The following is a 57,671-nucleotide window of genomic DNA, read 5'->3' on the forward strand; positions in this document are numbered from 1 at the left end:
CGGTCGGCGAACATCTGCTGCGACATCCGCCGCCGCAGCCGCCACTGGGCCACCCGACGCCCGATCGGCAGCTCACCCACGCTCACGCCGCCACCGTCGACCCGGGACCGTCCGGGTGGCCTCGTCCAGCGGTACCCGTTCCGCCTCGGCCAGCTCCAGGATCCGCCGCCTGGCCGCCTCCCGCTCGGCCTCCTGAATCCGCTCGCCTCTGCTTCGCGCCTGCTCAGGCTGATGACTGCTCATCCGTTCGCCGTCCTTCGTCCAGGGGGGCGCGGTCCCGATGCGCCCGTCACCGGGACGCTACGGAGAGTGTGAACGGTGATTGGAACGCTTACGCGCCACCAGTTGGCCGGTTACCTCCGGTGATGTTCATGCGTTCGGCGAGACCGCGTAGTTCCGAGGAAACGGCGCCTTTTCGGAGGAGAGCCCGCACGGTCTCCCGACCGGAGGTCGACGAGCGGGCGTGCTGGGGACCGACGCGCTCTGCGGTGAGCAGCATTCGGATCGTGTCCCTGCCCCGACCGACTCCTTCAGCGGCACGACTCATGTCCAGCCAGTAGTAGACCTGGCGGACCTTGGGCAAGCCGGCGACTTGAATGGCTGTGGCGGTCCGTAGCGCCGCCTCGGGTTGACCGGTGTCGAGCTGGTAGGCCATCCGCCACAGGGCGACGTTCCGTGGTCCCCAGGCGAGGTCCCAATCGTCGGTCTCCCCGGTGTGCGCGGCGATGCGAGCGGCCTCGGCCAGATGATCCTCTGCCCGCGCCTGCTCCTTGAGGCCGGCAAGGTGGTGGGCTCGGGCGAGATGCAGAAAACCGAGCACGTCCAGGGCGCTGGGAGCGCCACTGCCCGCGAGGTCGGCGCCCGCCGCGTCACACAGCGCCCGCGCAGGTCCATAGGCGCCCGAGTAGGCGGAGACACGGGCCCGGTTGGCCGCCGCGACTCCCGCTGCCACCGGATCGTCCAACAACCCGGCCGCCTCGGCGCACCGCTCCGCCGCGAGCCACGCGTGCGCGGGGTGACCGACGTTGAGCAGCGATCCCATCGCCACGCCGTACACCGGAACCATCTCTCGGAGGGCGGCCTGACGATCAGTCAGGCGGTGCAACGCTGGCACCAGGTCCACGAGTCGTCGCAACGCGCCTGCGTAGTCACAGCGTCCGTAGAGCGCCCGCACCAGCGTGGCCTCCTGGCGTACCTGCTCGACGGTGGCTCTGCCGCCGTCCGGCGTGGTCATCGGCGTGTCCATCATGATCCGCCAGACCCGTTCGGCGTCGATACGAGCCGCGTCGAGTTGCCGATCGGCAGGCGTGTACTGCTGCCCGGTCAGGTCAGCCACCGAGCATTCGAGGGCGGCGGCCAGATCCACCACCATGTACCGGTCGGTGCGCTGCTGTCCGCGCTCGATCCGGGACCATGAGGTGTGCGAGACGCCGGCGCGACTGACCGCATGGCGGATGCTCCATCCACGCAGCTCCCGACGTGCGCGGATGCGTTCACCGATCGACGGGTCTGACGGTGTGGGACGACGAGACATGGGCCACGCTCTCCGTAGTCGGACAGGTGCACTTCGGACGGTACCCCGTGCCGGTGACGGACGAGGGCCGATAGGCGATCATGGTGGATAAGGGCCCTTCAGGGGGCCGATTGCCACCACGATCGACTCCCAACGCGGTCGGGCGGGGAATCGTTACGGTGACCGCATGAATCCTCGGTACACCCGCAGCGGCTCGACCCGGGTGATGGGCAACATCTCGCTGGGCTCCGGCCTGCTGACGTCCCTGTTGATGGTGAGCCCGAACAATCCGTCGTTCGGCGCCTACGTCCTGGCTGCCCTGCTCGTGCTGACCGGTCTCGCCCTCCGCATCGAAGCCGCCCTCCTCTCCCGCGCTCCCTGACCCCCCGCCCACCCGACGCCGGTCCAGGGCAGATCGCCGTTAGTTGATCTCTGCGAACGACGATCTGCCCTAGACCGACGAAGCGGGACGGGGTGGGGGTGGGGATGGGTGGATGAGGGTGGTGAGGGCGGTTTCGGGGTCGAGGAGGGCCGCGAGGTTGGTGGGCAGGGCGGCGTACCGGGTGGGTAGCAGGATGTCGCGCAGGCCGGCCTCGATGTCCAGCAGCGCGGGTACGGCCCGGTCGAGCGCGCATCGTCCGGCCCGTACCGCATCGTTCGTGTGGTCCATGGTTCTCCCCCCGCCGGTCATTCCCGGGCGTGCTCTTCGCTGATCAGCGTGCCGAGCGCGCGGCGGGCCTTGCGCAGGCTGCTGCGGACCGCCTCCGGAGTCATCCGTAACTGCGCGGCGATCTCCGTCGGCTGGTAGCCCTCCAACGTCCAGGCCATCACCTGCCGTTGCCGGGCCGGTAGCCGGCCGAGCAGGCGAAGCTCCTCCTGCCGGGCCTCCCAGTCGGCGATCTCGGAGGCCGGGGCCCGCAGCAGCGGGGTCCGGTCGGCCAGGTCGTCGGTGGGCAGCTCCACCAGGGTGGCCATCCGTCGGGCGTACTCGCGGGAGGCGACCCGGCGGGTCCACGGCCCGGGGGCGTGGATGGCGTCCCAGCGCTCGAAGGCGCGACGCATGGTCTCCTGGGCGACCTCGGCCGCGTCCGCCACGGACGCGCCCTGCCACACCAGGAAGGCGACGAGCCTGCCCACCTGATCCCGGTAGAAGGCGCTGAACTCCGCGACGGTCGCCGTCGACCGCTCGGTCTCCGATGGTCGGTTGTCGGTTGTCGGTACGTCCGGTCGCTCGAATCTGATCGAGGTCGACCGTTCGGCGCGCTCAGCCATGATCCGCTCGTTTCGGCGGGGCGGTACGGTCAGCGTCCAGGACGAGCCGTCGGCCCGTCGGTCGCGTACCTGCCCGCCGTTCGGTAGCGCCGTCGCCAGCGCCACCAGTGTCTCGCCCTGCGCCTGCTCCCGGCGGACCCGCCACCGGAGCCGGATCCACAGTGCCGTCATCGTGCTGGCCTTGGCGATCACCGCCAGACCGATCCACCCCCACGTCTCAAGGTCCACCGCACCTCACTCCGCTCGCGTCGAGCCTTCCCCATGAAGAGCCCGCCCACCCGCCCACCGTGAACCCCCACCCCGAGCTTTTTGAGTCGGGGCGAGGGGTGGGGGAGAGGGGGAAGGAGGAGGGCTTGGGTTTGCGGGGGGTTGGGGCTCTCTGGGGTGGCAGGTGCGAGGGTGGGTAGGGTGAGCTGGTGTCGGGTTACCGGATCGGGGAGGCGGCGGAGCTGCTCGGCGTGAGCGCGGACACCGTACGCCGGTGGGTCGACAGCGGTCGGCTGCCCGCCGCGCGGGACACGCAGGGGCACCGGGTGATCGACGGGGTCGAGCTGGCGGCGTTCGTGCGGGCCCAGGCCGCCGGGCCGGACGAGCGGGCGGAGTTCTCCTCGGCCCGCAACCGGCTGCGCGGCATCGTCACGGCCGTCACGAAGGACGCGGTGATGGCCCAGGTCGACATCCAGGCCGGCCCGTTCCGGATCGTGTCGCTGATGAGCCGGGAAGCGGTCGACGAGCTGGACCTGCAAGTCGGCGCGGTGGCCGTGGCCGTGATCAAGTCGACCACGGTCGTGGTGGAACGCGCCCCGGTGGCGCGGGGGAGGACGGGGTCGTGAGGGCACGTGGCCTGCTGGCCGGACTGGTCACGATCGCGACGCTGGTCGGCTGTGGCGACGGCGCCGGCGGCGCGGAGGGCGGCGAACGGCGGACGCTCACGGTGTTCGCGGCGGCGTCGCTCACCGACGTGTTCACCACCCTCGCCGAGGAGTTCGAGCAGCAACGGCCGGGCACGACCGTACGGCTGACGTTCGCCGGCAGCTCGGCGCTGGCCGTGCAGCTCACCCAGGGCGCGCCGGCCGACGTGTTCGCCTCGGCCGCGCCCGCGCCGATGCGTACGGTCACCGACGCCGGCCTGGGCGACGGCGAGCCGGTCACGTTCGCCCGTAACCAGCTTGTCGTGGCCGTGCCGAAGGGCAACCCGGCGGGGGTGACCGGCCTGGCCGACCTGGTGAAGCCCGGGGTGAAGGTGGCGCTCTGCGCCGAGCAGGTGCCCTGTGGGTCGGCCGCCCGGACGGCGCTCGACGCCGCCGGGGTGAGCCTGACCCCGGTCACGTTGGAGCAGGACGTGCGGGCCGCGCTGTCCAAGCTGACCCTCGGCGAGGTGGACGCCGCCCTGGTCTACCGCACCGACGTCGCGGGCGCGGACGCCGTGCAGGGGGTCGAGTTTCCCGAGTCGGCCGGCGCGGTCAACGACTACCCGGTCGTCGTCCTGGCCGACGCGCCGTACCGGTCCGGCGGGCGGGAGTTCGTGGCGCATGTCCGCTCCGAGCGGGGGCGGGCGGCGCTCACCGCCGCCGGTTTCCAGGCGCCCTAGGTGCGGGTGACCGGGCAGGGCCGGCAGGTTCCGGTCGCGCTGCTGCTGCCGGCCCTGCTCGGGCTGATCTTCCTGGTGCTGCCGCTGGTCGGCCTGCTGGTCCGGACGCCGTGGACGGAGCTGCCGCAGCGGCTCGCCGAGCCGGCGGTGCTCACCGCGCTGCGGCTGTCCCTGGTGTCGGCGACCCTGGCCACCGTGCTCTGTCTGCTGCTCGGGGTGCCGCTGGCCTGGCTGCTGGCCCGGGTCCGGTTTCCCGGCCGACGGCTGGCGCGCGCCCTGGTCACCGTGCCGCTGGTGCTGCCGCCGGTGGTCGGCGGGGTGGCGCTGCTGCTGGTCTTCGGTCGACGCGGCCTGATCGGCGGCTGGTTGGACGCCACGTTCGGGGTCACGCTGCCGTTCACCACCGCCGGGGTGGTGCTGGCCGAGGCGTTCGTGGCGATGCCGTTCCTGGTCATCGCCGTGGAGGGGGCGCTGCGCGGCGCGGACCGCCGCTACGAGGAGGCCGCCGCCACCCTCGGCGCCGGCCGCTGGACCACCTTCACCCGTGTCACGTTGCCGCTGGTCGCGCCGGGCGTGGTCGCCGGGGCGGTGCTCTGCTGGGCGCGGGCGCTCGGCGAGTTCGGCGCGACGATCACCTTCGCCGGCAACTTCCCCGGCACCACCCAGACCATGCCGCTCGCCGTCTACCTGGCCCTGGAGACCGACCTGGAGGCCGCCATCGTGCTCAGCGTCGTCCTGCTCGCCGTCTCGGTGACGATTCTCGCGGCGTTACGCGACCGCTGGGTCGGCAACCCGTGACCCCCGCCGGGCTGGACGCGCACCTGGTCGTCGAGCGGGGCGCGTTCCGTCTCGACGTCCGGCTGCGGGTGGCCGCCGGTGAGGTCGTCGCGCTGCTCGGCCCGAACGGCGCCGGCAAGACCACCGCGCTGCGCGCCCTGGCCGGGCTGGGTCCGCTCACCGCCGGGCACGTCACCCTGGACGGACGGGACCTCGACCGGCCCGCCGACCGGGCCTGGGTGCCGCCCGAACGTCGCCGGGTCGGCGTGGTCTTCCAGGACTATCTGCTCTTTCCGCACCTGAGCGCGGTGGAGAACGTGGCGTTCGGGCCACGCCGGCAGGGCCTCGACCGGCGGGCGGCCCGCGCGTTGGCCCAGGACTGGCTGACCCGGGTCGGCCTGGCCGAGCACGCCGCCCGCCGGCCCCGGCAGCTCTCCGGCGGGCAGGCCCAGCGGGTCGCGTTGGCCCGCGCGTTGGCGGCGCGTCCGGCGCTGCTGCTGCTCGACGAGCCGCTGGCCGCGCTGGACGCCCGGACCAGGCTGGACACCCGCGCCGAGCTCCAGCGGCAGCTCGCCGCGCATCCGGGGCCGGCGCTGCTGGTCACCCACGACCCGCTGGACGCGCTGGTGCTGGCCGACCGGCTGGTCGTCGTCGAGGAGGGCCGGGTGACGCAGGAGGGGGACGCGGCCACCGTGACCGCGCGACCCCGCACCGACTACGTGGCCCGGCTGGTGGGGCTCAACCTGCACCGGGGCCGGGCCGGTGGGCAGCAGGTCAGGCTCGGGGCCGGGCTGACCCTGACCACCGCCGACCGTCTCGACGGGGACGCGTTCGTGGCGTTCCCGCCTTCGGCGGTCGCGCTGTATCCCCGCCGACCCGAGGGCAGCCCGCGCAACACCTGGCCGGCCACCGTCGCCGGGGTGCAGCGGCACGGCGACAACCTGCGGGTACGCCTCGACGGCCCGCTGCCGGTCTCGGCCGACGTCACCCCGGCGGCTGCCGCGCGGTTGCGTCTCGCCACCGGCCAACCGGTCTGGGTGGCCGTCAGGGCCGCCGAGACCCGGGCCTACCCGGCGGGCGGCTGAGGCCCTAGTGGCCGAGCTGCGACTTCTGCACCTTGCCGAGGGCGGTGCGGGGCAGCCGGTCGACCAGGTGCACCTGCCGGGGGCGCTTGTGCACGGCCAGCTCCCGGGCGACGAAGTCGACAAGCTCCGGGCCGCTCACCCCGTCGGCCACCACGTACGCGGTCACCTGCTGGCCGAGGTCGGGGTGCGGGGTGCCCACCACGGCGGCCTCGGCCACCGCGGGGTGGGCGAGCAGCGCGTCCTCCACCTCACCGGCCCCGATCCGGTAACCGCCGCTCTTGATCAGATCGGTGGCGGCCCGGCCGACGATCCGGTGCCAGCCGTCCGGGTCGACGGCGGCGACGTCGCCGGTGCGGAACCAGCCGTCCGCCGTGCGGCTCGCCGCGTCGGCGTCCGGCCGGTTCAGGTAGCCGTGGAACAGGCCGGGTCCGCGTACCAGGAGCTCACCGAGGGACGTGCCGTCGTGCGGCACGTCCGCGCCGGTCTCGTCGACCAGGCGGGTCCGTACGTCGCGCAGCGGCTGCCCCACGGTGCCGGGTCGGCGGGGGCCGTCGGCGCGGGTGCTGACGGTGATCAGGGTTTCCGTCATGCCGTAGCGTTCGACGACCCGGTGTGCGGTCAGCGCGCGCAACTGGTCGAAGACGGCCGTCGGCAGGCCGGCGCTGCCCGAGACGAGCAGCCGGGCCCCGCGCAGCGCGCGGGCGGCGGCCGGGTCGGCGCAGACCCGCTGCCAGACCGTCGGGACACCGAAGTAGAGGGAGCCGCCCGCGCCCGCGTACCGGGCCGGGTCGGGTCGGCCGACGTGGTGCAGCCGGCCGCCGAGCCGCAGCGGACCGAGCACGCCGAGCACCAGACCGTGCACGTGGAACAGCGGCAGCCCGTGGACCAGCAGGTCGTCCGGGGTCCACGCCCAGGCCGCGGCGAGCGCGTCCAGGCAGGCCGCGACCGCGCCGCGTCCGATGACCGCGCCCTTCGGCGCGCCGGTGGTGCCGCTGGTGTAGAGGACCAGCGCCGGCCGGTCGTCGTCCGGTTCCGGGTACGCGGTGTCGGAGCGGGCGGTGAGGTCGACCGGGACGACCGGCGGGCCGCCCGGGTCGGCCGCCGTGCCGGTGGGCGCGAGAACGGCGGGGACGGCCGAGTCGCGGAGGATGTGGGCCCGCTCCCGGGGGCCGGAGTCGGGTGGCACGGGCACCACGGCGACCCCGGCGAGCAGCCCGCCCACCACGGCGACCACGGTTTCCAGGCTGGCGGTCGCGGTCACCGCGACCCGTTCCATGCCGGCCACCCGGTCGGCGACGGCGGTGGCGCAGCGCAGCAGCGACTCGCCGGACGTCGTCTGCCCACCGATGCGGACCGACGCCGGATGCGGCTGCGGGGATCGGGTCAGGCCGGACAGCAACGACATGGTGTGACCTCCCGGTCCCGTGACGGTCTCCGGGTGAACGTGTCACAGCGGAGCGGTCCGCGCCACCCCGGGTTCGTGCGCTCCTCGTCTCGTACGACGCATCGTCAACTTCCGGTTGACGATGGGCTTGCGTCAACCTAAGGTTGACGTATGACCGATCCCATCCAGATGACCAACGTCCGCCTCGACGAGCTGATCGGGGCGATCAAGAAGGTCCACACCGACGCCCTCGACCAGCTCAGCAGCGCCGTCGTCGCGGCCGACCACCTCGGCGACCTGGCCGACCACCTGATCGGCCACTTCGTCGACCAGGCCCGCCGCTCCGGCGCCTCGTGGACCGAGATCGGCCGCAGCATGGGCGTCAGCAAGCAGGCCGCGCAGAAGCGTTTCGTCGCCAAGGGTGGGGAGGCGACGATGGACCCCGCCGAGGGGTTCAACCGCTTCACCCCGCGCGCCCGCAACGTCGTGGCGGCCGCTCAGGAGGAGGCCCGTGCCGCGGGCAACCCGCAGATCGGCCCCGAGCACATGGTGCTCGGCCTGCTCGCCGAGCCGGACGCGCTGGCCGCCCGGGCGATCGTCGCCCAGGGCGTGTCGGCGGACGCCGTCCGGCAGGCGGTGACGGCGGTGCTGCCGCCGGCGGCGGCGGAGGTGCCCGGCCTCATCCCGTACAACGCCCAGGCGAAGAAGGCGATGGAGCTGACCTTCCGGGAGGCCCTGCGGCTGGGGCACAACTACGTCGGCACCGAGCACCTGCTGCTCGCCCTGCTCGAACAGGAGGCCGGCGACGGCGTGCTCAGTGGTCTCGGCATCGACAAGGGCGCCGTCGAAGCGAACGTCCTGGAGACCATCTCCACGATCAAGGTCACCGGTCCGACCAACTGACCAGTGTGGACGGCGGGCTCCGGAGGTCGGCCCGGAGCACGCCCCAGGCTCGACCGTGTCCGCGCGCTCGGTCGGCTTTCCGTCACTGTCCATCCTCGCCGTGTGCGACAGATCAACCACGCAGTTAGGATGTGCGGACGCTCCCGCCGGAAGGGTCGTCCCTGTTGCGCCGTTCCACGATCAGCCTCACGTCGCCCCCGACGCCGGGGCGCCCGGCGCTGCCCGGATGGGCCGGGCCGATCCGGCTCGCCCGTGCGCTCGGGTTCGTCGTGACGGCGGTCGGGGCCGCCGTGCTGGGCGTGGCGCTGCTCGACGGCCCGGCGCACGCGGACACCGGGGAGCGTGCCCCGGTGGCTGGGCTGGTCGCCGACGTGGGGGACCGGTTGGGCGTCGGCGACCGACGCGCCGACCCGCGTCCCGCGCCGCCCAGGGTCGCGCCCTCGGCCGGTCGACCTGTCGTGCCGCCGGCCGGCGGGGCGGGCGCTCCGCCGTCGACCGTCGACCGGGCCGAAACCCCCGCGCGGGCCGCGCCGGCCCGGACCCGGCAGCCGTCCCGAGTCGTCCCGCCGCGCTCCGACGGCGTCGTGCCACGGGTGGTGGCCGGGCTCGACCGGGTGCGCGTGCCCCGCGACCCGCGGCCTCCCGCCGACCCGCGGCCTCCCGCCGACCCGCGGCCTCCCGCCGGGCCGGCGGCTCCGGCGCAGCCGCCGGCCCCCGTGTCGCCGCCTCCGACCGTCGAGCCGCCCACCGCTGTCGAGCCGACGGTCCCGGTCGAGCCGATAGTCCCGGTCGAGCCGTCGCCGGGCAGACCGTCCGGGGCGCCCGACCGACCGTCCGCCGGGCCCGGCACGCCGTCCGGGTCGACCGGCGACGCCCCGTCCCGCCCGCTGCCGACCGTTCCGGGGCGCCTGCCGCGCCTGCCCGACCTGCGGCCGGACGGCCGACCGGTGGCGCTGCCGCCACCGTCGCCGATCCGACCGGGCGCGGGTGACGACCCCGGCCGGGCCCTCCTGCCGGATGCGCTGCCGCTGCCGCCCCGGCTCGTCGACAAGGTCGTGGACGCCGTGCTGCGACCGGTGGTCGGGCTGCTGCCCGACGTCGTCGACGCCGTCTTGCGGCCGGTGGTCGGGCTGCTGCCGGACCTCGCGGGTGACGTGCTGCCGCCGGTGGTCGGATTGCCCGGAAACCTGTTCCCACCGGCCCCGCCCGCAGCGCCGGCGGTGCCGATGCCCGCCCCCGCCCCGGTCCCGATGCCGTGGTGGCCGGGGATGCCGCCGGTAGACCCAACTGTTCCCGCTGGTCACACCGACCCCAGGTCGTCGCCTACGGGCCTCCCGGCGGGCCCCGCCGGGCCCCGGTCGACGGGGTTGTCCGACAGGTGGACGTCGAGCGCCGGGCCGCTCTGCCCGGCCACGCCGTCGAGCAGGTCGGCGGTCCGGCCCGGCGTCGAGTCGGACGCCGAGCCGACCGGTGGCCGGTACCGCCCGACCGGTCCGGCCGAGGATCACGCCAACGCCGACAACGGCGGGCGGCGCGGTCCGGCCATGCTGCCCGAGTCGAGCTGGTCGTCACCCCACGGTCGGGACGCCGCCACGGCGGTGTCGCCCACGCCCGCCCGGGGACGTTCTCCCGCGGTCGCCGCCCGCCCCGGCTGAGCAGGCCCCCCCGTCACCTGCCCGGCTCGTCACGCAGCCGGGCCCCGGACGGGACACGTGGACCGAAACAGTCCACTGTGGACGACACCGGTCCGAGGGCCTTAACCCCTTCCGCGCCGCGATCGGGCCCGGCCGCTCCTTCGGGAGCCGGCCCGGGGCCCTCGCCGCGCGTACCCGAGATCGGAGAGTACGTGGTGATCCGCGTTGTGGTGGTCGAGGAGATGGGACTGCTGCGCGGCGCGCTCTGCGCCGTGCTGGCGAACGAGGAGGACATGGAGGTGGTCGCGGACGTCTCGGACGTCCGCGACCTGCCGGCGGTGGCCCGCCGCGCGCGGCCGGACGTCGTGCTGTTGGACCTGGCGACGGGCTCACCGGGCGGGATCGCGGTGATCGAGGAGCTCGGGGCGCACTCGTCCGGGACCGCCGTGCTGGCGATGAGCTACCGGTGGACACCGTCGGTGCTGGAGGCGGCGCTGACGGCCGGGGCACGGGGCTTCATCGGCAAGGACGGCCCCCTGGAGGAGATGGTGCGGATGGTCCGTTCACTGGCGGCCGGCGAGCGGGTGATCGACCCGGTCGCGGCGGTGGCGGTGCTGAGCCCACCGACCTGTCCGCTGACTCCCCGGGAGCTCGAAGTGTTACGGACGGCGGCCGAGGGGTTGCCGCTCAAGGACATCGCCCGGCGGCTCTACCTGGCCCACGGAACGGTGCGTAACCACCTCTCGTCGATCCTGCGCAAGACCGGCGCCCGCAACCGGGTGGAGGCCATCCGGCACGCCCAGCGGGACGGCTGGCTCTGACCGGTGCGGTGCCCGTCGGAGGCGGCCGGTGGCTGCCCCCGGGGTCGGGGCGTGCCGTCGGGTGGGCGTTTCACTCCTAACCGACCCGGTACGCCGCAGGGGCGGTTTACCGTCCTTGATGTCCGATGGGTCGCGCCCTCAATCATCTGAATGGACGACAGTACCAACCGATCATCTGATTCTGTATTGTCCGATCGGGAGGGGTTGTCGATCTAGTTGGAGGGTAATCGACCTGGTGTCCGCTGTGGATGGTCACTTTGCCGTGCCGGTCGGACGTTACATCAGCGTGATTGTTTGTTAATCCTGCTCTTTCCGGTTGACGTCAATTCGGGAGGAAATACGTGATCCGCACCCTGCTCGCTCTCGACGGCACGCTGATCCGCGGCGCACTGGCCCTGGTGCTCGCCGCCGAGGAGGACATCAGCGTGGTCGCCGAGGTGGATCGCGGCGAGGAGGTCCAGCCGGCGCTCTGGGCGAAACTGCCCGACGTGGCGGTGGTCGACCTCGACCTGATCACCGGGGACGGGCCCGGCGCCGCCGGTCCGTGCCCGATGCTGGTGCTCGCCGACCGACGTCGGGTACGTGGACTGCACCAGATCCTCGCCGGCCGCCGGACGGTCGGCATCCTCGCCAACGACGTCTCCCCGCACCGGGTGGTGGACGGTGTCCGCCGGATGGCCCGGGGCGAACCGGTGGTCGACGCGGAGCTGGTGCTCGCGGCGTTGAACGCGACCAGCCCGTTGACCGGCCGGGAGACCGAGATCCTGGAACTGACCGCCGCCGGGGCGACGGTCGCGGAGGTGGCCGGCTCGCTCGGGCTCTCCCCGGGCACGGTCCGCAACCACCTCGGTCGGATCACCCGCAAGACCGGCGCCCGCACCCGGGTCGAAGCCGTCCGGGTCGCCCGCGACGCCGGCTGGATCTGAACCGCTCGGGGGCGGGACGGCACCTCGCCCCGCCCCCGAAGAACTCAACCGACGCCCGGCCGCTCCGCGGCGAGCCGCGGCGACACCGGCGTGTCGTCCCAGTACCCGACGAGCTCCCGGTAGGTCGCCGACCGGGCCAGCAGATCCCGGTGCTCGCCCACCAGCGGACGCTCCCCGTCGAGCACCAGCACCCGGTCGGCCCGCAGCGCGGACGTGATCCGGTGCGCGACGACGATCAGGGCGCCGGGCCGGCGGGCGAAGGCGTCCTCCACCACCGCCTCCGCGACCGGGTCGAGATGGCAGGTCGCCTCGTCCAGGATCACCAACCGCGCGGGCGCCAGCCAGGCCCGGACCGCGGCGATCACCTGACGCTCACCGGCGGACAGCGCGGTCGGGTCCACCGGGGCGTCGAGCCCACCCAGCCGCTCCACCAGGGGTTGGGCGCCCAACCCGGCCACGGCCGTGGCCAGGGTGCGGTCGTCGGCGTCGGGCCGCAGGTAGCGCAGGTTCTCGGCCAAGGTCCCGGTGAAGACGTACGCCTCCTGGGGCACCAGCACCCGCAACCGGGCCAGCCCGTCGGGCGGGCAGTCGCCGACCGGCGTCCCGGCGATCTCCACCGTGCCGGCCTCCGCCCGCGCCAGACCCGAGATCAGCGCGGCCAGCGTGGACTTGCCCGCCCCGCTCGGCCCCACCACCGCGAGATGCTCTCCGGCGGCGAGCGTCAACGAGAAGTCCGCCAGCACCGGCCGGGCCTGCGGGCCGTACCGGAAGGTGAGCCCGTGGACCCGGACCGCCGGCGCCGTGGGCGGCCCGGGCGGCGACACGTGCGGCGCTGCCGGCAGCGCCGCGCGGTGGGCGGGCGGCCCGCTCGTGCCCAGGATCCGCTCCAGGGTCACCACGTAACGCAGCCCACCACCGCCCACCCCCTGCACCAGGTCCCGGAGGGCAGGTTGCAGACCGGTGGAGACGTAGACCAGCGCGCCGAGCACCGCGCCCGCGCTGATGCCGCGCTGCGTCAACCAGGGCGCGGCGAGCACCAGCAGCGCCAACGGCGACCGGCCGCCCAACCCCAGGCTGAGGCTGCGCAGCGCGGTCATCCGGGCCACCGTCCGCTCGACGGCGGCCTGGGCCGCGACCCGGGCGTCCACGTCGGCGACCACCCGGTCCTCCGCGCCGCACGCGCGGACGTCGCGGTGCCCGGCCAGCGCGGTGGCCGCGGACTCGCCGAGCGCCTCCCCGGCCCGCACGAACCGGCGCTGGTGGCCGACCATCGCCGGCAGCCCGGCGACGAAGACGACCACCCCGACGACGAGCGGCACGGCCACCAGCGCGGCCACCAGTGGGGCCAGGGCGAGCAGCCCGAGCAACGCCGCGCCGGCGGTGAACAGGAAGCCGCGCACCACCAGCAGCAGGCCGCCGAACGTGTCCCGGACCACCTCCACCTGCTGGGTGAGCCGGGACACCGCCGCGCTCTGCGGACGCCGGCCGTCACCGTCGGTCGCCGCGCGTAGCGCGCCCGCCACCACCCGGGTGGCGAGCTCGTCGCGGAACGGCTCGACCACCGCCCCCAGCGCCCGGTAGACCCGCCCGCTGGCCACCGCGCCGACCAGCACGGCGACCGCGAGCACGCCGAGCCAGGCCAGCCCGGCGTCGAACCGCCCCGCCAGGAAGCCCTGGTCGACCGCGCGGGCCACCAGGTAGCCGGAGAGCAGCGCCGGCAGCGACTCGGCGACCGACCAGCCGGCGAGTCGGGCCAGCGCCGTCCGGCGGGCCCGCAGCGCCCGCCAGGTCTCCCGGGCGACGTCGGCGGATGGACCACCCGACCGGCCGGTCCGCCCCGCCGCGCCGTCACGTCCAGCGGGACCGGTCACCGCAGTCGTCCCTCCTCGCCCGACCACCGGCCGGTCGCGCCGTCACCCGCCGTCGCATGGGTGTGGCCCGACGTCGGGTCGGTGGTGCCGTCGGCCTCGACGGGGCCGGTGTCGTCGGTGGCCAGGAAGACCGCCCGGTAGGCCGGGTCGGCCCAGAGCCGGCGGTGCGGGGCCAGCGCCCGCAACCGGCCGCCGTCGAGCCAGGCCACCAGGTCCGCCGTCGCCGCCGTCGCCGCCCGGTGGGTGACCACCAGCCGGGTACGCCCACCGGAGCGCCCGGTCACCGCCTGACTGATCCGGTGTTCGGTGGCGGTGTCCAGGCTGGACGTGGCGTCGTCCAGGACGAGCAGCCGCTCGGCGACGAGCGCGCGGGCCAGGCCCAGCCGTTGCGCCTCGCCGCCGGAGAGCGGAGTGCGCTCCAGCGGGGTGCGGAAACCCTCGGGCAGCCGGGCCACCACGTCGTCGACCGCGGCGGCCCGGGTCGCCGCGAGCACGGGCGCGCTGGCCGGGGCGTCCGCCGGCGGATCCGCCACGTCGGCGGGCAGCGCCAAACCGACCGCCCGGTGCACGGTCGCGCCGACCAGCACCGGCCGTTCGAAGGCGTGCCCGACGGCCCGGCGCAGCTCCGCCGGGGCGATCCGGGGCAGGGGAACCCCGTCCAGCAGGATCTCGCCGTCGTCCGGGTCGTGCAGGCGACCGGCGACGGCGGCGAGAGTGGACTTTCCCGACCCGGAGGCCCCGACCACGGCCACCGTGGCGCCGGCCGGCACGTCCAGGTCGACCCGGTCGAGCAGCGGCCGTCCGTCGTCGGCGCGGACGCTCACCCCGCGCAGGCTCAGCGCCCCCCACCCGCGGGGCAGCCGCCGGTCACCGGCCGGTGGGGTCGGCAGGTCCAGCACGTCGGCGAGCCGGCGTGCGCCGGCCCGGCTGCGGACCAGCCGGTTCATCGCGGCCAGCGCCGCGCCCAGCCCCGCCCCGAGGGCCGCGTACCGGACGGCGGCGACGAGTTCACCCGGGGTGAGCCAGCCGACGGTCAGGGCGTACCCGCCGACCGCGAGCACGGCCAGGTTCAGCAGTGGGGCCACCGCGGCGGTGCGCGCGGCGGCCCGGCCCAGCAACGCCCAGCCGCGCCGTCCGTGCTCGGCCAGCTCGGGCAGGGGGGCCAGCACCCGCGACTGTTCCCGGTCGGCGGTGGCGGCGGCGGCGATGGTGCGGGCCCCGGTCGTGGCCTCCAGCAGCCGGCCGGCGATCCCGCCGAGGACCCGCTGGTAGGCGGTGACGACAGTGGAGGCGTCCGAGACGAACGCCCGCAGCAGCACGGTGAGCAGCGCCAGCCCGGCGAGCAGGGTGACCCCCAGCAGCGGCTCGATCAGGGTGAGGGCGACGACGCTGCCCAGCGGGGGCAGGACCGTGATCACGCCGAGGACCACGGCGTTGCCGGCCTGGCCGGCGTCGGCGGCCTGCCCGACGAGTCGGGTGACCAGGTCACCGACGGCGTGCCGGCGGGTCTGGCGGACGTCCAGGCGGAACAGGTGCCGCAGCAGGTGAGTACGGAGGCGGGCGGTGGCCCGGGCCGCGCCGAGACCGGTGGCCAGGTCGGCCAGGGTGTCGGTGACGATCAACAACAGCACCAGGGCGCAGGCGACCAGCGGCCACCAGCGGGGCTGGTCACCGAACGCCGCGTCGACCGCCCGGCCGAGCGCGGCGGGGAGCAGCAGCTCGACGATCGAGCCGAGCAGCGCGACCACGGCCAGGGTGAGCGTCCAGCCACCACCGAGCCGCGCCGACCGGCGCAGCAGCCGGTCCGCCGCCGATCGCGTCCCCATCCGTCCTCCCGACGCGCGTGCGCCCCGGGCGGGTACGTCTACCCGCCCGGGGCTCGCTTGGTTCCCTGCTCAGCAGGTGGTGACGGAGAGACCGCTGTCGCCGCAGAGCAGCAGGCTGGCGGTGCTGGTGCCACCGGTCCGGTCGGCCGGAGCCATCTCGAGGCCCTGGAGGTCGAGGAGCGCCATGTCTATTCACCTCCTTCTGGGGTGTCGGTGTTCAGAACGGCCCCCGTGAACGCGGGGGAGTCTCGGCGCGCCGTCGACGGCGCGAGGAAGGGCAGCGTCGGCGGCACGTCGTGCCGGGCCGCGCCGAGGGCGAACAACACCCCGGCGGTGCCGGTGCCCAGGTCCATGGAGAGCCGCAGCAACTGCTCCCCGGGGAAGGCCACCCCGCCGCCGTACGGCATCGCGTGCCAGGCCAGCCGGCGGAGCTGGGCGTCCAGCTCCTGCCGCTGCTCGGCGCCGCGGGCGGTGGCCGCGAGGTAGGCGACGATGCCGGCCCGGCCGGCGAAGAGGCCGGTCTGCACGTACATGGGGGAGCGGGCCGCCCGGTACGCCGCGGCGCTGGCCCGGGCGAAGCCCTCGTCGTCGCGGTGGGCGAGGTACTGGTCGAGGACCAGTCCGACGCCGACGCCGCCCTGCCCGAGGTAGGGCATGGTCCGCCAACCCTCGTTGACCTCCAGCGCCCCGTTCGGGCGGACCACGCAGCGGCGCAGGTCCTGGCGCAGGGCCGTGGCGGCGTGCGCCAGCAGCGTCGGGTCACCGGTGAGCTCGTGCAGCCGGATCAGCATCAGCGCCGGCCCGCTGCGGCCCCGCAGCAGCCCCGCGTACGGGTGGTGGCCGCCGCTGATGTCCGGCCCGGCGTCGGCGGCGAGCTGGTCGACCACCCGGTCGGCGGCCTTCAACGCGGCTTCGAACAGGTCGGACTCGCCGGTGCGGTGGGCCAGGTCGGCCAGGTTGAGCGCGATGCCGGCCAGGCCGCTGCGGAGACTGTGGTCGAGCCCGTCCGTCGGCTGGCGGAGGCAGATGTCGAGCACGTCGAGGGCGTCCTGGCGGCGGCCGAGCCGCTCCAGGGCGTAGGCCACGCCGTGCAGGCCGTCGTAGAAGCCCAACCGGGAACCGGAGACCGGGTTCTTCGCCCGGCGGACCAGCCACTCCTCGTGCTCGGGTCGACGTTGCGCGCCGGTGACCGCCAGGGCGTGCAGCACCCCGGCGGCGCCGTGGGCGAGGTTGAGCCCGCCGCTGCGGAACTGCTCGATGTCGCCGGGGAAGAGGCGGTCGTCGCGGTCCGGGGTGGCGCTGGCCAGGATGGCCCGTTCCAGGCTGGCCCGGACGGTGGGCCAGGGGTCGGCGGCGAGGTCCGGCAGCGGGTCACCGGCAGGTGCACGACCGGTGGACGTGCCGGACCCGGCCGCCTTCCGTCCCGGCGACCCCGCCCCAATGCTCTCCGGGGCCGCCGCGTCGGTGATCTCCCGGACCGCCGGCTCCAGGAAGGAGCGGGGGACCGGGAAGTTCTCCACGATGATGTCCGCCAGGTGCGCGGCCTTCGCCGGGGAGAGTCGGAACAGTTGGGTCAGCGGGAGGAACAGCGCCAGCCGCAGGCAGGCCAGGGCGTACCGGTCGACGGCCCGGCCGGTGACGTTGCGCGGGGCGGCGAAGCCCTGGTTGCGCAGGCCCGGTCGGTGGCCCTCGGCCTCCAGCGCGGACACCTCGAAGTCGACGAGCGCGATCCGGTCGTCCGGGCGCACCATGATGTTGAACAGGTGCAGGTCGCCGTAGACGACGCCGCGCTCGTGGATCGCCGTCACCGCCGCCTCGACCTGGGCGTAGACGTCCTGCGCCCAGCGGGCGTACTCCGCCCGGTCGGCCTCGGTGGCGTCGGCGTCGATCAGTGGGTACCGCTCGACCAGGACCTTGTTCAGGGGGCGGCCCTCGATGAACTCCAGCGCGAGGAACCGGTGCTCGCCGAGGGTGAACTCGTCGTGCACCGCGGGCACCTGCGGCAGGTCGTCGAGGCGACGCAGGACGGCCGCCTCCCGCTCCAGCCGGGCGACCGCGTCCACGCCGCCGGAGTCCAGGCCGGCGAACGGGCGGGCCTCCTTGAGCACCACCTGCGCGTCGGTCCGGGTGTCCCGGCCCACGTAGAGGCCACCGCCGTTGGAGAAGTGGATGACCTTCTCGATCCGGTAGGGCACCTCGTCGGTGCTGGTGGCGTTGCGGGCGGCCAGGTGGGGCGCGAGGAAGTCGGGCAGGGTCACCCAGGAGGGGACGTGGAAGACCGGGTCGCGTCGGTCCGGCACCAGGGCGCCGTTCTCGTCGGCGATCGCCGGGACGGTCTGACCGTCGGGGGAGAGGCAGTACCGGGCGGCGAAGCCGCCGTAGCGGACGTACACCGGGCCGGCGCCGTAGCGCAGGTCGCTGAGAATGTACGGGCCGGTCTCACCGGCGAGCAGCTCGTCGAGCTCCTTGCAGGCCAGCTCCAGCTCCGCCTCGTCCCGGGGGTAGACGGTGACGAACTTTCCGCTCGCCGCCCGGGTGGCGTACTTGGAGTTGCGCAGCAGCACGATGCGCGGGCTCCGGAGGAACTTGAAGGTCAGCCCCCGGGGGACGCAGTAGTCCCACACCGCGTCGAGCACCCGCTCGGCGTTGTCGACGCCGGCCGAGACGTGGATCTTCCAGCCCTGCTGCGGAAGGCTGCCGCCCTCCGGGGCGTAGATCATCCAGTCGCCGGTCGGCTCGGACGACCAACCCGCCGGGGCGGGGCGTCCGCTGGCGAAGGTGAGACCGTCGGTGGCGTTGCCCAACGCGTCGTAGAACAACCGGTCCGCCGCGCAGTAGCTGTCGTAGCGCTCGTCCACCGTCGCCTCCTCTCCGCTTCGTCGTCCGCCTCGGGGCCGTTGCGGCCTCGTTTCCGGCGATGGACAAAGTCTCGTGGACGGGACGGCGCCGTCTCCAGTGCGGTTAGTCATGACACCGGGTGCAGGGCACACGGGTACTCATGACAAAAGTCAGGCATGGGTCATGCGGACATAGGAAGGCCGCCCGGTCGATCCGCCGGGCGGCCTCGGTCGTTCGGGTGTCGCCGCAGGTCAGGTGACCCGCAGCGACTCCACTGGGAGCTGCTCGTGCCGCCCGGCGGTCACCAGGTCACGCAACCGGTCCATGGCGTCCCACACGTCGACGAAGCGGGTGTAGAGCGGGGCCGGCCCCAACCGCAGCCGGTCCGGCGTCCGGAAGTCACCCACCACCTTCGCCTCGGCGATCAGCGCCCGGGAGATCCGCAGCGCGTCCGGGTGCGCCAGCGAGACGTGACTGCCCCGCCGGCCCGGGTCACGCGGCGAGGCCAGGGTGAAACCCAGCGGCGTCAGCCACGCGTCGGCCAGCTCCACCAGCAACTCGCCCAGCGCCACCCCCTTGGCGCGCAGCCGGTCGATGCCCGCCTCGGCGAAAACGTCCAGGGCCGGCTCCAGCGCGGCCAGCGACAGGATCGGCGGGGTGCCCACCAGGAACCGGTCGACGTCCGGCGACGGGTCGTAGGTCGGCCCCATCCGGAACTGGTCCCGCTGGCCGAACCACCCCCAGATCGGCTGACGCAGCGTCGCCTGCAACTCGCGGCGCACGTAGAGGAAGGCGGGCGCGCCCGGACCGCCGTTGAGGTACTTGTAGGTGCAGCCGACGGCGAGGTCCGCGCCGGACGCGGTCAGCTCCACCGGCACCGAGCCGGCCGCGTGCGACAGGTCCCACAGCACGTACGCGCCGACCTGGCGGGCGGCGGCGTTCACCGCGGCCAGGTCGAGCAACGCCCCCGACCGGTACGAGACGGCGGAGAGCACCAGCAGGGCGACGTCGTCGTCCAGGGCCGCCCGCACGTCGGCCACCCCGAGCCCCTCGTCCAGGTCGGAGGGGAGGGTCCGCAGGGTGAGCCCGCGCTGCTCGGCCAGCCCCTGGAGGAGGTACCGGTCGGTCGGGAACTCCTCGGCGTCGACGAGCACCGTGCGCCGGCCGGGGCTGGCGTCCAGCGCGGCGGCGGCCAGCTTGTAGAGGTTCACCGACGTCGAGTCGGAGACCACCACCTCACCCGGCCGGGCCCCGAGCACGTGCGTGGCCAGCCGGTCACCGAGTCGCCGTCCCCAGTCGATCCAGCCCGACCAGGACCGCACCAGCCCGGCGCCCCACTCCTGGCGGACGAGTCGGTCCAGGGCGTCGGGCGTCGCCGCCGGGAGCCGCCCCAGCGAGTTGCCGTCCAGGTAGACCACGTCCGGCTCGGTGATCACGAACCTGTCGCGCAGCCCGGCCAGCGGGTCGGCCGCGTCCTGCTGCTCTGCCGCCCGTCGGGAGAACTCCCTGGTCAACGTCCGCTCCCCTCGTCCGCGCCCTGCGCCCTGCTCGCCGACCGGCTCCGGGCCGGCGTCGGCCCCACCGGTGACGCCGCGCCAACATAGCCCACCGGGTGGCCGTCCACCCACGCCCACGTGGTGGTCGATCATGTCCCGGGGGCGGGGCCGTCGTGGCGGCGGTTGACGTGCCGGGGCGCGGCAGCACCGGTGTGGTGGCGGAGGGTGGCGGGCGGCGGCTGCGCCGTCGTGCTGGCGGTCACCGCCGCGCCGGACGTTCTGAGCCGGTCGTCAGGCCCGGCGGCCCGCCACCGCCGCGTGGCCGACGGGCCCGGCCGGGGTGACGGCGAGGTGGGCGAGGCCGGTCTCCCGGTCGTCGACGACGGTGAAGACGCCGTCCAGCCGCATGGTGCGCAGCACGGTGCGGACGAACGGCGACGGCGTGGCGAGGCAGAGCGTCGCGCCCCGGTCCCGGGCGTCGAGGTGGGCGCGGACGAGCAGCCCCAGCCCGGCGGAGTCGACCAGGTGCACCCGGGTGAGGTCGACGATCACGTCGCCGCCCATGTCGGCGGCGTGTGACAGGGCCGCGCGCAGGGTGTCCCCGGTGTCCAGGTCGATGTCGCCGGTGGGGGTCACCACCGTGACGTCGTCGACGTGGTCGATGCCCAGGATCCCGCCGGGGCCGTGGTCGTCACAGGACGCGTGCCCGCCGGTGGGTGGGGCCAACAGGCTGCAGTGGGGGCAGTGGTGCGGGCCGGAGGCGAACGGCGATCCGCTCCAGCCGAGGTCGGTCACCAGGGTCCAGACGACCTCGGCGTCGGGCAGCACGTAGGCGCGACCGGTGGCGGCCTCGCCGCAGGTGTCGCAGATCAGCGTCATGAGACGGTCCTCGGGTACGACGGTCATTCTCTGGGCTTCTCCTCCGGTGGTCGGGGGCTCGGGGCTGTCGTCCCACCCTGGCGACCGTGGTTGGCGGGGACTGCGCGGAGTGATGACAGTTCCGTGACGATTCGCTGTCGTCCACCTGTCGACATGCTCGGCAATCTATTGACAGACATCACTGTCAAGGTCACGATGGCATCCGGCGGCGCGGGCGCGCCCCGGCTACCTGGCGCTCCGGCGAAAGCGGGAACGGTTGTGCGGTTGACGGCGGCGTACCGGACGATGCTGCGGATCCGGGTGCTGGAAGAAAAGATCATCGCCTGCGCGGACCGCGACGAGATCGTCGGTTTCGTGCATCCGTACACCGGTCAGGAGGCGGTGGCCGCCGGCGTGCTCGCGGCCCGCCGGCCGGACGAGTGGGTGGTCAGCTTCTACCGCTGCCACGGGCACGCCGTGGCCGCCGGGGTGCCGCTGGACGGGATCGTCCGGGAGATCCTCGGTCGCGCCGGCGGACTCTGCGGCGGCAAGGGCGGCTCGATGCACCTCGCCGACCGGGCCCGGCGCTTCCTCGGGGCCAGCTCCATCGTCGGCAGCCAACTCGCCGTCGCCGCCGGAGTGGCCATGGCGGAAAGGAGCGCCGGCCGCGCCGCAGTGGTCTTCTGCGGCGACGGGGCGCTCGGCGCGGGCGTCGCCTTCGAGACGCTCACCATCTGCGCCACCCTGGGCCTGCCGCTGCTGGTGGTCTGCGAGGACAACGGCTGGCAGGACCAGACCCGCAGCGACCTCGTCCGGCACCGACCCCCCGTGGAGCTGGTCGCCGGGCTCGGCATCGAGCCTCTCGCGGTCGACGGCAACGACGTGGCGGCGGTGCACGATGCCGCCACGACGGCACTGGCCCGGTGCCGGCGCGAGCGTCGACCGCAGGTCCTGGTGGCCCGCACCTACCTGCGGCACTACCACGCCCAGGTGGGCGGGGCCCGTCCGGCGGAGTACCGCCCGGCCGACGAGGTGGCCTACTGGCACGCGCGCGATCCGCTCGACGTCGCCGCCGCCCGGCTCGGCCTCGGCGACGACCGGCGGGCCCGCTGGCACGACGCGGCCGTACGGGAGATCGACCAGGTCTTCGCGGTCGCCTCCGCCGCGCCCCCACCCGACCCGACCACGGCCACGGCCAACGTCACGAGCGCCCTCCCGCCCCCGACGACGGCCCCGACCGCGCCTGCGGTGGCGGCCCCGACCGCGCCTGCGGTGGCGGCCCCGGCAGCCGGGTCGCCGACGGTGGGCCGGTGACCCGCCGGCACCCGGTCGGCGTGGCCGTGCGGGAGGCGCTGACCGAGCAACCCGACCTGCACATGTTCTGCACCTACCAGCAGGACGACCTGGTCGAGCTGTTCGGCGCGGACCGGATGGTCAGGTTGCCGATCGCGGAGAACGCCATGGTGGGCATGGCGGTGGGCATGGCGCTGGTCGGCCGTCGGGTGCTGGTCAGCATCGCCCGGGCCGCGTTCCTCTTCACCGCCTTCGACCCGCTGGTCAACCAGGCCACCAAGTGGCGGTACATGTCCGACGGGCAGTTCTCCGTGCCCCTGGTGGTCCGTGGTCTCACCCGGGGTGACGAGCACCTCGGCGCGCAGCACGAGCACAACGCCCACTCGCTGCTCAGCCAGATCCCCGGCCTGGTGGTGGCGGTGCCCTCCTCGCCCAACGCGGCGGCCGGGCTGCTCCGCACCGCCCTGCGGCACCCCGACCCGGTGGTGGTGCTGGAGTCACCCCGGCTGTTCGCCGCGGACTGGGCGACCCTGCCCGAGCCGGAGCCCAGCGCCGCGCCGCTGCCGTTCGGGGTGGCCGGCCGGGCGCTGGCCGGTCGGGACCTGACCCTGGTCGGCATCGGCAACACCGTGGCGCTCTGCCTGCGCGCCGCCCGCCGGCTCGCCGACCACGGGCTGCGCTGCCAGGTGGTCGACCTGCGTACCGCCGCGCCGCTGGACCGGGACGGCGTCGCCGGACTGGTGGCCGGGAACGGTCCGGTGGTGCTGGTCGACGAGGAGCCACGGGGCGCCTCGCTGCTGGGTGACCTGGGTCTGCATCTGGTGCAGGTGGGCGCGGTGGCGCCGGACCGGCTGGCGCTGGTCTGCGGGGCGCCCGTGCCCGCGCCGGTGAGCCCGGTCCTGCTCGCCCCGCTGCTGCCCACGGTCGACGACGTGACCACCGCGGCCCTCACCGTGCGGGGAACGCCTCCTTCCTGACGCCCGACCCGTCGGCCGGCTCCGCGCCGGGCAACGTGTCCGGGCCGCCGGCCGCCGGCCCGTCCGGGGCGCCGGGGCGCCTGGCCGGGGCGCCGGGCGCCGGCACGTCCGGGCCGTCGGACGCCGACCGACGTCGGATGCCGACGGCGACCGTGGTGGTGCCGGCGAGGGCGAGCAGCGCGAAACCGGTGAGCGTGACCGGCAGCCCCCACAGCTCGGCCACACCGCCGCCGACCAGCGCGCCCACCGGCACCGCCAGGATCGACACCGTACGGCTGAACGCGACGACGCGGCCCAGCCGCTCGGGTGGGGTCAGGCGTTGCTGCGTCGACACCGACGCCACCGCCCACACCGTCGCGCAGAACCCGAACACCACCTCGTAGGCGACGAACGGCACCAGCGGTTGACTTACCAGCGACGCGGCCGGGATGAGCAGCAGCGAGCCGGCGGCGATCGGGGCGAACACGGCGATCGTCCGGCGCAGCCCGAACCGGCCGGTCACCCGCCGGGCGGTGGCCACGGCGAGCAGCGCCGCCGCGCTGTTCACCCCCCACAGCATCCCGACGGCGAACGGGCTCAACCCCAGCGTCCGGTACGCGTACACGGTGTAGAGCGCGCCGAGCCCGGCGCCGCCGACGTTCAGCGCGGCGGCGGCCAGCGCGAGCCGGGCCAGCAGCGGGATCTCCCGGAAGGTGGCCAGCCCTTCCCGGAGCGAGGACCGGAGGTCGGTGAGGGAGCGGCGCAGGACGGTCCACCGGCCGGCGGCCGGCGCGACCCGGCCCGGCGGCGGTGAGGTGGGGCCCGGCGAGGACGAGGTGGGGGCCGGCGGCGGTCCCGCGGGCCGGGCCGACGCCACCGTCGGGGTCGGCGCGTCGTGGTGGCGGGTGACGCCGCGCAGCCGCGCGAGGACCGCCGCGGCGGCCAGGTGGGTCAGCGTGTCGACGACGATGGCCAGCGCCGCGCCGAGCGTCTGCGCCAGCAGACCACCCAGGGCCGGCCCGGTGACCTGGCCGGCGGCCCGGGCCCCGGCGAGGGCGGCGTTCGCGCCGACCAGCCGTTCGGCGGGCACCAGCCGCGGCAGCACCGCGGTGACCGCGATGTCGGTGACTCCGGCGAGGATCCCGGAGAGCGCGGCGACCAGCACGAGGTACGGCAGGGAGAGCACGTCCAGCAGGTACGTGACGGGCACCGTGGCCACCACGGCCGCGTGCAGCAGGTCCACGCCGACCAGCAGCCGCCGGGGTGAGCGGACGGTGTCGACGAGCACCCCGACCAGCGGCGCGGTCAGGCCCCGGGCGGCGTAGCCGAGGGCGAAGATCAGCGCCGCCGCGACCGGGCCGGCGGCCAGGACCAGCACGGCCAGGGTGGGCAGCGCCAGCGCGGTGACGTGCGTGCCGGTGAGGCTGACGAGCTGGGCCAGCACCAGTGGACGCAGCGCGGGGTCGCGCAGCGCCGACGCCGGACGCGCCCGGAGCCCGCTCACCAGGTGACCGGCAGCTCGCGGGGCCCACGCAGGATGGTGCCGGTCTTCCAGGACACGTCGGCGGGCGGTACGGCCAGCCGGAGGGCCGGCGCCCGGTCGAGCAGGACGGCCAGCGCCTCGTGCAGCTCCATGGTGGCCAGGCGCGCGCCCAGGCAGCGGTGGGGGCCCCAGCCGAACGCCAGGTGCGGCGCCGGCTCCCGGTCGGGCCGGAACGTCCCGGCGTCGGGGAAGGCGTCCTCGTCGCGGTTGGCGGAGATGGTGGAGACGAAGACCGCCTCGCCGGCCCGCACCGTGACCTGGTCGAACTCGACGTCGGCGACGGCCACCCGGGCCAGGCCGGCGCCACCGTTGAGCGGCACGTACCGCAGCAGCTCCTCGACGGTCGACGGCAACCGCTCCGGCGCGGCCCGCAGGCCGTCCCAGAGCCCGGGCCGGGTCAGCAGCAGGTACGTCGAGGAGGCGATGTGGCTGGCGGTGGTCTCGAACCCGGCGGCGAGCAGGGTCACCCCGAAGGAGAGCAGCTCCTGCTCGCTGAGCCGGCTGCCGGAGTCGCGGGCCGCGACCAGCGCGCTGAGCAGGTCGTCGGTCGGGCGCTCACGGCGCTGCCGGATCAGGTCTCGCAGGTACGCCTCCAGCGCGTCGACCACGTTCCGGAACTCCTCGGCGGTGATCCTGCGCAGGGCGAGCAGGGATTCGGTCCACCGGCGGAACTCGTCCCGGTCGGCCAGCGGCACGCCGAGCGTCCGACAGATCACCGTCATCGGCAGCGGCAGCGCCAGCGCCCGGACCAGGTCCACCGGCGGCCCCTGCCGGAGCAGGTCGTCGAGGAGCCGGTGGGTCACCTCGCGCACGTACGGCCGCAGCTCGTCGACGCGGCGTTCGGTGAACGCCACCGCCACCAGCCGGCGGAGCCGGCCGTGTTCGCCCCGGTCGACGTCCATGATGGTGCTGACGAAGGGCGGGTCCGGCGTCTGCCGGGGCACGTCGGGTCCCATCGCGGCGGCCCGGCTGAACCGGGGGTCGGTGAGCACCTTCCGCACGTCGTGGTAGCGGGTGGCCAGCCACGCCTCGCCCGCGTACGGCAGCCGGACCCGCAGCAGGGCGCCGCTGTGCCGGGCCACGTCCAGCCTCGGGTCCAGCCCGAGCTCGGCGTACTCCAGGAACGGGTAGTCGGGCGCCGGGTGCGCGGATGTCTCCACACTGGTCCTTTCCGCGGGGGCATGGGGTCGGACGACGGGACGCGCGGCGTGGCCCGACGCTCAGACGGCCAGGTACGGCACCGGCCAGTGCCGCAGCCGGTAGGGCAGGACGAGCAGCCGGTCGTCGACCCGCAGCAGCAGCCCGGCCTCCGCCACGGTGTCCACCAGCGCCTGGGCGGCCGGCGTCAGCTCCTGGGTCCGGCACGCCGCCGCCATGGCGAGGAAGTGCTCGGCGCCCTCGTCGATGGTGAGCCGGGCGTCCTCGCTGTCCGGGCGGACGTCCTTGAGCATGACGAAGCCCGGGCCCTGGCGGTAGAAGAAGCTGCCGTAGCGGTAGCCGGCGGTCCAGTGCCCGGCGTACCGGGCGGCGTCGGCGTCCACCCCGCCGGAGGGCGCCACCAGGTGCACGTGGGTGTGCAGCGGGAACGACGGCGTCCCGGCCAGCCGCCACCGCAGCCGTACCGCGTGGCTGGTGACCTCGCGCAGGTAGCGCAGGAGGTCGAGGTCCTCGGCGAGGGAACGGCCGAAGGTGAGCACGGTGTCCTCGTCGACGGTGCGGTAGGCCAGGTCCGGGGTGATCGCCGGCAGGTCCGCGGCGGGATGCGTGACGGTCGGCATGTCAACCCACCTTGATCGGGACGGTGGCGGTGGCGAGGGCGAGCCACTGGCCGTTCTCGACGAACACCAGGCCCCTGGTGAGCAGGTCGTCGAGGACGCCCCGCAGTCGCGTCTCGTCGGCGGTCAGCCCGGCGGCGGCCACCTCCCGGCGTACCGCGGGCAGCGACCGGCCCGGCTCGGTGGCCTGGTAGACCGCCCGGCTGAGCGGGTCGTCGAGCCGGTGGTCGACGGCCGCCCAGCCGGCCCGACGGTCCTGCACGACGATGGCGTCCGGCTCGTCGACGCGGACCAGGGAGCTGTCCGGGTACCCGTCGGCCCAGGCGTCGAGCAGGTCGCGCAGCGGCTGCGCCTCGTCCTCGGAGATGCCGGCGGGCGGGCTGTCGAACAGGTACACCATGTCGTGCAGCTCCTCCTCGGCCAGGTCGTAGACGTGCCGGTACGACTGCGCGGTGCGGCGTCGCGGGAAGCCCAGCGCCGGGTTCTCGAAGTACGGACTGAAGCGTTCGAGGAGGATCCGGGACGTGCCGGAGGGCGGTTGCAGGTGCATCAGGGCCGGGATCTGGCGGAGCACCGGAAGGTAGTCGGCCAGGCGTTCACCGGGGAAACCGTACAGCCAGTTCCAGGTGACGGTGAGCCCGGCGGACTCGCAGTCGCGCAGCGTCCGCACGTTGCGGGCCCCGGCCACCCCCTTGTCCATGATCTTGAGTACCGGCGAGACCAGGCTCTCGATGCCGGGTTGCACGTGGTTGACCCGGGCGGCCCGGAACGCGGCGATCTCCTGCGGCTTCAGGTTGGACTTGACCTCGTAGTGCAGCCGCAGGTCCCACTCCAGCTCGGCGATGCGGGGTAGCACGGTGGCGAAGAACCCGTTGTCGATGATGTTGTCGACCACGATGACGTCCAGCACCCGGTGCCGTCCGGTCAACTCGCCGAGCTCGGTGAGCACGGTGTCCGGGTCCTTGGCGCGGAACGCCATCAGGGTGCCGTTGAGCCCGCAGAACGTGCAGTGGTGCTTCTCACCCCACCAGCAGCCCCGGGCGGTCTCCAGCACCAGTTTCGGCTCGACGTGCGGGTGGACGGGGGAGACCTCCATCCGGGCGAACCAGTCGTCGAAGTCGGGCGTCGGGACCTTCGTCATGGGCAGCGGCGCCGGCTGCGGGTTCTGCCGGAGCGTGCCGTCGGCGTCCCGCCAGCACAGGCCGGGCACGGCGCGCAGCGCCTCGGGGGACCCGCCGGTGGCCAACGCGGCGAGCAGCGCGGGGAACGCCACCTCACCCTCGCCCCGCACGACGAGGTCCACCCACGGGTAGTTGCGGTGCAGGGCGGCGCCCATCGGTCCGTCGCAGTTGCCGCCGCCGAAGACGATCCGTACGTCGGGGGCGCGTTCCCGGATCCGCCTGGCCACCGCCAGGCTCGGCACGTTCTGCATGAACGTGGTGCTGAACCCGACCACCTCCGGGCCGGTCGCCAGCACCTCGTCGACGACCAGCTCGACGAAGTCGGCCGCGTGCCCGCGCATCCGGCGCACGGCGGTCAGGTCGAGGTCGCGTTCGCGGGCGTAGTCGCGCAGGGTGTCGACCGCGAACTCGGCGTCGGCGTGCAGGACGCCGGTGAAGACCCAGTCGCCGAGCCCGTCGAACAGGCCCTCCTCGGCGACCTTCGTGTACTCCCGGGGGCCCAGCTCCTCGTCGGTGCGGGCCAGCAGGAACTCCGCCCACCGCAGGTTGGCGTGGTACGTGCGCGGGGTGGGCAGGCCGGCCCGGGTCACCGCGGCCCGCAGCAGGCCGAGCGGCAGTGACGGCGACTCCAGCGACTGCCACGGCATCGCGACGAGGCACACGGACACGTCTTCGTCCCTCCTTGCGCCGGGTGTTGCGGTGGGTCCGGGTGGGCCGGCGCCACCCGGACCCGTTCGGTCACTTCTGCGACTCGGTCTGGGGCCGGTTGAGCGGCACCAGGTACTTGCAGACGCCGTGCGTGGGCGTCTTCACCTTGACGACAGTGATCTTCATCGGGATCACCTCCCCTCCTTCAGGTCCGGATCGTGATCCCGGCGGCGGTGAGCCTCGCCCGGTGCCGCCGGAGGAACCAGGCCTGGACGGCCGCGGCGTCCCGGCCGGTGTGCTCGGCCAGCGCCGCCGCGACCTGCTCCAGGCCGGTGAGCCCGTAGCCGATGTCGTGCCACTGCTGGGCGTGCGCCTGCCAGGCGTCCCGCCCCTGCGCGGTGCGGGTGGCCCGGGCCAGGTAGTTCAGCCCGATCGCCACGTGCCGGATCTCGTCGCGGCGGACGTGGTGGTAGAGCCGGCCGAGCGGGTCCCCGGCGAAGACCTCGCCGAGCAGGACGAACTCGTCGGCGGCCAGCCCCTCCAGCATGGTGTGCACCAGTGCCCGGCCCATGTAGGGCAGGGCGGTCAACCCGTCGTCGAGGGGCTGCATGGTGTCGAGGGCGTCGGCGGGCTCGCCGCCGACCGCCTTGGCGTACCGGTAGAAGGCGTCGGCGTGCCGGGCCTCGTCGGCGGTGGCGAGCGCGAGGCTGAACCGCAGCGGGGCGTCCTCGGTCTCCGCGGCGAGGGTCGCCGCGGCCACCAGTCCGGCCTGCTCGGCGTAGTAGCCGGCGGAGGCGACCCGCCAGGCGCGTTCGGCCCGGACCGGGTCGGTGCTGAACCGGCCCTGCCGCAGCACGTCCTCGATCCGCCAGGGCTCCCGGTCCCGGGTCACCTGGAAGATCCGGTACGCCAGCTCGTCGCCGTCCAGGTCGTCCGGTCGCAGCAGCGTCACGGGTCGCTCCGGGCGGCTCGGGCGGGGGAGCACGGCCGGTGTCGCCGTCGGTCTGGTGGGTTGCCGGTCACCGCGATCCGCCCCCTTTGAGTCGGTCGGGGTCGCACGCGCCGGTGGCCGGCGGGAACGCCCTGCTGGTGAGCTTCATCCCAAACGGTGGCCGGGGGCAGGGCGGTCGGGCACCCATATTCCGGGTGTTCCGGCGGCGCTGGCCGGCGCCGCCCGGCCGCTGCCCCGGGTCGGCCCGGCCGACCTGCGGTTCCACTCTCGACGGGGCCGGGTGGGAGGGGCAGAATGTGGGTGGTGAGCACCCCGTAACGGAGCGTGCTCCACCCTGGTCGTTCCACCGGGGTGGGCCGGTCCGCCGCCGTCGGCCGTGGACCACACCCCTAATCATTGATACTTTTCTATGCATGTCGGGGCGGGGCGTGCGGCTGGTGGGCAGGACCGACGAACTGCGTACCCTCGTCGGCGCGCTGGCGGCCGCCCGCGACGGCGCCGGCCGGGCGCTCTTCCTCGTCGGCGGGCGCGGCGCCGGAAAGTCCCTGCTGGCCGCCGTCGCCGGAGACCTCGCCACCGGCGCGGCCATGCCCACTCTCCAGGGCCGGTGCAGCGTGATCGGTCCACCGATCGCCCTGCGTCCCCTGCGCGAGGCGCTGGTGACCGTCGGCGACCTGTTGTCCCCGCAGGAGGTCGCGGAGCTGGGGCCGCACCGCCGGGCGCTGACCCGACTGGCGTCGGGGTCGGCGCTGCCCGGCCCCACCGGGTCGGCGGGCAGCCCCGGGCCCGACCCGCTCGCGTTCGGCGAGGGGATCCTCCGACTCACCGGCCTGGCCGGCCGGGGCCGCGGCTGCCTGCTGGTCCTGGAGGACCTGCACGACGCCGACGGGGAGACCCTGGCCATCCTCGACTACCTGGTCGACCACCTGCGCCGGCAACCGGTCACCCTGGTCGGCACCCTGCGCGCCGACGCCGGCCCGGCCCTCGACCTGGTCCGGGCCGCCGCCCGGCGGGGCGCCTGCCGGGTCGTGGAGCTGCGCCCGCTGGGCCCGGACGACCTGCGCAGGCTGGCCGCCGTCCGCCTGGGCGTCCACCCGGACGAGCTGCCCGGGTCCGTGCCCGACCTGCTCCGGGCGGGCAGCGGAGGCAATCCCGAGCTGGCCGGGGGGACGCTCGGCGAGCTGCTCGACGCGGGGGCGCTGCGCCTCACCCCGACCGGCTGGCGGGTCACCACGCCGGTGGACGTCCCCGTGCCGTCCCTGAGCCGCCCGGTCACCGCGCTGGCCCCACGGCAGCGTGACCTCCTGCTGCTCGGCGCGCTGCTCGGGCCGTCGTTCTCCCGCGCCGTGCTGCGCCGGGCCACCGGCCGCCCCGACCGGGACGTGCGCGACGACCTGTGTCAGGAGGCGGTGGCCCGGCTGGTCCGGCCGGACCGGTCCGACCCGGACCGGTACACCTTCGTCCATCCGCTGGTGCGCGACGCGCTGCGCGCCACCGTCGACCCGGCCGCCCGACGCGTGCTGGCCCGGCGGGCCGCCGAGGCGGTGGCCGCCGCCCACCCGGACGGGCCGCCGTGCCCGTGGACGCTCGCGGCCCTGTGGCACGACGCCGGCGCCCCGGCCGCCGCCGGCCGCGTCCTGGCCACGGCGGGGCGGAGCGCGTACGCGCGGGGCGCGGCCCAGGAGGCGGCGCGCCTGCTCGGCCGGGCCGCCACGCTTCTCGCCGAAGCCGAAGCCGAAGCCGAAGCCGAAGCCGACGGCCTGTCGGCCCGGGCCGCCGTGCTGGAGGATCTCATCGACGCGCTCACCGAGGCCGGGTCGGTGGACCGGGCGCTCGGGCAGGTCACCGCCGTCGACGCCCTCGCCGACCGGCTCGACCCGGCGCGCCGGGCCCGCCTGCACACCGCGCTGGCCCGGGCGGCGGGCGCCGCCGGACACGTCACGGACGGACTGCGCCACGTCGAGGTGGCCCGCGCCCTGGTGGGCCCGGACGCCCGCGACGCGGACACCGCGCCGATCGACGTGGCCGCCGCCCAGCTCGCCGCGCAGACACCGGACAGGTCACCCGGCGCCGAGGCGGCGGCACGGCGGGCCGTGGCGGTGGCCGCCCGCGCGGCGCTGCCGGACGTCGCGTTCCGGGCCGATCTGCTGCTGGGCGAGCTGACCCGGGCCGGTGACCCGGCCGCGGCCACCGTCCACCTCACCCGGGCCTGGTCGGTGGCGGTCCACCGGCACGTGCCGCTCTGGGAACTGCACGCCACGCTCCGCCTCGGCGACGACGACGCGCTACGCACCGGGGACCTGGAACGGTTGAATCTGGCCCGTCGGACGGCCGGCCGGGTCGGCGCCACGAGCGCCCGCCACGAGGCGGAGTCCCGGCTGGCCCTGCACGCGGTGCTGCGCGGCGAGTTCGCCACCGCCGAGCTGCTCACCGAGCGGCTGCTCGCCGACACCGTGCCGGCCGGGCAGCTCCGGCTCGCCCGGCACGCCCTGCTGGTGCGGGCCACCGCCGCGGCCCACCAGGGGCGGCCACGGGCCATGGTCGACGCGCTCGGCGAGCACCGCCGGCACGGCGGAGACCCCGCCCGGCACGCGTCCTGGATCCACGGGCTGGCCCGGGTCTTCGTCGCCCTGCTCCGGGAGGACCGGGCCCGCGCCCTGCACGAGTCCCACCGGGCCGCCCGCGCCGATCTGGACGACCCGATCGGTTGCCCCCTCGCCGGACGGCACGGACTGCACCTGCTGCTGCGGGCGGTGACCGGCGACCTCGACCCGCCCCCGGAGACCGGGCCGACCGCCGCGCCGGTCGGCCGGCTCCGCTGGAACCACCACTTCCACCTGCTCGCCGGGGCCGTCCTCGCCGGGCGGGCCGGCCGGACGGAGCAGGCGCGGGCCGCCGTGGACGAGGCGCAGCGGGTGGCCGCGCCGTACCCGGTGGCCCGGCACCTCGGGCTCCGTCTGGTCAGCGAGGCGGCGATGGTCGACGGCTGGGGGGAACCGGTGGGCTGGCTCCGCGTCGCCGAGGAACACTTCCACCGCGCCGACGTGCCGGAGGTGGCCGCGGCCTGTCGCCGGCTGCTCCGCCGGGCCGGCTCCCGGTCCTTCCAGCGGCGCGCCGGCGTCGACGACGTGCCCGCCGGCCTGCGTGCCCGGGGGGTCACCCCACGCGAGTACGAGGTGCTGCGGCTGCTCGCCGAGCGGCTCAGCAACCGTGAGATCGCCGAGCGGCTGCACCTGTCCGCCCGGACCGTGGAGAAACACGTGGCGAGTCTGCTCGCCAAGACCGGCCAACCTGACCGGATCGCGGTCGGTCGGCTCGCCCCGACGGACGACGGACCGGGCTGACCGGCGACCCCGACCGGCGGCGTCGACGGTCAGGGGTCCTGCTGGCGGGCCAGCGCCTCGCCGATGACACGTGCCCCCGCCGAGAAGGCCCCCGGGTCGGGGCCGGAGTAGGGCAGCCGCAGGTAGGCCCCGGTCGGCTCGGCGGGGAACCACTCGTCGCCGGGGGCGACGACGACGCCGGCGCCCTCACAGTCGCGTACCAGTCGGGTCAGGTCGGTGGTGTCCGGCAGTCGGGCCCAGACGTTCAGCCCGCCCGGCGGCACGGCGTCGAGCCGGGCGGCGGGCACGTGCTCCCGCAACGCCGCGACGAGCAGGTCCCGGCGGGCGGCGAGCTGGTGGCGGAGGTTGCGCAGGTGGCTGCGCCACGCGGGCTGGGTGACCACGTCGAGCGCGACGGACTGGAGGAGGCCGCTGACGTACATCGACTCGGCCTGCGCGTCGGCCAGCACCCGGGCGCGGGCCGGACCGCGGACGACCATCCCGGCGATGCGGACGGCCGGGGAGACGCTCTTGGTCAACGAGCGCAGGTAGACGACGTGTCCGCCGTCGTCCCGGGCGGCGATCGGCGTCGGGTCGTCGACGATGCCGAAGTCGTGCGCCCAGTCGTCCTCGATCAGGAACGCGCCGTGCCGACGGACGACGGCCAGGACCCGGTCGGCCAGGGCCGGTGACCACCGGGCGCCGGTCGGGTTGGCGAAGTTCGGCTGCGCGTAGCACGCCCGCGCGCCGGTCCGGTCGAACGCCCGGTCCAGCTCCTCCGGGTCCGGGCCGTGCGCGCCGGTGGGGACGGGCACCACGGGCACGCCGGCCTGGGCGGCGGCGAGGATCGCCCCCCAGTAGGTCGGGGACTCCACCAGCAGCGGACGTCCGGCGCCGACGAGGGCCCGGAACGCGGTGCTGAGGCCGCTCTGACTGCCGGGGAAGACCACCACGTCGCGGGGCGTCGGCGGGGTCACCCCGACCGGGGCGGCAGCGCCGAGCTCGGCGGCGAACCACTGTTGCAGCTCCGGCAGACCGGCGGCCGGCGGCCGGCTGACCGCGGCGTCACCGCGGGCCGCGCGGGTGAACGCGGCCCGCACCAGACGTCCGGGCAGCAACTCCCGGTCCGGGTAGCCGGAGTGCAGCGCGATCATGTCGTTCGGGACGGTCCGTAGCGCCGTGGACAGCCGGGACGCGCGGCTCGGCGGCGAGCCGAGCGCCGCCGTCTGCCAGCCGTAGTCGTGCGGGCGGGCCGCCGGGGCGGCCCGGACGAAGGAGCCCACCCCGGGACGGCTCTCCACCATCCCCTGTGCGCCCAGGGTCCGCAGGGCCTTCTGCACGGTGACCGGGCTCACCGCGTGGCGGGCCACCAGGGTCCGGGTGGACGGCAGTCGCGCCCCCGGCGCGGCCGTCGCGATCCAGCGGCGCAGCTCGGCGACGATCCGCGCGCTGCTATCGTCATCCATGAGGAGCAACAGTAGCGCTATCCTGTCCCGACCGCCGCTGCTATCCCCGTCCCGGGCCGGGGTCGGGTGGGGGCTGCTCGGGGTGGTCGGGTTCTCGTTCACCGTCCCGTTCACCCGGGTGGCCGTCCAGGACGGCGGCATGTCGCCGCTGTTCGTCGGCTGCGGGCGGGCGGTGGTCGCCGCGCTGCTGGCCGCCGGCGCGTTGGCGGTCACCGGGCAACGACCGCCCCGCGCCGCCCAGTGGGCCCGGCTGACGGTGGTGGCCGGCGGCGTGGTGCTCGGGTTCCCGGTGCTGACCTCGTTCGCGCTCGCCACCGCCTCGGCCAGCCACAGCGCCGTGGTGATCGCGTTGCTGCCGGCCGTGACGGCCGTGACGGCGGCGCTGCGCGGGCACGAGCGACCTCCCGTCCGGTTCTGGCTCGCCGTGCTCGCCGGAGCGCTGGCCGCCGTCGTGTTCACCTCGTCGCCAAGCGGTCTCGGCGGGCTGCGCTGGTCCGACCTGCTCCTGCTCGGCGCGGTCCTCGCCGCCGGCCTCGGGTACGCCGAGGGCGGGTTGCTGGCCCGGGAGCTGGGCGCCTGGCAGACCATCTCGTGGGCGCTGGTGCTGTCCGCGCCGCTGGCGGCCGTCCTCGCCGCCGTCGCGATGGCGGCCCACCCGCCGACCGCCACGCCGGCCGGCTGGGGCGCGTTCGCCTACCTGGGGGCGGTCAGCATGTTCCTCGCCTTCTTCGGCTGGTACCGCGGACTGGCGATCGGCCCGATGGCGCGGGTCAGCCAGATCCAGCTCGTGCAGCCCGTGCTGAGCATCTGCTGGGCCGGCCTGTTCCTGGGCGAGGCGGTCACCTGGTCCACCCTCCTCGCCGGCGTCACCGTGATCGCCTGCGCCGGTCTCGCCGTGCGTACCCGCCTCGAACCCCGACCGTCGCCATGACAGTCGCGTGACAGTGGCCCCCGGGCGGCGGCGACGCGGTTTTCCGGGGCCCGCCCCCGGGTAGGGCCTGACGTCGAGACGAGGGTCGGCCCGGATCCACGCGCCGCCGGCCGACCCGCCGCCCGACCAGGAAGCGGGGAGGTGTCCCGTGCGCTGTCTGCACCGGCGTTACCGGCTCGACGAGCCCGTGGGCCGGGGCGGCATGGCGGTGGTCTGGCGGGGACACGACCTGCGTTTGCAGCGGACCGTCGCGGTGAAGATGCTCTCCTCCGCGCTGCTGGGCGACCTGGCCGCGCGCCAGCGGATGCGGGCCGAGGCGCTGGCCGTGGCCCGGGTCGGCCATCCCCACATCGCCAGCGTCTTCGACTACGGCGAGCACCGACGGCTCGGCCGGCCGGCCGAGCCGTTCCTGGTGATGGAGTTCGTCGACGGCGACACCCTCGCCGCCCGACTGGCCGACGGCGGGCCCCTCGCCTGGCCGGAGACGGCCCGCCTCGGCGCGGAGGTGGCCGCCGCGCTCGCCGCCGCGCACGCCCACGGGGTCGTGCACCGGGACGTGAAGCCCGGCAACGTGATGCTCACCCCCACCGGTGTCAAGGTCGTCGACTTCGGCGTCGCCGCCGGCATCGGTCAGGATCCGGCCGACCCGAACGGGATCGTCTGGGGCACGCCGGCGTACCTCGCTCCGGAGCAGGCGGCCGGGCTGGCCACCACGCCCGCGGGGGACGTCTTCGCGCTCGGTCTGACCCTCGTCGAGTGCCTGACCGGACGTCGCCCGGACCGCGCGCCCCACGACCCCGCCTCCGTCGACCTGTCCGCCTGCGCGCTGCCCGGGCCCGTCGCCGGGCTGCTGGAACGCTGCCTGTCCACCGACCCGCGACGGCGACCGCCCGCGGCGCGGTTGGCGGACGCCCTGCGCGCCGCGCCGGGAACGGCCACCGCGTACGTCCGACCGTCAGCGGGCGTCGTCGCGGGCCCGTCGGCCACCGGGGGTGTGCCGTCCGGTCAGGAGGCCACCCGCGCCGTGTCCCCGCCGACCCGGCCACCCGTGTCGTCGTCCCTGCCGCCCCGGCCACCGGCGTCGGCGGCGGCTCGCCGTCGACGCCGGATACGTCGGGTCGGACTGCTCGTCGGCGCTCCGTCGGTGCTGTTGGCGGCGTTGCTGGCCAGCCAGGTGCTGCCCGGCATGGTGGGCGCGGGCGACGCCGCCGACGGTGACCCGACCGCCCCGGACGTGGGCATGTGCGTGACCCACTACCAGGCGCGGCAGAACGCGGACGGCACCTTCACCGCCCGGTTGACAGTGAACAGCCCGGCCTGGCGGGACGGGACGGTACGGTTCGCCCTGCCGTCCGGCCAGCGCCTCGTGGACGCCGTCGGCGCGGCGTGGAGCCAGCATCAGCGGCTGGTGACGCTGGACCTGCCGGCCGGGCCGGAATCGGGCTCGCCGGTCACCGCGACGCTGCACGGGCGCAACGACAACGCCAGCCACGACGTGCCCCGGACGTTCGTCGTCGACGGCGAGCTCTGCGCGCCGGCCACCACCCGGGTCCGTACCCAGGTCATGCCGAGCCCGGCGACGCCCACCACCGACGGGCCCGGCACCGGTCCCGGTCCGGTTCGGGACGGGCAGGTGTCCGCGCCGCCCAGCGCGCCGCCGCCGTCGTCCGGTCCGCCGTCGTCGTCCGCGCCGCCGCCGGCCGTGGACCGGCCATCGCCATCGCCGTCGCCGTCGCCATCGACTTCCGTGCCGTCGAGCCCTCCGCCGTCGAGCGGTATGCCGTCGAGCGCCCCGCCGACGACGGCCCCGCCGACGACGGCGTCGCCGACCCCGGCGCCCACCACGCCGTCCGCGCCGCCGCCCACCGAGGCGCCGGAGCCCACGCCGAGCCGTACGGCCACCGCGTCGCCGCCGCCGGACGTCACCTCCGACTAGCCGGAGCCCTGCCGTCACCGCCTCCGACGCGGTCGACGGGTGCCCTCTTGTGGGAGGCTTCGGCCGTCCATTAGTTTGTTTGCCATCCAGACGAACTAACGTCACCTCGGGGGCGACCTCTCGACTCGGCCCTTCTCCATAGGGAGAACGATGACCCTTCAGAACCCCGGCGCGAAACCCTCGCGTCGTTCCTTCCTCGGCCTGGTGGGGCTGGGCGCGGCCACGGTCGCCGGTGGTCCCGCGCTCGCCGGGTGCAGCGAGAAACCGTCCCGCTCCGGCGGGGCGGAGAACCTGGACGCCTTCGCCGACATCGTGCCCACGCACAAGGAGCTGGCCAACGGCGTCAAGCCGGACATCACCGGCGTCCGGCCGGTGCCCGACGGCTACACCAGCTACCCCGGCACGCTCGTCGACGCGATCACCGAGAAGCCCGGCACCAGCGGCAAGCAGGTCACCGCGATGACGCCGGCCTGGGGCCCGGCCCCGCCCGGCGTCGCCCAGAGCGCCTACCTGCAGGCGGTCAACGCCGAGCTCGGCACCCCGGTCAGCTTCACCATCCAGGACGGCATCACCTACGCCGACAAGCTCAACGCCATGTTCGGCGCGCGGGACGTCCCCGAGCTGCTGTGCGTGCCGAGCTGGGAGGTGCCGAAGATCCCGCGGTTCGCCGAGGCGATCGGGGTGCTCTTCGAGGACCTCACCGAACACCTCAAGGGCGACGCGGCGGCCGCCTACCCGATGCTGGCCTCGTTCCCCACCGGCGCGTGGCGCAACGCGATCTGGAACGGACGCCTGGCGGCGGTGCCCAACCCGACCGACGGGCCGTTCCCGTGGGCGTTGTTCACCCGCAAGGACCTGCTCGACGCCCGGGGCCTGGCCGTGCCCACCTCGCTCGACGAGCTGCTCACCATCGCCAGGCAGGTCACCGACCCGGCCCGGAAGGTGTGGGCGTTCGACAACGTCTTCGAGATGATCCAGATGTACCACAAGGTGCCCTCCTCGAAGCAGGGCTGGCGGTTGACCTCCGACGGCACGCCGGAGTTCAAGTACGAGACCCCGGAGTACCGCGCGGCGCTGGAGGTCATGGCCAAGATCTACCAGGACGGTCTGGTCCACCCGGACGTGGTGGCCAGCAGGGGCGAGGACGCCGCCCAGTTGTTCGCCAAGAGCGGCGCGATCGTGTTCAGCCGAAACGGCGTCGGCTTCTGGCAGGGCGCGCAGGCCGAGCACCAGAAGGTCAACGCCAAGCTGAACATCCAGCCCGTCCCGGTGTTCTCCGCGACCGGGGGCGACCCGCTGGTCTGGGGCGACGACGAGCCCACCTCGTTCACCTTCGTCAAGAAGGGCGTCGGCAAGGACCGGGTCGAGGAGCTGCTGCGCATCATGAACTGGTGCTCCGCCCCGCTGGGCACGAGCGAGGCGCAGCTGCGGGACTACGGGGTGGAGGGCAGGCACCACACCCGGACGCCGAACGGGCCGGTCAAGACCGACCTGGCGTTCAAGGAGATCGCCAACCAGTACTACTTCATCAGCGGTCGCAACCCCACCATCGGCCCCTTCCCGGACACCCCCAACTACGTGCGGGACGTCCTAAACTACTCCAACGAGATGGTCAAGTACCTGGAGAAGGACCCCTGGGACGGGCTGAAGATCGAGATGCCCGACTCGTACAAGGCCAACACCGTGCCCACCGAGGACAAGTTCACCGACGTGCTGCGCGGCCGTCGGCCGATGTCCGACGTCGACGCGATCGTGAGCGAGTGGAAGTCCAGCGGGGGAGAGGAGGCGAGGAAGCTGCTCGCCGACGCCCTGGCCAAGGCTGGGCGATGACCGCACCGGAAACGACCGTCGCGGCCGGGTCGACGACCCGGCCCGACGGGCCCCCGTCCCCGGCGGCCGGTCGGGAGACCGGCCGCCGCCGGCCGTCCCTGGGCAGCCGGCTGCGCCGCGACTGGCAACTGCTGGCCATGGTGACGCCCGGCTTCCTGGTCCTGCTCGTCTTCAGCTACGTGCCGATCCTCGGCAACGTCATCGCCTTCCAGGACTACAACCCGTACGTCGGCGACAACCCGCTCGACGCGTTCGTCCAGAGCAACTGGATCGGCTTCGGTCAGTTCCAGCTCCTCTTCGAGGACCCGGCGTTCTGGGACGCGTTCCGCAACACCCTGGCGATCACCGCGTTCCAGTTGGTGTTCTTCTTCCCGTTGCCGATCTTCCTGGCGATCATGCTGCACAACCTGCTCTCCAGCCGGCTGCGCGGCTTCGTCCAGACCGTCGTCTACCTGCCGCACTTCTTCAGTTGGGTGCTGGTGGTCAGCTTCTTCGTGGCGATGCTCGGCGGCGCGGGCCTGCTGTCTCAGACCATGCGCGAGGCCGGGATGGAACCGTGGAACATCATGACCAACCCGGACACGTTCATCATCCTGGTCACCGCCGAGGCGGTCTGGAAGGACGTCGGCTGGGGCACCATCGTCTTCCTCGCCGCGCTGTCCACCATCGACCAGAACCTCTACGAGGCGGCCGCCTCCGACGGCGCCGGACGGTGGCGGCGGATGTGGCACGTCACGCTGCCCGGCCTGCGCCCGGTGATCGTGCTGCTGCTCATCCTGCGGCTCGGCGACGCGCTGTCGGTCGGCTTCGAGCAGTTCCTGCTGCAACGTGACGCGGTGGGGCGGCAGGCCAGCGAGGTGCTCGACACCTTCGTCTACCACTTCTCCATCGCCACCGGGAACTACGGCTACGGCGCCGCCGCCGGCCTGTTCAAGGCCGCCGTCGGGCTCGTCCTGATCCTGGCCGCCAACAAGATCGCACACAAGCTCGGCGAACGAGGGATCTACTCAAGGTCATGACCGCGACCACCGTCCGCAAGCGCCCCCGGGCCGCCAACCGCCGCCCGGCGTGGGAGGAGAAACCGACCCCGGTCGGCCAGGCCGCCAAGGCCGTCGTCCTCTCCCTGCTCGTCCTCGGCGTGCTGTTCCCGCTCTGGGTCATCCTGGTCACCAGCCTGTCCTCGCGGGAGACCATCGCCGCCGCCGGCGGCATGGTCGTCGTCCCCCGGGGCATCGACACCGCCGCCTACGAGACCATCCTGGCCGGCGGGGCGGTCACCCGGGCGCTGTGGATCAGCACCCTGGTCACCGTGATCGGCACCGCCGTGGCGCTGACCGTGACCGTGCTGGCCGCGTACGGCCTGTCCCGGCCCGGCTCGCTCGGCTACCGTTGGCTGCTCGCCTACTTCCTGATCCCGTTCCTGATCTACCCGCCGCTGGTGCCGAAGTACCTCGTGGTGACCGGCCTGGGCCTCAAGGACACCATCTGGGCGCTGATCCTGCCGCCCGCGATCAGCGTGTTCAACCTGGTCGTCGTACGCGGCTTCTTCCAGGGCATCCCGCAGGAGCTGCTCGACAGCGCCCGCATCGACGGGGCCAGCGACCTCCGTACCCTGCTGCGGATCGTCCTGCCGGTATCCCGGGCGGTCGTCGCGGTCGTCGGGCTGTTCTACGCGGTCAGCTACTGGAACGTGTGGTTCGACGCGCTGCTGTTCATGGACCGCAACGACATGTATCCGATCCAGCGGGTGCTGCAGAGCTACCTGCTGGCCGGGCAGGCGCCGCACACCTCCGGCGCGAGCGGGGCGACCCTGCCGCCCACCGAGTCGATCAAGATGGCGGTGGTCGTCCTCACCGTCGCCCCGATCGTCGCCGTGTACCCGTTCATCCAACGGCACTTCATCAAGGGCGTCCTCATCGGCGCCGTCAAGGGCTGACCCGCGGTCGTAGGGTGTCCGGGGTGAAGGTCACCAAGTTCACCCACGCCTGCGTCCGCCTGGAGCTCGACGGGCGGGTCCTCGTCATCGACCCGGGCACCTGGAGCGAGCCCCGGGCTCTGGCCGGCGCGGACGCCGTCCTGGTCACCCACGAGCACACCGACCACGTCGACGTGCTCCGGCTGGCCGGGCTCGGCGTGCCGGTGTACGTGCCGTACGACGCCCGGCTGGGTGACCTCGCCCCGCTGCCGGTGGTCCGGGCGCGTCCCGGCGAGCGGTTCACCGCCGCCGGGATCCCGGTCACCGCCCTCGGTGGCCGGCACGCCACCATCCACGGCGGGCAGCCCGACTGCGCCAACCTCGGTTACCTCGTCGCGGACCGGCTCTACCACCCGGGCGACTCGCTGACCCCGCCCGACCGGCCGGTGGAGACCCTGCTCGTACCCGCTCAGGCGTCCTGGCTGAAACTGACCGAGGCGATCGACTTCGCGGCCACGGTGACCGCGGACCGGGTGCACCCGATCCACGACGCGCAGCTCAACGAGCGTGGGCTGGCCAGCGTCGACGGCTGGTTCACCGAAACCCTCGGCCCCCGCTACCGGTACCTGGCCCCCGGCGAGACCGCCTGAGGTGCGACAGTGGGTGGCACGGGGGGAGCGAGGAGGCCGTGACCGTGGACCACGTCGACGTGCTCATCGTCGGGGCCGGTCTGTCCGGCGTCGGCGCCGCCTGCCACCTGCGACGGAGCTGCCCGGACAAGACCTTCACCATCCTGGAGGCCCGGGACGCCATCGGCGGCACCTGGGACCTGTTCCGCTACCCGGGCGTCCGCTCCGACTCGGACATGTTCACCCTCGGGTACTCCTTCCGTCCGTGGGCGGACCCGAGGGCGATCGCCGACGGCGCGTCGATCCGCCGCTACGTCCGCGACACCGCCCGCGAGTACCGCGTCGACGAGCGGATCCGCTTCCGGCACCGGGTGCTGGCCGCCGAGTGGTCCAGCGCCGACGCGCGCTGGACGGTCCACGCCCAGCGCGCCGACACCACCGAGACGGTGACGCTGACCTGCGGTTTCCTCTACGTCTGCGCCGGCTACTACCGCTACGACGAGGGTTACACCCCGGACCTGCCCGGCCTCGGACGCTTCGCCGGGCGGATCGTGCACCCTCAGCGCTGGCCGGCTGACCTGGACCACGCCGGGGCCCGGGTGGTGGTGCTCGGCAGCGGCGCCACCGCGGTCACCCTCGTCCCGGCGCTGGCCGAACGGGCCGCCCACGTGACCATGCTGCAACGCTCACCCGGCTACCTGCTCGCGCTGCCGTCGCGGGACGCCCTCGCCGACGCGCTGCGCCGCCGGCTGCCGGGCCGGCTGGCGTACCCGCTGGTGCGCGCCAGGAACGTGCTGCTGTCCACCCTGACCTACCGGGCCAGCCGGCGCGCCCCCCGGTTGGCCCGGTCGGCGCTGCGCCGGGGGGTCCGCCGCCGGCTGCCCGCCGGGTTCGACGTCGACAGGCACTTCTCCCCCCGCTACGACCCGTGGGACCAGCGGCTCTGCGTCGTTCCCGACGGGGACCTGTTCACGGCCGTCCACGCCGGACGCGCCTCGGTGGTCACCGACACCGTCGAGACCGTCACCGAGACCGGCGTACGCCTCACCTCCGGGTCGGAGCTGCCGGCGGACGTGCTGGTCACCGCCACCGGCCTGAACCTGCTCGCGCTCGGCGGCCTGACGCTGACCGTGGACGGCGAGCCGGTCGACCCGGCCGGCACCGTCGCCTACAAGGGCATGATGCTCTCCGGCGTGCCGAATCTGGCCCTCACCCTCGGCTACACCAACGCCTCCTGGACGCTGAAGGCCGATCTCGTCGCGGGTTACGTCTGCCGGCTGCTGCGGCACATGGACCGGCACGGCCACCGGGCCTGCACCCCGCTGGCCCCGGACACCACCGACCTGCGACCGATCATCGACCTCACCTCCGGGTACGTGCGGCGCAGCGTGGACGCCCTGCCCAGGCAGGGTCCGGTCCCGCCCTGGCGGCTGCACCAGAACTACCTGCGGGACCGGTGGCTGCTGCGGCACGGCCCCGTCGACGACGCGGTGGTCTTCTCCGGGCCGGGCGTCCCGGGTCGTCCGCCCGAGCCGCCATCTCCGTGATGTCGCGGCGTCCCGACGCCAGGACGCCCCCACGCCGCCGAAACGGGCGTGGATGGCCCGCCGTGGCTCTCAGGGGGCCGCGCTGCCACGCCGCTCCTCCTGCCGCAGCACCGCGTCCCGGCGCCGCGGGTCGACCTGCCGGGCCAGTTCGCCGGCCAGCCGGGGATCATCGGCCAGCCGGGCGTGGTGGCGGTGCAGGAACGCCGCGAAACCCCCGGTGTACGGGCAGGCCGTCGCGCCCAGCGTCTGCTCCGGCCGGTACGCGCAGCCACCGCAGTGGTCACCGATCCGGTCCAGGTGCCCGCCGTCCACCACGTACGGGCGGGTGTCGATCCGGGCCAGGTCGGCGTACTGGCTCATGCCCACCACCGTCGCGTTCATCACCCAGTCCGTGCCGTCGACGAAGCTGTCCCGGAACCACGCCGCCACCTCGCTCGACCGCCACCCCCGCTGCAACGCGTGGTTGCCGAGCACCAGCAGCCGCTGCGTCTGGTGCGCCCATCCGGTGTCCCGGACGGCGCGTAACGCCTCGGACAGGCAGCGGGCCCGCACCGCGTCGGCGTCCAGGTCACGGAACCAGGCCGGGACGGACCCGGTCAGTGGGAGCCAGTCGCGTCCCCGGTAGTCCGGGTCGAGGTACCAGTAGAGCTGCCAGAGGAACTCCCGCCAGCCGAGAAGCTGCCGGAGGAAGGCGTCCACCGCCGACCTCGGGGCCCGCCCGGACAGGTACTCCTGCTCGGCCGCCCCGATCGCCTCCCCGGGGTCGAGCAGGCCCAGGTTGAACGACGACGACAGCAGGCTGTGCGCCAGGGTCGGGTCACCGGCGCGCAGCACGCCGTGCCGCCGTCCGTACGCCGGCAGCCGGTGGGTCAGGAAGTGCCGCAGCCGGGCGGCGGCCTCGGCGTGCGTCACCGGGTACGCGCGGGGCCCGTCCCGGCCGACGAACCGGACGCCTTCGGCGGCCCACCGGTCCAGATCCCGGCGGACCCCGGCGTCGATCTCGTCCTCCTCGACCGGCGGGGGCGGCGCGAGGCCGTCGTCGGTGAGCCGGCGAGCCCGTCGGGGCCGGACCGGCCGGGCCCGGTCGGTCAGCACGCCGTGCCGGGCCCGGGCGAACCGGTAGAAGTCGTCGACCCGCAGCGGGGCGCGCCGGTTGCCGTCGGCCCATTCGGCGAAGTCCTCGAACCGGGTGACGAACCCCCGCGGCGGCAGCACCCGCAGCCCGTCGACCGAGCGGACGAACCGCAGCGCCGCACGGGACGACGGGTGCCGGACCTCGACCGGGCCTTCCACCTGGCGCAGCGCCTCCCGGAACGTCTCGGTCCGCAGCAGCAGCGCCCGCCCGCCCAGCTCGGCCGCCCGGTGCCGCAACGCGGACAGGATCAGGTGCGCCTTCTGCCGGTGCATCGGCCGGGCCCGGAACACCGCCCGGGCCTCGACCAGCAGCACCGGCTGGTGGGCGTCATCGAGGAAGTGCGGCCCGAGTTGGTCGGCGAACAGCCAGCGGCGGTGGAGCATCCGTGGATTCTGGCGCACCAAGCCGGCCGTCGCGGCTCGGCACACCGGTGGATTCCTCACCTTTCCTCCCGACCGCGCCGCGGTGGGCGCGACCGGAGAACCGGGGGTAGGTTGCCAGGTGATCGGCGCGTCCGGCGCGGCGGCGGGCAGCGAGGAGGAGAGCGTGAGCCAGGAGGTCCGGGGAGTGATCTCGCGGCGCAGGGGCGCCCCGGTCGAGGTCACCACCATCGTGCTGCCCGACCCGGGGCCGGGCGAGGCCATCGTCCGCGTCCAGTCCTGCGGGGTGTGCCACACCGACCTGCACTACCGCGAGGGCGGCATCAACGACGACTACCCGTTCCTGCTCGGCCACGAGGCCGCCGGCATCGTCGAGCAGGTCGGCGACGGGGTCACCGGGGTCGCCCCGGGTGACTTCGTGGTGCTCAACTGGCGGGCCGTCTGCGGCGACTGCCGGGCCTGCCGGCGGGGCCGGCCGTGGCACTGCTTCGCCACCCACAACGCCGCCCAACGGATGACCCTCACCGACGGCGTCGAGCTGGCCCCGGCCCTGGGCATCGGCGCGTTCGCCGAGAAGACGCTGGTGCACGCCGGGCAGTGCACGAAGGTCGACCCGGCGGCCCGGCCCGCCGCCGTGGGCCTGCTCGGCTGCGGGGTGATGGCCGGGCTCGGCGCGGCGATGAACACCGGCGGGGTCACCCGGGGCGACTCGGTCGCGGTGATCGGCTGCGGCGGCGTCGGAGACGCCGCGATCGCCGGCGCGACGCTGGCCGGCGCGACCACGGTCGTCGCCGTGGACCGGGACGCCCGCAAACTCGACTGGGCCCGCAGGTTCGGCGCGACGCACACCGTCGACGCCTCCGCCGAGGACCCGGTCGAGGCGATCCGCGCCGCCACCGGCGGCTTCGGGGCGGACGTGGTCATCGACGCGGTCGGCCGCCCGGAGACCTGGAAGCAGGCGTTCTACGCCCGCGACCTGGCCGGCACAGTGGTGCTGGTCGGGGTGCCCACCCCGGAGATGACCGTCGACCTGCCGTTGCTGGACGTCTTCGGTCGCGGTGGCGCGCTCAGATCGAGCTGGTACGGCGACTGCCTGCCCAGCCGCGACTTCCCGCTGCTGACCGAGCTGTACCTGCAGGGCCGGCTCGACCTCGACGCCTTCGTGACCGAGGAGATCGGCCTGGACCAGGTCGAGGCGGCGTTCGCCCGGATGCACGCCGGTGACGTGCTCCGCTCGGTGGTGGTCCTCTGATGGCGGCCCGCGTCGACCACGCCGTCACCAGCGGCGTCTTCTCCCTCGACGGGCAGACATTCGACGTCGACAACAACGTCTGGATCGTCGGCGACGACACCGAGTGCGTCGTCGTCGACGCCCCGCACGACGTCCCGACGATCCTCGCGGCGGTGGCAGGTCGCCAGGTCCGGGCGATCCTGGCCACGCACGCGCACGACGACCACGTCCGGGTCGCGCCGGAGCTGAGCCGGGCCACCGGCGCGCCGGTGCTGCTGCACCCCGCCGACCGGGTGCTGTGGGACATGGTCCATCCGCACGTGCCGCCCGGGGGCGAGCTGGGCGACGGCGACACCGTCGAGGTCGCCGGGGTCGCCCTGCGGGTGCTGCACACCCCCGGTCACAGCCCCGGCGCGTGCAGCTTCCACGCCCCGCGGCTCGGGGTGGTGTTCACCGGCGACACCCTGTTCGCCGGCGGGCCGGGCGCGACCGGCCGGTCGTTCAGCGACTTCGCCACGATCGTCACCTCGATCCGGGAGCGGCTGCTGACCCTGCCGCCGGAGACGGTGGCGCACACCGGCCACGGCGACAGCACCACCATCGGCGCGGAGGCCCCGCACCTGCCGGAGTGGCTGGCCCGCGGCCACTGAGCGGCGGTCACCGGACCGGCAGCGGCGGGCCGGTGAGGCGCATGTGCAGGCGGACGGTCGTGCCGGCGTCGGTGGTGTGCAGCAGCACCAGGTCGCAGAGCGCATGGACGATCACCAGACCCCGGCCGCCGACGTCGTCGGCGGCCGGGGTCAGCCGTCCCGCGAGCGGGTCGACCAGGTGACCGTCGTCGGCCAGCTCACAGACCAGATGCTCCCCGGTCCGCCAGATCCGCAGGTCACCGCTGCCGCCGGCGTGCGCCACGCTGTTGGCGGCCAGCTCGGTCACCGCGATCTGCAGGTCGGCCTGCCGTTCCTCGTCCAGGCCGACCGCCGCCGCGTGCCGGGTGACGAGACGACGCACCCCGGAGAGGGTGGCGAGGTCGTAGCGCAGCGCGGTGACCGGCGTGGTCGGCTCGGGCAGCGGCCGGTTGTGCCGGGCGACCACGCCGTCGGGGTCGTAGTGGGCGCTGGGCCGCCGGCCGGCGGGGCCGACGAGGACCGGATGGGCGGCCCGGGCGTCGACGAGCGCCGGCGCGTCCAGCCCCACGCGGTCGTACGGGCACAGGATGTGGGCGGGCCGGTGGCGCAGCGCCGAGTTGACCAGCGCCTCGTGCTGGGCGCAGGCCGGATACTCGGGCGCGGCGCGGCCCGGCCAGATCGCCTCGCTGACGATCCGCACCCGCCGCCCCGGATGCCTGTCGACGAACGCCTGGAACACGTACGGGATGATCCGGCCCGGGTTGCGGCCGGCCTCGGCCAGGTCGACGAAGTCGACGGCGTCGCCGGTGTGGCGCAACGCGACGCGGAGCAGGTCGAGGTGCGGGCCGGGCATCGCCACCAGGATCGGCTCACCGCCGGCCAGCCCGGCCTCGACGAAGGGGACCGTCCCGGCCAGCAGGTCGGCCCGCCCCCGGTAGAGCAGGCCCTCGTGCGTCAGCGTGCCGACCTGGTGACTCGACATCGTCATGCCGGATGTTCCACCGCCTCGCCCGTCCCACGTTCCGGTACCGCTTGGGCGACCGCGCCCCGGGACGTCCGGTCCCACGGTTGCCCAAGCCGCCGACGGCCACCTGCCCGCTGCGACCCCGCCGGCTGCCCGTGCCCGCTGCGGTCCGCGGGGTTCGCCGACGACGGCGCGACCCCGTACTCCCCGGAGCAGGCACGGCGTCCCACAATAGCGGTCGTCACCCGGGCCGGCAGCGGTCCCGCCGGCGGGCGGCGCCGTTTCCGCGCCGCCGGTCGTCGACCGGCCCGGGACGACCGGCGTGGGGGAGCGGGGCGGCGCTCAGGTCAGCGGGCCGGACTCCGGGCGCAGCCGCGCCGAGCCGGCCGCCACCGACCAGCCCGCCACCCACGAGCTGCCGCTGGTGGCGCTGGTCCGGTCGGCCAGGTGGTACCAGTCCATCCGGCACTGCTGCGGGGTCACCTCCAGCACGCCGTAGCCGTGCCCGTCCAGCTCCGTCCAGCGCACGTGCGGGTTGGTCGTACGGATCAACGACGCGCCCAGCGCGCTCAGCGAGTTGCCCGGCGGCAGGCCCAGGAAGTCGTCGATGTTGTCGCTGGTCACCGACGGCACGACGAACTCGACGGCAGCCGGTCCGGTGAGCAGCGTCGACCGGGTGGTGACCTCGTTGGCCCACGAGCAGTGGATGTCGCCGGTGAGGAACACCACGTCCCGGGTACGGTGTGCCCGCAGGTGGTCGACCAGCTCGTTGCGGTCGGCGTTGTACCCGTCCCACTGGTCGGGGTTGAGCACCGCGCCGTTCTGCGGGATGCCGAGCAGGTCCCGTAGCGGCCCGAGCAGCCAGGCCGGCAGGGTGGCCAGGTCGAGCCGGGCCATCATCACCGGGTTGCCGACCAGCTTCCACCGTGCGGTCGACGTGACCAGCCCGGACTTCAGCCAGGACAGTTGGGCGTCCCCGGTGATCGTCCGGGTCGGGTCGTCGACGGCCGGGCCGGACGCCTGCGCCGACCGGTAGGAGCGCAGGTCCAGCATGGACAGCTCCGCGAGCTGCCCGAACCGCAGCCGCCGGTGGATCGCCCCGTTCGCCCCGGCCCGCACCGGCATCCACTCGAAGTACGCCTGCCGGGCCGCCGCCAACCGGGCCGCGAAGTCGCCCTCGACACCGGGGGTGTGGTTCTGCGCCCCGCCGGACCACTGGTCGTTGGCGACCTCGTGGTCGTCCCAGGTGATCACCCAGGGCAGCGCGGCGTGCAGCGCCTGCAGGTCCGGGTCGGTCTTGTACAGGCCGTGCCGGGTCCGGTAGTCGGCGAGGGTGAGGATCTCGTGGGCCGGGCGCACCGGACGGACCACGGTGCCGCCCGCGTCGAACTCTCCGGTGCCGTACTCGTAGAGGTAGTCCCCGAGGTGCACGACGAGGTGCAGGTCACCGCGGGCGGCCAGGTGCCGGTACGCGGAGAAGTGCCCGGCCTCCCAGTTGGCGCAGGAGACCACGCCGAGCCGCAGCCGGTCGATGGTCGCGTCCACCGGCGGGGCGGTCATCGTCCGGCCGGTCGGCGACCACGTGCCGGCCAGCCCGAAGCGGTACCAGTAGGTGGTGGCCGGCGTGAGACCGCCCACCTCGACCTTGACGGTGTGGTCGCGGGCCGGGCCGGTCGGCGTGACGCCCTGCCCGACGATCGTCGTGAAGTCCGGATCGGTGGCGACCTGCCAGGACACCTGCGTGTCGGGGCCAACGCCGGAACCCGGCTGGGCGTCGTCGGTGGGCGTCACCCGGGTCCACAGCAGGACGCCGTCGGGGAGCGGATCGCCGGAGGCGACCCCGTGCCGGAACGCGCCGCCGGCCGCGCGGGCGGGGGAGACGCTGGTCAGGGCCGCGGTCAGGACGGCGCCGCTGGTGGAGGCGCCGGCGACGCGCAGCAGGGTACGACGGTCGATGGTGTTCGTCATGGTCTATGTCCTACCGATCACCCCCGCGACCGCGCTGCCCCCGGACGGAAACGTTCGTCTGGTTTTCCCCGCCGGTTCCCGGATGCGACGTCTACGCCGCCGGGTCGCGTCCGGCGGCGTCCACGGCGCCGCGCCGCGTCCGGCGGTGACTACAGGCCGGGTCGTGCCTGCGGCGTTACGCCGCCGGGTCGCGTCCGGCGGCGTCCACGTGTGCCGGCGTGCCCCGGTGGTGTCGGCTGTCGAGCAGGGCGGCGACGAGCGCCAACGCGATGATGCCGGCGGCGAGCAGCAGGGAGCGCCGGAAGGCCGCCGACCACTGGTCGCCCCCACCGGCCGACACCGACGAGAAGAACAGCGCGCCGACGGCGGCGATGCCGGCCGCCGAGCCGAGTCGCTGCCCGGTCTGGAGCATCCCGGCGGCGCTGCCCGCCTCGGGCACCGGCACCTGGGCGAGGGTGAGGGTCTGGTTGGGTGTGATCACCAGGCCGCTGCCGATGCCGGCGACCAGCAACGGCAGGGCCGCGACCAGAGGCGCCGGGGCGTCCGGCAGGACCCGCAGCGCCAGCACCACCGCGCCGAGCCCGACGACCACCGTGGCCAGCCCGACGGTGACCAGCGGACGGCCGTACCGGTCGACGATCCGGCCGCCCACCGCCGAGGCGACGGCCGACCCCAGGGCGAACGGGGTGATCGCCAGACCGGCGACCAGCGCGCTGTAGCCCAACCCGATCTGCAGGTAGAGGGTGAAGACGAAGAACAACGCGGTGAAACCGCCGAAGTAGATCAGGGCGATCAGCGAGCCGAGGGCGTACGACCGCAGCCGGAACAGCCGCAGGTCGAACAGTGGCTCGGCGTGCCGGGCGTACCGCCGTTCCCACCAGCCGAAGGCGGCGAGCGCGAGCAGCCCGACCGGGACCAACGCCCACTTGGCCGGCCCCGGCCACTGTTCCCGCTGCACCAGCGGCAGGAGCAGCAGCACCACCCCGGCGCCGAGCAGCAGCACCCCGACCGGGTCCAGCCGGCGCGGTCGGCGACCACCCTCGGGGACGGTCGGCAGCAGCCGCCAACCGAGCACGACCGCCATGACCCCGACCGGCACGTTGACGAAGAACACCCACCGCCAGCCGTGCTCGGGGCCACCGACCGCGATGAGCAGGCCGCCGAGCAGCGGGCCGATCGCCGTGGAGATCCCGATGGTCGCGCCGAGCAACCCGAACGGGCGACCCCGTTCCGGCCCCCGGAACAGTTGCTGGATCAGCCCGGTCACCTGCGGGTTGACCAGTCCCGCCGCCGCGCCCTGGACCAGCCGGGCGGCGATCAGCCAGCCGGCCGACGTGGCGAGGCCGGCCACGGCGCTGGTCGCGGTGAACAGGGCGATACCGACGACGAAGGCGTCGCGCCGTCCCCGGGTGTCACCGAGACGTCCGGCGGGCACCAGCACCAGCCCGAACGTCAGCGCGTACCCGGACAGGACCCACTGCAGGTCGCTGGGGGTGGCGTCCAGGGACCGCTCGATCGACGGCACGGCCACGTTGACGATGCTGACGTCGAGCAGGGTCATGAACGCGGCGACCAGCCCGACGGCCAGCGCCGGCCAGCGCCGCCGCTGGCCCCCGCCGGTCAGGCCATCTGCCGGGCGCACCAGCGGGGGCCGAAGTCCAGCCCGGCCATCGGCGAGTCCTCCCGGTGCAGCAGGTTCTTCTGCGACAGCAGCCGCAACGGCGTGACGATCTCGTCTTCGGTGAGCCCGGACTCCTCCGCGATCACCGCCGGGTACGGCACCTGCCCCCGCGCCTCGAGGGCGTACACCGCCTGATAGACCCGTTCCTCCAGGTCCGAAAGCTGCACCTGCCGCATGGCGTCCCCCTTTCGGGCTGCCCGCCCCCGACGGGCGGTCCGCGCAGCGCCGGTTACCCCGCCCGGTGGCGATGATGCTCCCTCGACCGGGCGGTCCGGCGCGGGCGCCACCGCGCGGCGCTCACCCGGGCGGCAGGCAGGGCGGTACTAGGCTGCCTGACATGATCGTCTGGGACTGTGTCGTCATCGGAGCCGGCCCGGCCGGCCTGAGCGCCGCGCACGCCGCCGCCCGTGCCGGCGCGCGGACGCTCGTCGTGGAGCGGACGGCGCACCCCAGGTACAAGACCTGCGGCGGGGGTCTTGTCGGCGCCTCGCTCGCCGCCGTCGACGGCCGGATCGACGTGCCGGCCCACGACCGGGTCGACCGGGTCACCTTCACCCGCGACGGCCGCCGCGAGTTCACCCGCCGGCACCCCACGCCGCTGGTCACCATGGTCCGCCGGGAGGAGTTCGACCTGGCGCTGCGGCAGGCCGCGACCGACGCCGGGGCCCAGGTGCGGGAACGCGCCCCGGCGCGCGCCGTCGAACAGGACCCCGACGGGGTACGCGTCCGGCTGGCCGACGGCGAGACCGTCACCGCCCGGTACGCGGTCGGCGCGGACGGCTCGTCCGGGGTGACCGCCCGACACGTCGGCGTCGGGTACCGGCAGGTCGATCTCGGGCTGGAGTGGGAGCTGCCGGTGCCGGCCGTCGAGCAGGACCGCTGGCGGGGCCGGGTTCTGCTGGACTGGGGGCCGATCCCCGGCTCGTACGCGTGGGTGTTCCCCAAGGGCGACCGGCTCACCGTCGGCGTGATCGCGGCGCGCGGTGAGGGCGAGCGGACCCGCGCCTACCTGCGGGACTTCCTGGACCGGTTGGGTCTGTCGGGCCTGGAGCCGGCGCACGACTCCGGGCACCTGACCCGCTGCCGCGCCGACGACGCGCCGCTGCGCCGGGGTCGGGTGCTGGTCGCCGGGGACGCGGCCGGTCTGCTGGAGCCGTGGAGCCGGGAGGGGATCAGCTACGCGTTGCGTTCCGGCGCCCTGGCCGGCGCGGCGGTGGCTGCCGGCGACCTGGACGGGTACGTGCGGGCGGTGCACGCCGAGCTGGTGCCCCCGATGCGGGCCGGTCACCGGTTGCTGGAGGTGTTCGCCCGCCGCCCGGAGGTGTTCCACGCCCTGCTGGCGAGCCCGCCGGGGTGGCGGATGTTCGTCCGGTTCTGCCAGGGGCGGGCGTCCTTCGAGCAGACCCTCACCCGACCGCCGGTGCGCGCCGCCCTGGCCCTGCTGGACCGGCTGCCCGTGCCGCGCACCCCGGCTCGCGCCCGCTGAGCACGCCCTCGCGCCCGCGTCCGCTCTCGCCGTATCCCTGAAACGGGCCCCTTCGCCGGGGCGGTCACCCCGACATCAGCGTTACGGCGAGGGGCATACCGTCGTCCGGCCGGTTAGTCGGCTTCTTCCCGGAGGCGGGGCCGACGGTCAGCGAGCCACGCCTCAAGGTGGTCCCGCGCGGAACGGTCGCGGGGGGTTCGCGGTCGGTGTCCGGCTCCCCGATGGATGTTGGCTTTCGGAGGCTGTCGAGCTGCCCCGTATCTGGGGCACGCCTCCGACGACCGACCCAGGCCGGTCCGCCGTGCCGTATCTTCGGGCGACACCCGCTGGCCCCGACCGGGACCGACCGACCCCCGGGACCGACCGACCCCCGGGACCGACCGACCCCCGGGACCGACCGACCCCCGGGACCGACCGGGATAGACGACCCGGACCTACCCCGGGCGACCCGGGCGAGACCACCGGCTCCCCGAGGACGACCAAGCCGTACGACGACGGGTCCTCTGCGCCGCCGGGATGCCTGACGGTCGACGCGGTCTGTTGCGCGTCGGCCGCCACGAACCCTGCGCCGGCCGGCTCACCCAGGTCCGAACTCCAGATCTTGGACAGTTGCCGTCGTAATACGACGGCAACTGTCCAAGATCTGCGAGAAAGGGCGGATCCGGGGCGGCAGCCGGGCGAAGCTGATCGGTACGGGGGAGGCTGGAAGGCAACCCCTGGAGGTGTCTGAGCAGGCGTCGGAACCGCAGCCAGCGGCGGGGCGGGTACAAGAGCCGACTCGACGGACGACGGACGGGAAACGGTCGTGCCGCCAGCCGTACCCGAGGTCTTCACGTCGTGCGGCCACGCCGACGACCCGGAATCGGCGGCCGAGGTGCTCAGGTTTGGGTCTTCGCCCTGCCGGACGGGCGGGTGCTCATGGTGACCGCCGGCCGGGGACGCCGCGAGATCGTCTGGTGGGCGTCCCTGGCGATCGGAGCTGATCTTTCGAGCCTGGCCGCGCCGTATCGCTGATCTGGGGTCGTCCCGCCTGGCGGACGGCCCCACATCGGCGGTACGGCGCTGTGGGCCGATCCTCCGGCGGTCCCGACTACGGCGAGCCCCGCCTCGCGGGGTGGGCGGTCGTGCGTGGCGCGGGCGTTTCCCGGTGACGCCGCCGGGTAGCACAGAACCGGACAGGTCGCCCCTGGCACGCGAGGAGACACCATAGTGAGCAAGGACCAGTACAGCCAGCAGGACCCGCAGGGCCAGTACCCGCAGGGGCAGCCCGAACAGCAGCAGACGCCGCCCGGCTCGACGGCCCAGATGAGTCCGAAGCCCGACCACGGCGAAAAGTCGTACCGGGGCAGCGGCCGACTGAAGGGCAAGCGCGCTCTGATCACCGGCGGTGACTCCGGCATCGGCCGGGCGGTGGCCATCGCCTACGCCCGGGAGGGCGCGGACGTGCTCATCTCGTACCTGGGTGACGAGGAGGACGCCGACGCCCGCGACACGGTGCGGCTGGTCGAGGATGCCGGCCGGCGCGGCGTCGCCGTCAAGGGCGACATCACCGACGAGGCGTTCTGCCAGTCGCTGGTCGACCGGGCGGTGTCCGACCTCGGTGGCCTCGACATCCTGGTGAACAACGCCGCCTACCAGATGGCGCAGGACAAGGGCATCGCCGGCATCACCAGCGAGCAGTTCGACCGGGTGCTCAAGACCAACCTGTACGCGATGTTCTGGTTGTCCAAGGCGGCCGTGCCGCACCTGCCCGACGGCGGGGCGATCATCAACACGTCGTCGATCCAGGCGTACCAGCCGTCACCGCAGCTCCTGGACTACGCCACCACGAAGGCGGGCATCGCCAACTTCACCAAGGCGCTCGCCGACGACCTGGCCGATCAGGGCATCCGGGTGAACGCGGTGGCGCCCGGCCCGATCTGGACCCCGCTGATCCCGGCCACCATGCCGGAGGAGAAGGTCGAGTCGTTCGGCGAGGACACTCCGATGGGCCGCGCCGGCCAGCCCGCCGAGCTGGCCCCCGCGTACGTCTTCTTCGCCTCGCAGGAGTCGAGCTTCATCACCGGCGAGGTGCTCGGCGTGACCGGCGGCAAGCCGATCAGCTAGACGGATCCCGCCGGCAGGTCCGCACCGGTCGCGTCGTGGGCGGCCATGGTCTCCTGCCGGCCGGGCTCCTCGGCCAGGATGGCGCAGTGCAGCCACCGCTCCGGGATGGCGAAACCGTCCACCAGCGTCCGCATCTGCGGGCGCAGCTCCTTGAGCAGGCTGTTGACCACACCCGTGATCGTCTTCGAGCGGACCGGGGTGAGGCGGCCGTGCTCCAGGAACCAGCCCCTGTGGGCCTCGATGACGGTGAGCGCGTACAGGTCGCACACCCGGGACAGCAGCGCCCGTACGGCCGGGTCGTCGGTGTCCTCGACGCCCGCCACGAAGGCCTCCAGGGTGACCCGGTCGACGTGGGCGGCGGCGACCGCGAGGACGTGGTCCTGGACGTCGTTGAAGATGTCGAAGGGCCGGTCCTTCTTCCTGGCCGCGCCGTTGCGCAGCCGGCGCACCACGCCGTCGAGCAGGTGCCGCTCGCGGTCCTCGAACAGCGTCAACTGCCAGCCACGGTCGGTGACGGCGACCTCGTCGTCCCGGCCGGGCACGGCGCTGACCAGCCGCTCGATGAGCGACCGGGCGGCGGTGCGTTCCAGCACCATCTCGCGGACCTGTTCGGCGACGAACGAGGCGCGCCCCCAGCCGTCCAGCGAGCCGAACTCGTCCCGGTAGCCGGTGAGCAGCCCCTTGCCGACCAGTTGCAGCAACACCGTGTTGTCGCCCTCGAACGTGGTGAAGACGTCGGTGTCGGCCTTGAGACCGGGCAGCCGGTTCTCGGCCAGGTAGCCGGCGCCGCCGCACGCCTCACGGCACATCTGGATGGTGCGGGTGGCGTGCCAGGTCTGCGCGGCCTTGAGGCCGGCGGCCCGGGACTCCAGCTCCCGCTGCCGGTGCTCGTCGACCGGCTCGTCACCGCCCTGCGCCGCGCTCAACGCGCTGACCAGCTCGGCCTGGGCGAAGTGCAGCGCGTACGTGGTGGCCAGGGCGGGCAGCAGCTTACGCTGGTGGGCCAGGTAGTCGTTGAGCAGCACCTCCCGGCCCGCGTCGGGCGCGGGGAACTGCCGGCGGACGTCGCCGTAGCGCACCGCGATGGTCAGCGCCGACTTGGTGGCCGCCGCGGCGGCCCCGCCCACGCTCACCCGGCCCCGCACCAGGGTGCCGAGCATGGTGAAGAAGCGCCGTGAGTCGTTGTCGATCGGGCTGGAGTACGTCCCGTCCTCGGCCACCTGCCCGTACCGGTCCAGCAGCATGTCCCGGGGCACCGTCACGTGGTCGAAGCTGAGCCGTCCGTTGTCCACGCCGAGCAGCCCGGCCTTGGGCCCGGCGTCGCCGATGGTCACGCCGGGCAGCGGGTCGCCCCGCTCGTCGCGGATCGGCACCAGCCAGGCGTGCACGCCGTGCCGCCGCCCGCCGGAGATCAGTTGCGCGAACACCACCGCGAGTCGCCCGTCCCGGGCGGCGTTGCCGATGTAGTCCTTGCGGGCCGCCTCGTGCGGGGTGTGCAGGTCGAACGTCTGCGTCTGCGGGTCGTACACGCAGGTGGTGCGCAGTTGCTGGACGTCGGAGCCGTGGCCGGTCTCGGTCATCGCGAAGCAGCCGAACGTGCTGCCGGAGACGATGTCGCGCAGGTAGGCGTCGTGGTGCCGCCGCGTGCCGAGGGCGTAGACGGCGCCCCCGAACAACCCCCACTGCACGCCTGCCTTGACCATCAGCGACAGGTCGACCTGGGCCAGCATCTCGCAGGCGACGATCGAGCCGCCCGGGTCGGCCCGGCCGCCGTACTCGGTGGGGAAGGCCGAGGCGATGCCCAGCTCCACGGGGAGCTCGTGGAGCAGTCGGGTGATCCGCTCCCGGGCCTGGTCACCGGTCTCGCCGTACACCGGGAGGAAACGCGCGTCGAGTTGGTCCCGGTGCGCGTTGCGGACCTCCACCCACGGTCCGTCGAGCACTTCCTGCAGGCGGGTGAGGTCGATGTGGCCGGACGCGTGAACAGGCATGGTCACCTCTCGGCTGGCGGACATATGGGTACAGTCTGTACTCGATCAAGGGTACCGGCCGGTCGGGTGGCGACGCGGTCAGCGCGGCCAACCGGCGAGACGTTCCCGCAGCCGGCGCACCTGGTCGGCGTCCAGGCCGTAGCGGGCGAACCGCCGCCCGGGCAGCCGGTCCAGGTAGTGGCCGGCGGCGCGGACGTCCGCCGGGTCCAGCGCCGGGTCGAGCTGCCGGGCCAGCTCCAGCAGCTCGTCGACCGAGTAGTGCTCCAGGGCGGCGGCCACGTCGACGTAGTCGCGCACCTCCCGCCGGTTGACCAGCGCGGCGGTCTTGCTGGCCACCAGGTCGCGGACGTCCATCACCGGCCCGAGGTCCATCACCACCGGGCTGCGGCGTCGGTCCAGCCGGGCCAGGGTCAGCCGGAGCTGCCGCCCGCCGCGGGTCACCACGAAGTCCTTCAGGTCCTGGTCGAAGCCGGCGAACAGGTCGGCCAGGTCGCTGTCCGGGTCGGCGTCGGTCACCGCGAACCCGGCGAGCTCCAGCGCCGTACGCACCTCGGTGGCGGCTGCCGCCGCGGCGCCCTCCACGTCGGCGAACAGGTCGACGTCCTCGGTGGGTCGGTGCACCAGGCCGTGCGCGGCCCAGGCGACCCCGCCGCCGAGCACGAACCGGTGCGGGCCGGCCGCGGACAGGGCGACCCGGGCGACCTCACGGTAGAACCCGCCCAGGTGGGTGGTGCTCACGCGGCGCGCAGGCAGTGGTGGCGGCTCTCCCATGCCTGCCGTACGCCCCGGGGGAGGTTGAGCAGCGGCCAGACCCGCCGCAGCGTCTCCCCGTCGATCAGCCGGCGCAGGTCGTCGCCGCGGGTCGACTCGCGCAGGACGTTCTCGTACATCCAGAGCAGGTCGTCCGGGTCGGCGAGGTCGAAGGCGCGGTCGGCGCTCCACATCAGGCGCACCGGCAGCTCCACCACGCCGTGTCGGGGGCCGACCAGCTCGGCGAGGCTGCGCGCCACCACGGCCGGACGGCCCGGACGGGCCAGGAACGCCACGCCGGCGGCGGTGGGGGAGAGGCCCTGCATGCAGTCAGGGTAACCCCGCCCGCGCCGGTCGGGGACCTCCGCCGCGGTTCCCGGCCCCACACCATCATCCTAGGATGCTTTAGGCGGTGTGCCCACCCGCACACCACGGAACCAGCCTTGCGGCCACACCGGTCGCAACGTCACCCGGGCTGGCCTAAGGTCAACGAAGAAGACCGGAGGGAGGTGTCGGGCGATGGGGCTGCGGACGTTCATCGAGGGCTGGCCGGTCTACCGGCAGCTCACCGGCGCCGACCCGCTCGGGCGGGGAGCGGCGGCCCAGTCGGCCCGCTCCCGCGAGCTGACC

At 74.5% G+C, this 57,671-nt stretch carries 50 protein-coding genes (2 of these 50 running past the window's edge); 24 read left to right on the forward strand and 26 right to left on the reverse strand.

The features are described from left to right. From O7606_RS04865 to O7606_RS04875, 3 genes are all read right to left on the reverse strand, one after another. On the reverse strand, positions 1-86 hold the 5' end (the start) of the coding sequence (locus O7606_RS04865) for a helix-turn-helix domain-containing protein (protein ID WP_281597825.1). Its footprint begins 1,108 nt before the window's first position; the window shows 86 of its 1,194 coding nt (coding positions 1-86); its start codon is at positions 84-86; the stop codon falls past the left edge of the window. Continuing rightward, positions 73-243: a hypothetical protein gene (locus tag O7606_RS04870; RefSeq protein ID WP_281597826.1), complete on the reverse strand. Its 171-nt coding sequence runs from the start codon at positions 241-243 to the stop codon at positions 73-75. The genes O7606_RS04865 and O7606_RS04870 overlap by 14 nt, the downstream gene beginning before the upstream one ends. A gap of 88 nt (positions 244-331) precedes the next feature. After that, positions 332-1,501: a helix-turn-helix transcriptional regulator gene (locus tag O7606_RS04875; protein WP_281599486.1), complete on the reverse strand. Its 1,170-nt coding sequence runs from the start codon at positions 1,499-1,501 to the stop codon at positions 332-334. 199 nt (positions 1,502-1,700) lie between these two features. On the opposite strand from O7606_RS04875, the gene O7606_RS04880 reads away from it, so the two are divergent. Then, positions 1,701-1,895, forward strand: coding sequence for a hypothetical protein (locus O7606_RS04880; RefSeq protein WP_281597827.1), 195 nt, complete (start codon positions 1,701-1,703; stop codon positions 1,893-1,895). A gap of 69 nt (positions 1,896-1,964) precedes the next feature. Here the strand turns inward: O7606_RS04880 and O7606_RS04885 are convergent, their stop codons facing one another. Beyond that, the gene (locus tag O7606_RS04885) at positions 1,965-2,183 is read right to left on the reverse strand and encodes a hypothetical protein (protein WP_281597828.1); all 219 of its coding nucleotides are present in this window, start codon (positions 2,181-2,183) and stop codon (positions 1,965-1,967) included. Between the two features lie 17 nt (positions 2,184-2,200). Beyond that, the gene (locus O7606_RS04890; RefSeq protein ID WP_281597829.1) at positions 2,201-3,013 is read right to left on the reverse strand and encodes an RNA polymerase sigma factor; all 813 of its coding nucleotides are present in this window, start codon (positions 3,011-3,013) and stop codon (positions 2,201-2,203) included. A 188-nt stretch (positions 3,014-3,201) separates the two neighbouring features. Between O7606_RS04890 and O7606_RS04895 the strand changes: the two genes are divergently transcribed. The 4 genes from O7606_RS04895 to O7606_RS04910 are packed head-to-tail and all read left to right on the forward strand — an operon-like array spanning position 3,202 to position 6,238. Further along, positions 3,202-3,618 carry a helix-turn-helix domain-containing protein gene (locus tag O7606_RS04895; protein ID WP_281597830.1) on the forward strand — a complete coding sequence of 139 codons (417 nt, stop codon included), beginning with the start codon at positions 3,202-3,204 and terminating at the stop codon, positions 3,616-3,618. Next, positions 3,615-4,376: a molybdate ABC transporter substrate-binding protein gene (modA, locus tag O7606_RS04900; RefSeq protein WP_281597831.1), complete on the forward strand. Its 762-nt coding sequence runs from the start codon at positions 3,615-3,617 to the stop codon at positions 4,374-4,376. The genes O7606_RS04895 and modA overlap by 4 nt, the downstream gene beginning before the upstream one ends. Before the next feature lie 6 nt (positions 4,377-4,382). Next, complete coding sequence (locus O7606_RS04905; protein WP_281597833.1) at positions 4,383-5,174, forward strand: ABC transporter permease; 792 nt, start codon at positions 4,383-4,385, stop codon at positions 5,172-5,174. Continuing rightward, positions 5,156-6,238 carry an ABC transporter ATP-binding protein gene (locus O7606_RS04910; RefSeq protein WP_281599487.1) on the forward strand — a complete coding sequence of 361 codons (1,083 nt, stop codon included), beginning with the start codon at positions 5,156-5,158 and terminating at the stop codon, positions 6,236-6,238. The genes O7606_RS04905 and O7606_RS04910 overlap by 19 nt, the downstream gene beginning before the upstream one ends. A 4-nt stretch (positions 6,239-6,242) precedes the next feature. On the opposite strand, the gene O7606_RS04915 is transcribed toward O7606_RS04910, so the two are convergent. Next, entirely contained in the window at positions 6,243-7,643 is a 1,401-nt protein-coding gene (locus O7606_RS04915; protein WP_281597835.1) for an acyl-CoA synthetase, read from the reverse strand. A gap of 150 nt (positions 7,644-7,793) precedes the next feature. Between O7606_RS04915 and O7606_RS04920 the strand changes: the two genes are divergently transcribed. From O7606_RS04920 to O7606_RS04935, 4 genes are all read left to right on the forward strand, one after another. Beyond that, on the forward strand, positions 7,794-8,525 hold the full coding sequence (locus O7606_RS04920; RefSeq protein ID WP_281597836.1) for a Clp protease N-terminal domain-containing protein: 732 nt from the start codon (positions 7,794-7,796) through the stop codon (positions 8,523-8,525). Positions 8,526-8,689: 164 nt separating this feature from the next. Then, the gene (locus O7606_RS04925) at positions 8,690-10,180 is read left to right on the forward strand and encodes a hypothetical protein (RefSeq protein ID WP_281597837.1); all 1,491 of its coding nucleotides are present in this window, start codon (positions 8,690-8,692) and stop codon (positions 10,178-10,180) included. Between the two features lie 191 nt (positions 10,181-10,371). After that, on the forward strand, positions 10,372-10,980 hold the full coding sequence (locus tag O7606_RS04930) for a response regulator transcription factor (RefSeq protein ID WP_281597838.1): 609 nt from the start codon (positions 10,372-10,374) through the stop codon (positions 10,978-10,980). A 341-nt stretch (positions 10,981-11,321) separates the two neighbouring features. After that, the gene (locus O7606_RS04935; RefSeq protein ID WP_281597839.1) at positions 11,322-11,906 is read left to right on the forward strand and encodes a response regulator transcription factor; all 585 of its coding nucleotides are present in this window, start codon (positions 11,322-11,324) and stop codon (positions 11,904-11,906) included. A gap of 44 nt (positions 11,907-11,950) precedes the next feature. Here the strand turns inward: O7606_RS04935 and O7606_RS04940 are convergent, their stop codons facing one another. The 6 genes from O7606_RS04940 to O7606_RS04965 all read right to left on the reverse strand — a co-directional run bounded on the left by O7606_RS04940 (position 11,951) and on the right by O7606_RS04965 (position 20,843). Then, the gene (locus tag O7606_RS04940; RefSeq protein WP_281597840.1) at positions 11,951-13,777 is read right to left on the reverse strand and encodes an ABC transporter ATP-binding protein; all 1,827 of its coding nucleotides are present in this window, start codon (positions 13,775-13,777) and stop codon (positions 11,951-11,953) included. Continuing rightward, positions 13,774-15,603 carry an ABC transporter ATP-binding protein gene (locus O7606_RS04945; protein ID WP_281597841.1) on the reverse strand — a complete coding sequence of 610 codons (1,830 nt, stop codon included), beginning with the start codon at positions 15,601-15,603 and terminating at the stop codon, positions 13,774-13,776. The genes O7606_RS04940 and O7606_RS04945 overlap by 4 nt, the downstream gene beginning before the upstream one ends. A 69-nt stretch (positions 15,604-15,672) precedes the next feature. After that, positions 15,673-15,789, reverse strand: coding sequence for a SapB/AmfS family lanthipeptide (locus tag O7606_RS04950; protein ID WP_281597842.1), 117 nt, complete (start codon positions 15,787-15,789; stop codon positions 15,673-15,675). A gap of 2 nt (positions 15,790-15,791) precedes the next feature. Further along, entirely contained in the window at positions 15,792-18,461 is a 2,670-nt protein-coding gene (lanKC, locus tag O7606_RS04955) for a class III lanthionine synthetase LanKC (protein WP_281597843.1), read from the reverse strand. Between the two features lie 231 nt (positions 18,462-18,692). After that, the gene (gene kynU, locus O7606_RS04960; RefSeq protein ID WP_281597844.1) at positions 18,693-19,955 is read right to left on the reverse strand and encodes a kynureninase; all 1,263 of its coding nucleotides are present in this window, start codon (positions 19,953-19,955) and stop codon (positions 18,693-18,695) included. A gap of 273 nt (positions 19,956-20,228) precedes the next feature. Beyond that, positions 20,229-20,843, reverse strand: coding sequence for an STAS domain-containing protein (locus O7606_RS04965; RefSeq protein ID WP_281597845.1), 615 nt, complete (start codon positions 20,841-20,843; stop codon positions 20,229-20,231). Positions 20,844-21,074: 231 nt separating this feature from the next. Between O7606_RS04965 and O7606_RS04970 the strand changes: the two genes are divergently transcribed. Both O7606_RS04970 and O7606_RS04975 read left to right on the forward strand, forming a co-directional pair. After that, positions 21,075-22,109, forward strand: coding sequence for a thiamine pyrophosphate-dependent dehydrogenase E1 component subunit alpha (locus O7606_RS04970; protein ID WP_281597846.1), 1,035 nt, complete (start codon positions 21,075-21,077; stop codon positions 22,107-22,109). After that, entirely contained in the window at positions 22,106-23,065 is a 960-nt protein-coding gene (locus O7606_RS04975; RefSeq protein ID WP_281597847.1) for a transketolase C-terminal domain-containing protein, read from the forward strand. Before O7606_RS04970 ends, O7606_RS04975 begins: the two co-directional genes overlap by 4 nt. Here O7606_RS04975 and O7606_RS04980 read toward each other — a convergent pair. From O7606_RS04980 to O7606_RS05000, 5 genes are all read right to left on the reverse strand, one after another. Next, positions 23,037-24,548: an MFS transporter gene (locus tag O7606_RS04980; RefSeq protein ID WP_281597848.1), complete on the reverse strand. Its 1,512-nt coding sequence runs from the start codon at positions 24,546-24,548 to the stop codon at positions 23,037-23,039. The genes O7606_RS04975 and O7606_RS04980 overlap by 29 nt on opposite strands. After that, complete coding sequence (locus tag O7606_RS04985) at positions 24,545-25,747, reverse strand: cytochrome P450 (protein WP_281597849.1); 1,203 nt, start codon at positions 25,745-25,747, stop codon at positions 24,545-24,547. The genes O7606_RS04980 and O7606_RS04985 overlap by 4 nt, the downstream gene beginning before the upstream one ends. Before the next feature lie 60 nt (positions 25,748-25,807). Next, on the reverse strand, positions 25,808-26,365 hold the full coding sequence (locus O7606_RS04990) for a DUF5825 family protein (protein ID WP_281597850.1): 558 nt from the start codon (positions 26,363-26,365) through the stop codon (positions 25,808-25,810). A 1-nt stretch (position 26,366) separates the two neighbouring features. Next, entirely contained in the window at positions 26,367-28,211 is a 1,845-nt protein-coding gene (locus O7606_RS04995; protein WP_281597851.1) for a RiPP maturation radical SAM C-methyltransferase, read from the reverse strand. A 185-nt stretch (positions 28,212-28,396) separates the two neighbouring features. Continuing rightward, positions 28,397-29,143 carry a ferritin-like domain-containing protein gene (locus tag O7606_RS05000; RefSeq protein WP_281597852.1) on the reverse strand — a complete coding sequence of 249 codons (747 nt, stop codon included), beginning with the start codon at positions 29,141-29,143 and terminating at the stop codon, positions 28,397-28,399. Positions 29,144-29,556: 413 nt separating this feature from the next. Between O7606_RS05000 and O7606_RS05005 the strand changes: the two genes are divergently transcribed. Continuing rightward, a complete protein-coding gene (locus O7606_RS05005) occupies positions 29,557-32,487 on the forward strand; it encodes a LuxR family transcriptional regulator (protein ID WP_281597853.1) in 2,931 nt (976 codons plus the stop codon). A 29-nt stretch (positions 32,488-32,516) separates the two neighbouring features. Here O7606_RS05005 and O7606_RS05010 read toward each other — a convergent pair whose 3' ends face one another. Continuing rightward, the gene (locus tag O7606_RS05010) at positions 32,517-33,932 is read right to left on the reverse strand and encodes a PLP-dependent aminotransferase family protein (RefSeq protein ID WP_281597854.1); all 1,416 of its coding nucleotides are present in this window, start codon (positions 33,930-33,932) and stop codon (positions 32,517-32,519) included. Here O7606_RS05010 and O7606_RS05015 point away from each other — a divergent pair. From O7606_RS05015 to O7606_RS05045, 7 genes are all read left to right on the forward strand, one after another. Continuing rightward, positions 33,931-34,863, forward strand: coding sequence for a DMT family transporter (locus O7606_RS05015; RefSeq protein ID WP_281597855.1), 933 nt, complete (start codon positions 33,931-33,933; stop codon positions 34,861-34,863). The genes O7606_RS05010 and O7606_RS05015 overlap by 2 nt on opposite strands. A 148-nt stretch (positions 34,864-35,011) precedes the next feature. After that, complete coding sequence (locus tag O7606_RS05020) at positions 35,012-36,799, forward strand: serine/threonine-protein kinase (protein WP_281597856.1); 1,788 nt, start codon at positions 35,012-35,014, stop codon at positions 36,797-36,799. Between the two features lie 150 nt (positions 36,800-36,949). Beyond that, on the forward strand, positions 36,950-38,629 hold the full coding sequence (locus O7606_RS05025) for an extracellular solute-binding protein (RefSeq protein WP_281597857.1): 1,680 nt from the start codon (positions 36,950-36,952) through the stop codon (positions 38,627-38,629). Next, positions 38,626-39,648 (forward strand): ABC transporter permease subunit, encoded by a 1,023-nt coding sequence (locus O7606_RS05030; RefSeq protein WP_281597858.1) that lies wholly within the window; start codon positions 38,626-38,628, stop codon positions 39,646-39,648. The genes O7606_RS05025 and O7606_RS05030 overlap by 4 nt, the downstream gene beginning before the upstream one ends. After that, positions 39,645-40,565: a carbohydrate ABC transporter permease gene (locus tag O7606_RS05035; RefSeq protein WP_281597859.1), complete on the forward strand. Its 921-nt coding sequence runs from the start codon at positions 39,645-39,647 to the stop codon at positions 40,563-40,565. The genes O7606_RS05030 and O7606_RS05035 overlap by 4 nt, the downstream gene beginning before the upstream one ends. 23 nt (positions 40,566-40,588) lie before the next feature. Then, positions 40,589-41,194, forward strand: a complete 606-nt coding sequence (locus O7606_RS05040) for an MBL fold metallo-hydrolase (RefSeq protein ID WP_281597860.1) — start codon at positions 40,589-40,591, stop codon at positions 41,192-41,194. A 38-nt stretch (positions 41,195-41,232) separates the two neighbouring features. After that, on the forward strand, positions 41,233-42,720 hold the full coding sequence (locus tag O7606_RS05045; protein ID WP_281597861.1) for an NAD(P)/FAD-dependent oxidoreductase: 1,488 nt from the start codon (positions 41,233-41,235) through the stop codon (positions 42,718-42,720). Positions 42,721-42,789: 69 nt separating this feature from the next. Here O7606_RS05045 and O7606_RS05050 read toward each other — a convergent pair whose 3' ends face one another. Next, entirely contained in the window at positions 42,790-44,238 is a 1,449-nt protein-coding gene (locus O7606_RS05050; protein WP_281597863.1) for a cryptochrome/photolyase family protein, read from the reverse strand. Between the two features lie 163 nt (positions 44,239-44,401). Between O7606_RS05050 and O7606_RS05055 the strand changes: the two genes are divergently transcribed. Together O7606_RS05055 and O7606_RS05060 are read left to right on the forward strand one after the other, a co-directional pair. Further along, positions 44,402-45,487 carry an S-(hydroxymethyl)mycothiol dehydrogenase gene (locus O7606_RS05055; RefSeq protein ID WP_281599488.1) on the forward strand — a complete coding sequence of 362 codons (1,086 nt, stop codon included), beginning with the start codon at positions 44,402-44,404 and terminating at the stop codon, positions 45,485-45,487. Beyond that, complete coding sequence (locus O7606_RS05060) at positions 45,487-46,116, forward strand: MBL fold metallo-hydrolase (RefSeq protein WP_281597864.1); 630 nt, start codon at positions 45,487-45,489, stop codon at positions 46,114-46,116. The genes O7606_RS05055 and O7606_RS05060 overlap by 1 nt, the downstream gene beginning before the upstream one ends. Before the next feature lie 7 nt (positions 46,117-46,123). Here the strand turns inward: O7606_RS05060 and O7606_RS05065 are convergent, their stop codons facing one another. The 4 genes from O7606_RS05065 to O7606_RS05080 all read right to left on the reverse strand — a co-directional run bounded on the left by O7606_RS05065 (position 46,124) and on the right by O7606_RS05080 (position 50,884). Continuing rightward, complete coding sequence (locus O7606_RS05065) at positions 46,124-47,083, reverse strand: sensor histidine kinase (RefSeq protein ID WP_281597865.1); 960 nt, start codon at positions 47,081-47,083, stop codon at positions 46,124-46,126. 318 nt (positions 47,084-47,401) lie between these two features. Beyond that, complete coding sequence (locus tag O7606_RS05070) at positions 47,402-49,027, reverse strand: alkaline phosphatase D family protein (protein ID WP_281597866.1); 1,626 nt, start codon at positions 49,025-49,027, stop codon at positions 47,402-47,404. Positions 49,028-49,202: 175 nt separating this feature from the next. Beyond that, positions 49,203-50,672, reverse strand: coding sequence for an MFS transporter (locus tag O7606_RS05075; RefSeq protein WP_281599490.1), 1,470 nt, complete (start codon positions 50,670-50,672; stop codon positions 49,203-49,205). Next, the gene (locus tag O7606_RS05080; RefSeq protein ID WP_281597867.1) at positions 50,648-50,884 is read right to left on the reverse strand and encodes a hypothetical protein; all 237 of its coding nucleotides are present in this window, start codon (positions 50,882-50,884) and stop codon (positions 50,648-50,650) included. Before O7606_RS05080 ends, O7606_RS05075 begins: the two co-directional genes overlap by 25 nt. Positions 50,885-51,045: 161 nt before the next feature. Here O7606_RS05080 and O7606_RS05085 point away from each other — a divergent pair, with 161 nt between their 5' ends. Beyond that, positions 51,046-52,194, forward strand: coding sequence for a geranylgeranyl reductase family protein (locus O7606_RS05085; RefSeq protein WP_281597868.1), 1,149 nt, complete (start codon positions 51,046-51,048; stop codon positions 52,192-52,194). A 1,209-nt stretch (positions 52,195-53,403) separates the two neighbouring features. Continuing rightward, the gene (locus O7606_RS05090; protein WP_281597869.1) at positions 53,404-54,300 is read left to right on the forward strand and encodes a glucose 1-dehydrogenase; all 897 of its coding nucleotides are present in this window, start codon (positions 53,404-53,406) and stop codon (positions 54,298-54,300) included. On the opposite strand, the gene O7606_RS05095 is transcribed toward O7606_RS05090, so the two are convergent. The 3 genes from O7606_RS05095 to O7606_RS05105 form a co-directional block, all read right to left on the reverse strand. After that, the gene (locus O7606_RS05095; RefSeq protein ID WP_281597870.1) at positions 54,297-56,291 is read right to left on the reverse strand and encodes an acyl-CoA dehydrogenase; all 1,995 of its coding nucleotides are present in this window, start codon (positions 56,289-56,291) and stop codon (positions 54,297-54,299) included. The genes O7606_RS05090 and O7606_RS05095 overlap by 4 nt on opposite strands. A 78-nt stretch (positions 56,292-56,369) precedes the next feature. After that, positions 56,370-57,029 (reverse strand): nucleotidyl transferase AbiEii/AbiGii toxin family protein, encoded by a 660-nt coding sequence (locus O7606_RS05100; protein ID WP_348651135.1) that lies wholly within the window; start codon positions 57,027-57,029, stop codon positions 56,370-56,372. After that, entirely contained in the window at positions 57,026-57,367 is a 342-nt protein-coding gene (locus O7606_RS05105; RefSeq protein WP_281597873.1) for a hypothetical protein, read from the reverse strand. Before O7606_RS05105 ends, O7606_RS05100 begins: the two co-directional genes overlap by 4 nt. A gap of 193 nt (positions 57,368-57,560) precedes the next feature. Between O7606_RS05105 and fdh the strand changes: the two genes are divergently transcribed. After that, positions 57,561-57,671, forward strand: the 5' end (the start) of a protein-coding gene (fdh, locus tag O7606_RS05110) for a formate dehydrogenase (RefSeq protein ID WP_281597874.1). The gene runs 3,177 nt beyond the window's last position; 111 of the gene's 3,288 nt are visible here — the first part of the coding sequence; it begins with the start codon at positions 57,561-57,563; the stop codon falls past the right edge of the window.

The organism is Micromonospora sp. WMMD882, from assembly GCF_027497255.1.
Taxonomy (GTDB): domain Bacteria; phylum Actinomycetota; class Actinomycetes; order Mycobacteriales; family Micromonosporaceae; genus Micromonospora.

Excerpts from the sequence above, each read along its gene's own strand:
- O7606_RS04870 (WP_281597826.1), bottom strand. The coding sequence starts at position 243 with ATGAGCAGTCATCAGCCTGAGCAGGCGCGAAGCAGAGGCGAGCGGATT.
- O7606_RS04880 (WP_281597827.1), top strand. The coding sequence starts at position 1,701 with ATGAATCCTCGGTACACCCGCAGCGGCTCGACCCGGGTGATGGGCAAC.
- O7606_RS04885 (WP_281597828.1), bottom strand. The coding sequence starts at position 2,183 with ATGGACCACACGAACGATGCGGTACGGGCCGGACGATGCGCGCTCGAC.
- O7606_RS04915 (WP_281597835.1), bottom strand. The coding sequence starts at position 7,643 with ATGTCGTTGCTGTCCGGCCTGACCCGATCCCCGCAGCCGCATCCGGCG.
- O7606_RS04920 (WP_281597836.1), top strand. The coding sequence starts at position 7,794 with ATGACCGATCCCATCCAGATGACCAACGTCCGCCTCGACGAGCTGATC.
- O7606_RS04945 (WP_281597841.1), bottom strand. The coding sequence starts at position 15,603 with ATGGGGACGCGATCGGCGGCGGACCGGCTGCTGCGCCGGTCGGCGCGG.
- O7606_RS04950 (WP_281597842.1), bottom strand. The coding sequence starts at position 15,789 with ATGGCGCTCCTCGACCTCCAGGGCCTCGAGATGGCTCCGGCCGACCGG.
- O7606_RS04965 (WP_281597845.1), bottom strand. The coding sequence starts at position 20,843 with ATGACCGTCGTACCCGAGGACCGTCTCATGACGCTGATCTGCGACACC.
- O7606_RS04990 (WP_281597850.1), bottom strand. The coding sequence starts at position 26,365 with ATGCCGACCGTCACGCATCCCGCCGCGGACCTGCCGGCGATCACCCCG.
- O7606_RS05005 (WP_281597853.1), top strand. The coding sequence starts at position 29,557 with ATGTCGGGGCGGGGCGTGCGGCTGGTGGGCAGGACCGACGAACTGCGT.
- O7606_RS05015 (WP_281597855.1), top strand. The coding sequence starts at position 33,931 with ATGAGGAGCAACAGTAGCGCTATCCTGTCCCGACCGCCGCTGCTATCC.
- O7606_RS05010 (WP_281597854.1), bottom strand. The coding sequence starts at position 33,932 with ATGGATGACGATAGCAGCGCGCGGATCGTCGCCGAGCTGCGCCGCTGG.
- O7606_RS05025 (WP_281597857.1), top strand. The coding sequence starts at position 36,950 with ATGACCCTTCAGAACCCCGGCGCGAAACCCTCGCGTCGTTCCTTCCTC.
- O7606_RS05030 (WP_281597858.1), top strand. The coding sequence starts at position 38,626 with ATGACCGCACCGGAAACGACCGTCGCGGCCGGGTCGACGACCCGGCCC.
- O7606_RS05035 (WP_281597859.1), top strand. The coding sequence starts at position 39,645 with ATGACCGCGACCACCGTCCGCAAGCGCCCCCGGGCCGCCAACCGCCGC.
- O7606_RS05050 (WP_281597863.1), bottom strand. The coding sequence starts at position 44,238 with ATGCTCCACCGCCGCTGGCTGTTCGCCGACCAACTCGGGCCGCACTTC.
- O7606_RS05060 (WP_281597864.1), top strand. The coding sequence starts at position 45,487 with ATGGCGGCCCGCGTCGACCACGCCGTCACCAGCGGCGTCTTCTCCCTC.
- O7606_RS05065 (WP_281597865.1), bottom strand. The coding sequence starts at position 47,083 with ATGACGATGTCGAGTCACCAGGTCGGCACGCTGACGCACGAGGGCCTG.
- O7606_RS05070 (WP_281597866.1), bottom strand. The coding sequence starts at position 49,027 with ATGACGAACACCATCGACCGTCGTACCCTGCTGCGCGTCGCCGGCGCC.
- O7606_RS05080 (WP_281597867.1), bottom strand. The coding sequence starts at position 50,884 with ATGCGGCAGGTGCAGCTTTCGGACCTGGAGGAACGGGTCTATCAGGCG.
- O7606_RS05085 (WP_281597868.1), top strand. The coding sequence starts at position 51,046 with ATGATCGTCTGGGACTGTGTCGTCATCGGAGCCGGCCCGGCCGGCCTG.
- O7606_RS05095 (WP_281597870.1), bottom strand. The coding sequence starts at position 56,291 with ATGCCTGTTCACGCGTCCGGCCACATCGACCTCACCCGCCTGCAGGAA.
- O7606_RS05105 (WP_281597873.1), bottom strand. The coding sequence starts at position 57,367 with ATGCAGGGCCTCTCCCCCACCGCCGCCGGCGTGGCGTTCCTGGCCCGT.